The following is a 56,613-nucleotide window of genomic DNA, read 5'->3' as shown; positions in this document are numbered from 1 at the left end:
CGGAAAATCAATATGCTTATTTTTTATTTTGTTCAATATTTTAACAATTTTATTAAACAATAATTGTTTAACTATTAGTAAATTTACTTAAACAATTTAAAAAAACTTTGATTATGGAAAATTTTATTACTTCAATTTCATTGGCAACTAAAATGTTATCCAATGACTATGTTGGTTTTACGTTCTTTGTTGGATGCATGGCCATGATGGCAGCATCTGCCTTCTTTTTCTTTTCAATGAACGATTTTGACACTAAATGGAAAACCTCTATTCTGGTTTCCGGTCTTATTACATTTATTGCCGCGGTCCATTATTGGTATATGCGAGATTATTGGGCAACAGTAGGCGAATCTCCAACCTTCTTTAGATATGTAGACTGGGTACTTACAGTGCCGTTAATGTGTGTTGAATTTTACTTAATCCTAAAAGTTGCTGGCGCAAAAAAATCCCTCATGTGGAAACTTATTGCTGCATCTATTGTAATGCTTGTGACTGGATATTTTGGAGAAGCAGTATACAATACAGGTACTGGTCCAGCCGTTTGGGGTTTAATTTCAGGTCTTGCTTATTTCTATATTGTTTATGAAATATGGTTTGGAAGCGCCAAACAATTAGCGGAACAAGCAGGTGGCGCTGTTTTAACGGCACACAAAACTCTCTGTTGGTTTGTACTCGTTGGATGGGCAATTTATCCACTAGGATATATGGCAGGTACACCTGGTTGGTATGAAGGTCTTGGCAATCTAGGTCTTAATATGGATGTCATTTACAACATTGGAGACGCCATTAACAAAATCGGATTTGGACTTGTTGTATATGGTGCAGCTTTAGCAGCAAAGAAAACCGCATAACCTTTTACTAACCTAATTTAGGTAGTTATTAATTGCTATGAAAAAGATCGCTTCGGCGGTCTTTTTTTTATTACATACGCTCAGGTACTTCAATACCCAACAATTTAAATGCATCTTTTATAACCTCAGCAACTTTACTTGATAATTGCACACGGAGCACTCTCTTTTCTTCATTTGACTCCCCTAGTATAGAAACCTGTTGATAGAAAGAATTGAATTCTTTTACCAAATCATACGTGTAATTGGCAATCAATGCTGGGCTATAATTATCAGCAGCCAATTGAATGGTATCTGGGAATAATTGAAGTTGCTTTATCAATTCCTTTTCCTTTCCATGAAGTTCAGAAATCTTGGCATCGTTAGAAATATCAATGCCCATACTCTCCGCCTTTCTTAAGATAGATTGAATTCGAGCATACGTATATTGAATAAACGGACCTGTATTCCCTTGAAAATCTACCGATTCTTCCGGGTCGAATAAAATTCGCTTTTTAGGATCAACTTTTAAAATGTAGTATTTTAACGCACCTAAGCCAATCATTTTATAAAGTGACTGCTTTTCTTCCTCGTTATACTCTTCAAGCTTTCCTAACTCTTCAGAAATGGTTGCGGCAGTCTGGGTCATATCCGCCATTAAATCATCGGCATCAACTACAGTCCCTTCTCTACTCTTCATTTTTCCGCTAGGCAAATCGACCATACCATAACTTAGGTGGTGCAACTTATTTGACCATAAAAATCCTAATTTTTTAAGAATCAGGAATAGTACTTTAAAATGGTAATCTTGCTCATTACCCACAGTGTAGACCATACCATTAACATCTGGGTGATCCTTAACACGTTGTATAGCTGTACCTATATCTTGAGTCATATATACTGCAGTACCATCGGAACGAAGAACAATTTTTTCATCTAATCCGTCTTCGGTCAAATCTATCCAAACACTACCATCTTCCTTTTTAAAGAAAACACCTTTTTTAAGACCTTCCTCAACAACATCTTTTCCTAAAAGGTAGGTATCACTTTCATAATACATGGTGTCAAAATCGACCCCTAAATTCTTATATGTCACTTCAAAACCTTTGTACACCCAACCGTTCATAGTTTTCCAGAGGTCAACGGTTTCGGGCTCGCCAGCTTCCCATTTTAAAAGCATTTCTTGCGCTTCCTGTAAAATAGGTGCTTCTTTTTCAGCAACTTTCTGATCAGTACCTTCAGCTACTAAATGTGCAATTTGTTTTTTATAGGTTTTATCAAAAGCCACATAATAATTACCAACTAGCTTATCGCCTTTCAATCCGGTAGAGGCAGGTGTTTCTCCGTTTCCGAATTTTTGCCAAGCCACCATACTTTTACAAATATGGATACCACGATCATTGATAATTTGAGTTTTATATACTTTTTTACCTGAAGCCTTCAATATTTCCGCAACAGAATATCCTAAGAGGTTATTACGAATATGCCCTAAGTGAAGTGGTTTATTTGTGTTTGGTGAAGAGTACTCTACCATCACAGCTTCTTTTGATTCTTCAACAAAACCGAAATGAGGTGTTTCTTTAATAGTATTGAAAAAATTCAAATAGAATACATCATCAATGACGATATTTAAGAAGCCTTTAATAACATTATAGGCTAAAACTTCTTCTACATACTCTTGTAAATAAGCGCCTATCTGCTCACCTATTTGAACAGGATTCCCTTTTACAACACGCAACATTGGAAATACCACAATGGTAATATCTCCCTCAAAATCCTTTCGGGTGGGTTGAAATTCCACAGATGGTAATTCTTGACCAAAGATAGATTTTACCGCTTCTTTTACTTTATGTGATAGTACCTCTTGAATATTCATCAAAACGTTTAATTAAGCCTGCAAAACTAATCATTTTTTAGGCTTTTAAGGTAAACAGATTCGGCATTCATTCGTCATTTGGTTAACTTTATTAAAAACTACCCAATAAAGCGAACATGCTCGTAAACGTATCTTACAATAATAAAGTGACCACCCGAAAGGTAGATGAGCAGGTAGGTAAACCGTTTACGTTAAAAGAACGTTGGGCAATGGATGGTATTGGCTCCCCAAAACTAATCATCACCGAGACCAGTATTGAGATTAGAAATCTATTGATTCTAGATAACAATAGGAACACTTGCAACGTAGAATTAAGACCAAAAGGAATCATTGTTCGATTTCGCTCGCTCTTAGAAACATTTGCTTTGGTTATTCCGTATTATAAATTATCTCTCTATAAAGGAGAAGCTTCTGTATATTCCATTTATCGGGATCACCACTTTATAAAGGTAGAATCTGACACCAAAGCAGTACAGAAATTCTTTAAAAAAATAATTGCTTATAAAGCGGATAATGCCCCAACCTCTATAGAAGATTTATGAAAATATTACTCACAGGTGCTAATGGCTATATCGGCATGCGTCTATTACCCTTACTTTTAGAAATGGGCCATCATGTAATTTGTGCAGTTCGTGATGAAACTAGATTATCAGTAGACAAGGAGATAAGAGCACAAATTGAAGTGATTGAAATTGATTTTTTAAAAGAACCAATAGAGAATATTCTGCCGAAAGATATTGATGCCGCATATTTTTTAATACACTCCATGAGCACCTCCACTCAAGATTTTGATGAATTGGAGGCTACTACGGCACTTAATTTTAATAAAATTGTAGCCAACACCAATATTAAACAAGTTATTTATTTAAGTGGAATTGTTAATGATGAAGTTTTATCGAAACACCTAAGGTCCCGTAAAAATGTTGAGGATATACTCTATGAAGGTGATTTTAACTTAACAGTTTTAAGAGCTGGTATTATAGTTGGCTCTGGTAGCTCCTCATTTGAAATTATTCGTGATTTATGCGAGAAACTCCCGTTTATGATTACTCCTAAATGGGTATTGACCAAAACGCAACCAATTGCAATACGTGATGTTATTTCTTTTCTCACAGGAGTGCTTGGCAATGAGAAAACTTACAACGATTCTTTTGATATTGCAGGTCCAGATGTTTTCACCTACAAAGAAATGCTCCATATATATGCCGAAGCTCGAGGTTTCAAAAATTGGATTTTAACCGTACCGATCATGACCCCTAAGTTATCTTCGTATTGGCTATATTTTGTAACCTCAACCTCTTACAGGTTAGCTTTAAATTTAGTCGACAGCATGAAAATAGAGGTGATTGCTAAAGATAAAAGACTACAAGAAATTCTAAATATTAAACCGCACAGCTATATAGAGGCTATAGACATGGCCTTCAAAAAAATAGAACAAAACTTGGTAATCAGCAGTTGGAAAGATAGTATGGTAAGCGGCAGGTTTAATGAAAATATAGGAAAGCACATACAAGTACCTAAATTCGGCGTTCTAAAAGATGCTAAACAACTAAAAATCAATAACCCTGATGAAGTACTAGAACGTATTTGGAGCATTGGGGGTGAGACCGGATGGTATTATGGAAATTGGCTTTGGAAAATTCGAGGATTTATAGATAAGCTTTCTGGCGGTGTCGGTCTTCGTCGTGGCCGAACACATCCTAATCGCATCTATACCGGTGATTCCCTTGATTTTTGGAGAGTGCTTTTAGCTGATAAAAAAGCCAAAAGATTATTGTTATTTGCCGAAATGAAATTACCAGGCGAGGCATGGTTAGAATTTAGAATAGATGAAAACAATATACTCCATCAAACTGCTACATTCAGACCTCGTGGTTTAAAGGGTAGACTATATTGGTATAGCATTGTACCATTCCATTATTTTATTTTTGGTGGAATGATAAAGAATATTGCAAATCAAAAAGAAGTAGAATAAGAATATTCTACTTGGTTTTAGTAAGTTTTAAAGGAAACTCCGTTAGTCTTTCCCCTGTCAATCGCCTTACAGCATTTGCTATCGCTGCACCAATAGGTCCTAAAGGAGGCTCACCTACAGCCCCAGGCGTATCTTTGCCTTGAAGAAGAACTACATCTATTTCTTTTGGTGCATTCTTCATCAATGCCATTTTGTAAGGACCATAGATTGTAGGTTGCAATTCCCCGTTCTCCACATACATTTGTTCATAAAGCACAGCACTCATCCCCATAATAACACAACCTTCGCATTGTGCACGTATTTGATCAGGATTAACCGCCAAACCTGGATCTAAAGAAACGGTTACCTTATGAACAATAATTTCGTTATCAACAATTGAAACCTCTGCCACTTGTGCACACGGCGTATTGGCGTCAATGGAAGCAGCAAACCCCATGGCACGACCATCAATTATTTCTTCAGAATAACCTGATTTTTCTGCAGCAGCACTAATCACATTTTTTAAACGAACGCCAATAGCATCATCACCAATTTGGGCAAGTCTAAAGTCTACCGCATTCTTATTTGCCTTCAAAGCCATTTCATCCATAAAACTTTCCATGGCAAACGTATTCGCTAATAAACCAAGGCTACGCCACCAACTTGTTGCAAAAGGTAAATCTACATGCCAGTACACCGATCTAAAATTAGGAATACCCGTATATTGAATGAAACCACCACGAATAGCACCAATATCGGCACCTATGATAGGAGGTAGGAAATCTGGCATTAAAGCAGAATGGTTACCCACATCGCCACTAACAAATTGATGCTCAAGACCATCTAAATAACCTTCGCCATTCAATCTCCCCTTAATGATATGATGTGTAGGAGGTCGAAACATATCATGCTGAAACTCTTCCTTTCTACTAAAAAAATACTTGACCGGCTTACCAACTGCTTTTGACATTACAGCAGCCTGCACCGCATGTGGCGTATGTAATCTACGACCAAAACCACCACCTAAATAAGTAGGTATCACGTTTACGTTTTCAACATCCAAACCTAAACGGCTAGCAACTTCTTTTCTGGTTAACCCTATTACCTGAGTTGAAATTCTAATAATAGCACTATCACCTTCAACAGAAGCGACAACGCCATTTGGCTCAATTTGGGCATGTGCTCCAATAGGGGTTCTAAATTCTAATATTTCTACACCATCTTGCTCCTCTAAGGCATCACCATGCTTTTGAATAATAGTAGATTTACCATTACCAACCGTCATAATTTTAAGGATTGCTTCGGTATTTAAATTTTCATAACTCTCCCAGGTAACATTAATGGCGTCTTTTGCATTTTCCGCTTCAATCAAGGAATTTGCCACTACACCAACAAAATCTTCTTCAACAATAACTTTTACAACACCGATCATATTTTCAGCAGCACTAGTATCCGCACTAATGAATTTGGCTCCTATTTTAGTAGATCTTACCACCGCTCCGTATAGCATATCCGGCAATTGGGCATCCATTCCAAAAATTGGGTCTCCAAAAACTTTGGCATCCAAATCTACCCTAGCAATAGGTTTACCTATATATTTATACTCGTTTAAACTTTTTAGAACAGGAGTATCAGGCACTTTCCAATTCTCTACCCCTTCTGCTACTTGTGCATAAGTCATTGATTTTTCGTTACCGAATATAACTCCGTCTTCTATGGTTAGTTCCTCAATACCAATATTCATTTTACGGGCAGCTTCTTTAAGAAGCATTTCACGTAACAAGGCAGAAAGTTCTCTAAGGGGTTTCCATAAACCAGATATGGATGTACTACCACCAGTTGCAAAACTATCTATATTTCCAGTAGAGGAAGCTGCATGTACCACCTGAATCTGATTCATGGAAACCGAAAGTTCGTCAGCAGCCATTTGGGCTATACCGGTGAAGGTTCCCTGCCCCATTTCAACTTTTGGAGAATGTAATAGAATATTATTTTCCGTTGTTACCTCAAACCAAACCATGGGTTTATCGGTGTTATCGGTATACGGTAAATCTAGAGAATTTACGGTACCTAAAATCTCACGACGAATAGAATTCCGAAAAATATAGGTTCCGATGGCTACCACTCCTATGGTACCTAAACCACCCCTTACTAAAAACTTACGTCTAGAAACTTTTTTAGAATCACTTTTATTATCAGCCATCACTTACACCATATTAGATTCATTACTATCCTTTTCCGTTTGTATTTCGGCAGCTTTGTGAATTGCTTTTCTCATTCGGTAGTACGTACCACAACGGCATACGTTTATGATATTCTTGTCAATATCCTCATCGGTTGGTTTAGGCACTTTTTTTAACAGTGCGGCTGTCGCCATCATAAACCCTGGTTGACAATATCCACATTGAGGGACAATTTCCTCGACCCATGCCTGCTGTACAGGATGTGGATTTTCCCTATCTCCCAATCCTTCTATTGTAGTTATCCTTTTCCCATCAGCAAACTTGACAGGGTATGAACAAGATCTAACTGCCTCATCATCTACGTGTAAAGTACAAGCACCACAAGCCGATTTACCACAACCAAATTTTGTGCCTTTTAAATCAAGAATATCTCTTATGACCCAAAGAAGCGGTGTATTTTCATCTTCTATATGAACGGTTTTTAGAACACCATTTACTATTAAGGAAATTTCCATAAAATTTAATTATTTAGTGGGGATTACCGCTCCGTTAGCAAACCAAATTTCGACAGCTTTCTTAAAATCTTCTTTTGAAACCGGTGGTATGGTACGCTGTACTCCTTCTGCATCAACACCAGGTTGCCAAGCCCACAACACCAAATCATCTTCGGTCATATGCTTTATAAGTTCTACATGGCTTCTGTTACCATTGGTGCTTTTATCAAGTAAACGTTCTGCAATTTGAGCTCGAGAAAGTCCTTCCCAACCCATTGAAGCGGGTGCCAAAGACCAATGTGGAGCTCCCGGTACTCCTGAATATTTATTATTCTCCGAATTATGACAGGTATTACAATTTGTAGCCTGAAATCCCTTATTATCCTCACCTCTTGCCATTCCAAAATAATGAGGATGGCGGTCATTACCTTGTTTAGGAATATTATCGTTGGGATGGCAATTCATACAACGTTGATGGGTTAGCACATCCATCATCTTATTGTAAGCATCATCCGATTTGTATATTTCAGATTGCTGATTTTCCAGTAATCGATATTCAAAAATTTTAGGTGAATTTGCTAGAGCAAGCAACACACCTATACTACTAATTGCTAGAAAGATAAACCAAGTTTTGAGCTTCATTTTAGTTAATTAAAATATAGTTTCCAAAACCATATGCTTATGAAGATAAGGAAACCTTTACACATATTTTAATCCAATAAAATCATTTTCTTCTTTATAAAGTCTATAAAAATTTAACCTTTAGGAAGAAACACCTCAGCCATCATACATCTTGCACTACCACCACCACATGTTTCTATGGTCTCTAAAGAACTATGAAGAATAGGACAATGATGCTCTATTTGGGAAATTTGTATTGGAGTTAGACTGTTAAAAGCAGCTGTACTCATCACCATGTACTTTTGACCTTCACCACCTAAAACCTGCAACATATTACCAGCGAAATGATGCATTTGTTTTTCAGTAATCGTTATTATTTCCTTACCATCATTCTTAAGGTGGTCTAGAACATTCTTCCTTTCTTTCTTGTCATCAATAGAATCAGTGCAAATTATAGCAAAGTTCTCTGCCAACGCCATCATAACGTTGGTATGATAAATAGGCAACCTTTTACCATCTACAGATTGATTTGCCGTGAATATCACCGGAAAATAGTCAAAATCTTCACAAAATTCAATGAATAAATCTTCATCTGCACGTTGAGATAATGCACAATATGCTTTTTTATTCACCCTATCTATTAAAATACTCCCAGTGCCTTCAAGAAACAGCCCCTCATCTTCGGCTGAAGTGTAATCAATTACATCATTAATTTTAAAACCGCTCTTTTCTAAGATTACGAATATATCTTCTCTACGCTCATTTCTTCTATTTTCAGCAAACATAGGGTATACACCGACAACACCATTAGAGTGAAAGGATATCCAATTATTTGGGAAAATACTATCCGGTGTATCAGGTTCTTTCGTGTCATCAACAACAATAACATTGACCCCTTTGTTTTTTAATACGGATACAAAGTCATCAAACTCTTCTTGAGCTTTTTTATTAATATCTTGATTCTTCAAATCAATATCTTCCATAAAGTAGTTATTGACTGCGGTCTGTTCATTCATTCTGAAAGACACTGGACGAATCATTAGTATGGTATTAGTTATTTGCATATCTGGGTACTAATTAAATTTCTCTTTTATTTTTTATTATAATTTATGCTCTTATAAGGGGTAATGTACTGCAACGTAATAGCCCTTCTTGTTTAGAAATTTCTGCATATGGAATTTCTTCAACCGTAAAACCTTGCTCACGTAACCAATTATTTAAGCGCGTAAAATTACGCTCGGAAACAATGACATCAGGAGAAATTGAAAATACATTGCTAAACATATGATACATTTCCTGAGCATCAATTTCAAATATATTTTCTTTGCCAAAAAAATCTACTAACCATTGATATTCTTCCTCTACAAGAAATCCGTTCTTATGCAATATGGCTTTCCCTTTGCCTAATGGCTGAAAGCAACAGTCTAAGTGTAACGCATTATCTTGGGCAACCGTATTGGACTTTCTTAACTCAAAGGATTTAATGGTCTTGTGTGGAAACTGCTTCGTTAAATATTCTACGGCCGCTTTATTTGTTCGTGCTGTTATATATGATGAATAATCTGCTGCGGTATAAGTACCTACAAATATATATTCGTTCCATGGCATAACATCACCGCCTTCTACATGAACATTGGCAGGCGGTTGTAGAATATTTTTTTCGTCAATTTTATCAAGAACATGTAAAATTGCCTCTACTTCTTGTTCGCGATCAGGCAATATATTTGCTTTGATCAATTTATCTTCAATTACAAAAGCAATATCTCTTGTAAATATCTGATTGCAGTTCTCTAAAACTTCCGGTCGAAAAACTTTTACATTGTACTTCTCAAATACCTTTCTAAAGGCTTCCATTTCTTGAACCATATCTGATTCTTTAGGATATGTGCCTGCTTTAATATGCTCTAAGGATTTTGGATCATACGCTTCTTCAACTGTAGGAACAGGCCCTGAACTTTTAGCTATACCTAAAACAACAGCCTTTAATGGTGATATTTCGTCTTTAATATTTAATTGAAGCATGGGTATTCTATTTATATATGATTAAAAAATAGCACAAAAAAAAGCTCCTTTAAAAATTAAAAGAGCTTTTTGTTTTTTTATTAACGGTAGCAATCTACCTCTTGTCAAGTTCGACAAAAGGTCTTAATTTTTCTCCGATATATATTTGTCTCGGTCTTCCGATAGGCTCACCGTTCAATCTCATTTCTCTCCATTGAGAAATCCATCCTGGCAATCTTCCTAATGCAAACATTACAGTAAACATTTCGGTAGGAATACCTAAAGCTCTATAGATAATACCCGAATAAAAATCAACATTCGGATATAATTTACGGTCTACAAAATAGGGATCTTCCAATGCCTCTTTGGCCAAGCCTTTAGCAATTTCCAAAATTGGATCTTCAATCCCCAAATCTGCTAAAACTTCGTCGGCCGCCTGTTTGATAATTTTGGCCCTAGGGTCAAAATTCTTATATACTCTATGCCCAAAGCCCATTAATCTAAAAGGATCATTCTTATCCTTAGCTTTGGCCATATATTTTTTAGTATCACCACCATCCTTTTGAATCGCCTCCAACATTTCCAATACGGCTTGATTCGCTCCACCGTGCAATGGACCCCATAATGCTGAAATACCTGCCGAAAGTGATGCAAATAGTCCCGCATGGGAAGAACCTACAATACGTACGGTTGAGGTAGAGCAATTTTGCTCATGATCTGCGTGTAAAATCAATAACTTATCTAGAGCATCGATTACAATTTTATTCCTTTTGTATTCTTGCGTAGGCTTCTTGAACATCATTTTATGAATGTTCTCTACATATCCTAAGCTATCATCTCCATAATCTAAAGGCAAACCTTTCTTCTTACGAAGCGTCCAAGCTACTAAAACTGGGAATTTGGCGAGTATCCGTACAATAGCACCGTACATTTCATCCTTTGAGGTAACGTTTACCGAAATTGGGTTAAAGGCTATAAGTGCACTGGTCAAAGAAGATAACACTCCCATTGGATGTGCCGATTTTGGAAAAGCATCCAGAATCTTTTTCATTTCCTCGTCAACGTGAGATTCATTTTTTATATCTACATGAAAAGCCTCCAATTGTTCCTTATTTGGAAGTTCTCCAAAAATCAACAAATATGCTACTTCTAAAAAATCAGCTTTTTCAGCTAGTTCTTCAATAGAATACCCTCTATATCGTAAGATTCCTTTCTCACCATCTAAGAATGTAATGGCACTTTCACAAGAACCGGTATTCTTAAAACCCGGATCTATTGTAATAATCCCTTTGGTGTCTGAACGCAACGATTTAATATCAATTGCAAGTTCATCTTCGGTTCCCTTTATTACAGGAAACTCATATTTTTCACCATTATATTCTAAAATAGCTTTATCTGACATTTTTAATTTTTACGTTATAAATACTTCTCGTAAAGTTAGCAAAACACGTTCGTTTTAACAATTACAACATTCTGTTTGGGCTAAAATTAACAATTACTTCTATCAACTACATAACTTACAACAGATATAATGATTTATAGTATTCATCTAATGATTTATCCCAAGTAAAACGAGCCTTTTTAGCGTTTGCCTGAATCTTTTCCCAGGTGGGTCTATCCTTTTCCCAAATGGTCAAAGCTTCATCAAAACTCGATACCATATTTTTAATTTGTTCGTCGTAAGTTTCACCCGAAAATGCAAAACCAGTTTTCATATGCTCAACAGTATCTTTAAGCCCCCCGGTATGATGAACCAAACATGGATTACCATTTCTCATGGCCAACATTTGACTAATACCACATGGCTCAAATAAACTTGGCATAAAATATAAATCGGTCTCCAAATACATGGAATCTATCAAGTCTTCGGATTGCCCATTGGTGAACACAAAATTCTTATGCTTGTAACTCATTTCACGAAAAAATTCTTCGTAATCTGGATCACCTGTACCTAACAACATAAAAATGCCTTCAATTTCATTTAAACGAGCAAGCATTTTCTCAAAAGCTTCGGGTGAACGTTTTAAAAAATAGAATTTTTGTTCGGTTAAGCGCGCCACACTAGACACAATAAATTTTGGTCTATTACCCACATACTGCATAATTTTCTCACCGGTATGAGCTAGAAAATCAGCTTTATATTTTTTTGAAGTGTCTTGAAGCCATCTAAATAAAGCTTTTACGGTATTCCTATACAACAAGCCTGTTTCAGCTACTCGAATATTACCATAATTACTCGCATTTAGGATACCAAAAAGCCTACCTTCATTATCAGCCTTTTGCAAATCAACTTCTAAGCTTTCACCACCAATAAATTCAGGTCTTCTACTTGGCAATAGAACATCCTCCTTATAAGATGGAGAAACCGTATGAACAGCATCTGCCAATCGTATCCCTACCGCCATCAGATTGATACAATCTTGATAACGGGGATCCATAAGAGCTTTATGGTCTAACTCAACCTCGGGAAACCAATTATTAACAGAAGCATAATTATTATAAAAAGGCCTTATACCCTGAATTGCTAAATTATGAATACTATATACGTACCTCATTTTTTTCAAATCTTGGTACTCTGGATGGTACTTTTTTATGAACAACAAGGCGGCAGCATGCCAATCATGCATATGTACGATATCCAAATCTCCAAAAGCGCCAATTTTTATAGCCTCAGCAGTAGCTGCACAAAAAATTACAAATTTTATAAAATCATTATAAAAAGGCTCGGTTGGATCATCGTGATATATATGTGCTATTCCGCCTTCAAGAATTTCAGGATGATGAATTACATAATGAGTGATATTCGCATCGACCTTCTTAGGTACTACCTCATATAATTCGGCGGTGTATGGCATACCTCTAAGACTAAACTCTAGTTTCGTCTTAAAAATTCCATTTTTATGCAATCTTGAATAGGCAGGTACAACTACATGAGCTTTATCACCTCTTCTCGAAATCTCTCTCGGCACATCTCTAACTACATCACCCATTCCACCAGCCTTACAATCTGGAATGGCATCATTCTCAGCTGAAACAAAAAGAAAATTATTCATACGCTAACAAAGGGAGGTTATTATTGGATTATTCTCAAAAGGTAGTTAAAGTTTCGGAGTACGCCAAAAAAAAAAGCCTTTCCAAAAGGAAAGGCTTAAATCAATTAAATTTTTAGAAAACTACCCTATTTTAAATGCTTTTTCCTGAGGATAGTAAGCTGTACTACCTAGCTCTTCTTCAATTCGAAGTAGTTGGTTATATTTTGCCATACGATCTGATCTTGAGGCAGAACCGGTCTTGATCTGACCTGTATTTAAAGCTACTGCTAAATCTGCAATGGTATTATCTTCTGTTTCTCCTGAACGGTGAGACATAACACAGGTATAACCAGCATTTTTGGCCATATTCACTGCCGCAATAGTTTCAGTCAAGGTTCCAATTTGATTTACTTTTATCAAAATTGAATTAGCAATACCCTTTTCTATACCTGTAGCTAAACGCTCAACATTGGTAACAAACAAATCATCACCTACCAATTGAACTTTATCGCCAATTTTATCTGTTAATGATTTCCATCCATCCCAATCATTTTCGTCCATACCGTCCTCAATAGAGATGATAGGATATTTCGCGCTTAAATCTGCTAAATATTGAGCTTGCTCTTCAGATGTTCTAATTACACCTTTATCTCCTTCAAACTTGGTGTAGTCATATTTTCCATTTACATAGAACTCGGCCGCAGCACAGTCTAATGCGATCATTACATCATCACCCAAAGAATACCCAGCATTTTTCACAGCTTTAGCTATTGTCTCCAAAGCATCTTCGGTACCACCAGCTAAATTAGGTGCAAAACCACCCTCATCACCTACAGCCGTACTAAGACCGCGGTCATGTAATACCTTTTTCAAATGGTGAAAAATCTCAGTACCCATCTGCATTGCATGAGAAAAGCTCTTAGCTTTAACAGGCATTACCATAAACTCTTGAAAAGCAATAGGCGCGTCTGAGTGAGAACCACCATTAATTATGTTCATCATAGGTACTGGAAGTGTATTAGCACTAACACCACCAACATATCTAAAAAGAGAAAGTCCTAGTTCATTTGCAGCAGCCTTTGCAGCAGCTAAAGAAACCCCAAGAATTGCATTTGCACCTAATTTAGATTTATTCGGAGTTCCATCTAAATCAATCATAGTTTGATCCAAAAGATTTTGGTCAAACACATTCATTCCTAAAATCTCCTCTGCAATAATATTATTCACATTATCAACAGCTTTACTTACGCCTTTGCCCATGAAAGCCTTTCCTCCATCACGAAGTTCAACAGCTTCATGTTCACCGGTAGAAGCTCCAGAAGGAACCGCTGCTCTACCCATTATTCCATTTTCAGTAACTACATCTACTTCCACTGTTGGATTTCCCCTTGAATCTAGTATTTGCCTTGCGTGAACATTTAATATGATACTCATTTATATTGTTTTTATTGGTTGAAAAATTAAAAAGTAAAGATACAAAACCATGGTTTCTCCAAGTTTGTTTAATCCGTACATTTCCTAATTAAATACTATTTATTTAAACTATTTCGTTACGTCTAGCACTTTTCTTGATTAATTTGAAAAAATCATCAAAAAGATACTCTGCATCATGTGGACCTGGACTCGCTTCTGGATGATATTGAACAGAAAATACATCTTTATTCTTCATACGAATGCCTGCAACTGTTTTATCATTTAGATGCACATGTGTAATTTCTAAATTAGCATTAGCCTCAGTTTCTTCCCTATTAATAGCAAAACCGTGATTTTGAGACGTTATTTCTCCCTTACCAGTTAATAAATTTAATACAGGATGATTTATTCCTCTGTGCCCATTGTGCATTTTATAAGTTGACACACCATTCGCCAAAGCCAATACTTGATGACCTAAACAGATACCGAATAAAGGTTTGTCCGTTTGTATCATTTTCTTTGCAGCAGCAATTGCGTCGATCAAAGGTTCTGGATCGCCAGGGCCATTAGATATAAAGAACGCATCAGCATTCCACGAAGACATGTTTTCAAAACTAGAATTATATGGAAACACTTTTACGTAAGCATCTCTTTTTACTAGATTTCGTAATATATTCTTCTTGATTCCAATATCTAAAGCTGCAATTTTATAAGTAGCATTTTCGTCTCCAACAAAATACGCTTCTTTCGTTGAAACTTTAGAAGCCAACTCAAGACCTTCCATACTCGGCACCTCACTTAATTGTTTCTTTAAAGCGTCTATATTATCAACATCAGTAGAAATAACAGCATTCATAGCTCCGTTATCTCTTATGTAACCTACTAACGCCCTTGTATCAACATCAGAAATAGCAAAAAGATTATTCTCATTTAAGAAATTCTGTAAACTATCATCAGCTAACGGTCTAGAATATTCGTAACTAAAATTTCTACAAACTAAACCTGAAATTTTAATTGAATCAGACTCTACCTCTTCTTTATTTACCCCATAATTACCAATATGTGCATTGGTAGTCACCATAATTTGTCCAAAATAAGAAGGATCAGTGAATATTTCTTGATAACCTGTCATACCTGTATTAAAACAAACTTCACCAAAAGCAGTTCCTTCTTTGTCACCTACTGATTTACCATGAAAAATTGTACCATCAGCTAATAATATTAAAGCTTTTCTCTTTGCTTGATATTTCATTTTAGTCTAAAAATTTATTCGTTCACAAAAAAACAAAAAAAAAGGATAAGCTAGAAAGCTCATCCTTTTTCATTATAATTACTTATTGACAATTTATTCCTTAGAATCATCTGCCTTTACTTCATTATCAGTTTGAGCATCTGCTTCTGGATTTGATTCCTCAACAACTTTAGCTTCTTTAACCTCTTTCTCTGCAGAAATGGATTCAGCATCACTACCACCTGATCTTCTACTTCGTCTAGTTGATTTTTTCTTTGGCTTACCAGCATTATACAATTCGTTGAAATCAACCAACTCTATCATTGCCATATCAGCGTTATCACCTAAACGATTACCTAATTTGATAATTCTAGTATAACCACCTGGTCTATCAGCAACTTTTTCAGATACTACACTGAATAATTCAGTTACTGCATATTTATCACGTAGATTTTTAAAAACTATACGTCTATTGTGCGTTCCTTTTTCAGCACTAACATTATTTTCAGCTTTTGATTTAGTAATCAATGGCTCAATAAATTGTTTTAAAGCTTTTGCTTTAGCAACTGTAGTGTTGATTCTTTTGTGCTCAATTAAAGAACAAGCCATGTTAGCTAACATTGCTTTTCTATGCGCCGTCTTCCTACCTAAATGGTTAATTTTTTTACCGTGTCTCATTTTACAATTTTATCATCTTGCTACCAAACTCGTTCGAACGAGGAGCAAAATATGATTATTTAATCTTTATCTAATTTATATTTTGACAAATCCATTCCGAAACTTAATCCCTTGTTGATTACAAGCTCTTCTAGTTCAGTTAAAGATTTTTTACCGAAATTTCTAAACTTCATTAAATCGTTCTTATTAAAAGAAACTAAATCACCTAAGGTATCAACTTCAGCTGCTTTTAAACAATTTAGAGCACGAACCGAAAGATCCATATCTACTAATTTAGTTTTCAACAATTGCCTCATGTGTAAAGACTCCTCATCGTAAGTCTCTGTTTGAGCTATTTCATCTGCTTCTAACGTAATACGCTCATCAGAGAAAAGCATAAAATGATGAATTAATACTTTAGCTGCTTCAGTTAAAGCATCTTTAGGATGAATTGATCCATCAGAAGAAATTTCAAAAACCAATTTTTCATAATCAGTTTTTTGTTCAACACGAAAGTTTTCAATACTATATTTTACATTCTTGATAGGTGTAAAAATAGAATCAATTGCTATAGTACCTAACGGAGTACCTGATTTCTTATTTTCTTCTGCAGGTACGTAACCTCTTCCTTTTTCAATAGTAATTTCCATATTGATGCTAACTTTAGCATCCATATTACATATTACTAAATCAGGATTCAATACTTGGTAACCAGAAATGAATTTCTGAAAATCGCCAGCAGTCAATTGATTTTTACCACTTACAGATATAGATACAACTTCTGCTTCAGAGTCTTCAATTTGTTTCTTGAAACGAACTTGTTTCAAGTTCAAAATAATCTCTGTTACATCTTCTACAACGCCAGAAATCACCGAGAATTCATGCTCTACCTTATCTATCCTAACGGACGTAATAGCATGTCCTTCTAATGAAGAAAGCAATACACGTCTTAATGCATTCCCAACAGTCAATCCATAACCAGGTTCCAAAGGGCGAAATTCGAACTTCCCTTCGAAATCAGAGGAATCGATCATTATTACTTTATCGGGTTTCTGAAAATTAAATAATGCCATAATTGGATCAGTGTTGTTTATTTAGAGTATAACTCCACGATTAGTTGTTCTTTGATATTTTCTGGAATCTGTAATCTTTCAGGAATAGAAACATACGTTCCTTCCTTCTTTTCGCTATTCCAAGAAATCCATTCATAAACAGCACTACTTGCAGTTAATGAATCTTGTATGCTTTGAAGTGATTTTGATTTTTCTCTAACACCAACAACATCACCCGCTTTTAATGAATAAGAAGGTATGTTTACCAACTCGCCATTAACAGTGATATGTCTATGCGAAACTAATTGTCTAGCTCCACTTCTTGTAGGAGAAATACCCATTCTGAAAACAACGTTGTCTAAACGTGATTCACAAAGTTGAAGTAAAATTTCACCAGCAACACCTTCTTTTCTTTTTGCAGTTTGGAATAAGTTTCTGAATTGCTTTTCTAAAATACCATACGTATATTTAGCTTTTTGCTTCTCCATCAATTGAACAGAATATTCAGATTTTTTTCCTCTTCTTCTGTTATTTCCATGTTGCCCTGGAGGGTAATTTTTCTTTTCGAATGACTTATCGTCTCCGAATATTGCTTCGCCAAATTTACGAGCAATTTTAGATTTTGGTCCTGTATATCTTGCCATTTTCTTTAAATTTGAAAGTGAGATTATGAATTAAGGCTTATCCTTCGATAATCGTAACTACACTTTCGATGAAATATTAGTAATTAATTAAACTCTTCTTCTCTTAGGAGGTCTACAACCGTTGTGAGGCATAGGAGTAACATCAATAATTTCTGTTACTTCAATACCTGCATTGTGTAAAGATCTTATTGCAGATTCTCTACCATTTCCAGGTCCTTTTACATATACCTTAACTTTTCTTAAACCTGCTTCATGCGCAACTTTAGAACAGTCTTCTGCAGCTACTTGAGCAGCATAAGGTGTATTTTTCTTAGATCCTCTAAAACCTAATTTACCAGCAGATGACCAAGAAATCACATCTCCTTTTTTATTTGTCAAAGATATAATGATATTGTTGAAAGAAGCACTAATGTGAGCTTCACCAACTGAGTCAACTATAACTTTACGTTTCTTGGTAACTTTAGTATTTGCCTTTGCCATACCTAATTATTATTTAGTCGCTTTCTTCTTGTTAGCAACTGTTTTACGCTTTCCTTTTCTAGTTCTAGAGTTATTCTTGGTACGTTGACCTCTTAAAGGTAAACCTGACCTATGACGAATACCTCTATAACAGCCAATATCCATTAAACGTTTAATGTTCAACTGAGTTTCAGAACGTAATTCACCTTCAATTACAAATGCTGAAACAGCCTCTCTGATACGACCTATTTCATCATCATTCCAATCAGAAACCTTAGTATCTTCACTAACTTGGGCCTTACTCAAAATTTCTTGTGACCTACTTCTGCCAATTCCAAAAATGTAGGTTAAGGCGATCACGCCTCTCTTTTGTTTTGGTATATCAATACCTGCGATTCTTGCCATAATTACCCTTGTCTTTGTTTAAATCTAGGATTCTTTTTGTTGATTACGTACAACCTGCCTTTTCTGCGAACAATCTTGCAGTCGGCGCTTCTCTTCTTAACTGATGCTCTTACTTTCATCTTGTATCTTAGTATCTATATGTAATTCTTGCTTTCGTAAGGTCATACGGACTCATCTCCAATTTAACCTTATCACCAGGTAATAACTTGATATAGTGCATACGCATCTTACCTGAAATATGCGCTGTTACTACATGCCCATTCTCCAATTCTACCCGAAACATTGCATTTGACAATGCTTCTATGATAGACCCATCTTGTTCTATTGCTGCCTGCTTAGCCATAAATTATGCTACTTTTCTATTTTTGCCGGTTTTCATCAAACCATCATAATGTCTATTTAACAAATATGAATTTACTTGTTGTACCGTATCAATGGCTACACCTACCATAATTAATAGTGATGTTCCACCATAAAATAATGCCCAACCCGCCTGAACATCCATTAACTTCACTACTATCGCCGGTAAAATAGCCAGCAAAGCTAAGAAAATAGATCCAGGTAATGTTATTAATGACATAATCTTATCTAAATAATCTCCCGTTTCCTTTCCAGGACGTATTCCAGGTATAAAACCACCACTTCTTTTTAAATCATCTGCCATTTTATTGGTAGGAACCGTAATTGCAGTATAGAAGTACGTAAAAATTATAATTAGTATAGCAAATAATAAATTATATGCCCAACCGAATATATCACTAAACTGAACTTGCATCCACTGTCCAAAAGAAGTATCATCAAACGCACTACCTATCATACCAGGAACAAACATAATAGCTTGCGCAAATATAATTGGCATAACTCCAGAAGCATTTAACTTTAAAGGTATATACTGTCTAGAACCCATTATGTTCTTTTCATATCCACCAGACGCTGTACGTCGAGCGTACTGTACAGGAATTTGCCTTGTAGCCATTACTAAAAGAATACACGCTAATATTACCAAGAACCAAACAATGACCTCAATTAATATAAACATTAGTCCTCCGTTATTATCAGTTGTTCTTGAAATAAATTCTTGAACAAAAGATTGTGGCATCGTAGCAATAATACCTATCATAATTAATAAAGAAATACCGTTACCAATACCTTTATCAGTTATTTTTTCGCCAAGCCACATTGCAAATACAGTACCTGTTACCAATATAATAACAGCAGGAACCATAAAGTCCAATCCTTTGCCTAGTAAAAATGCAGTATCTCTAACACCAAATGCTTCTAAACCATACAGATAAGCAGGAGCTTGAACAATACAAATACCAATGGTTAACCATCTTGTAATTTGATTTATCGTCTTACGACCACTTTCCCCCTCTTTTTGCAGTTTTTGAAGATATGGTATTGCAATACCCATTAACTGCACAACAATAGATGCAGATATATATGGCATAATACCCAAAGCAAAAACAGAAGCATTAGCAAAAGCTCCTCCTGTAAATGCATTTAAAAGACCAAAAATACCCTGGTCAGTACTATCTGTCAATCCACCTAATTGAGTCGAATCTATACCTGGAAGTACAATTTGACAACCAAAACGATAAACCAACAAAAGACCCAATGTAATAAGAATTCTATTTCTTAGTTCTTCTATCTTCCAAATATTGGATATTGTATCAATAAAATTCTTCATGCTCTCGTTTATGCTTACAAACTTATTGCCTCTCCACCTGCTGCCTCAATAGCTGCTTTGGCAGAAACAGTAAATTTATGTACTGAAATTTTTAGTGGAGATTTTAATTCACCGTTACCTAAAATTTTCACTAAATCATTTTTACCAACTAAACCGTTTTCAATTAAGATATCTAAAGACACTTCATTAGTGATAATTTTACTATCAACAAGTTCTTGTAATTTTTCTAAATTGATACCTTGATAATCTTTACGATTAATATTTGTAAAACCAAACTTAGGTACACGACGTTGCAAAGGCATTTGACCACCTTCAAAACCAATTTTCTTAGAATAACCAGATCTTGACTTAGCTCCTTTATGACCTCTTGCAGCTGTTCCACCTTTTCCAGAACCTTGACCTCTTCCAAGACGTTTTCCGTCTCTATTCACTGAACCTTCTGCAGGCTGTAGATTATGTAAACCCATTCTATTCTATCTTTAAGCTTCCTCTGTGGAAACTAAATGTTTAACTTTATTTATCATTCCAAGAATGCTAGGTGTATCATCATGTTCAACAACCTGTCCAATTCTTTTTAAACCAAGTGCCTCTAAAGTCCTTTTCTGGTTTTGAGGTTTCTTAATTCCACTTTTTAATTGTGTAACTTTAATCTTTGCCATAATTCTACGCTTAGCCTTTAAATACTTTTTCTAAAGAAACACCTCTTTGTGCTGCAATTGTCTTCGCATCTCTAAGTTGTAATAAAGCATCAAAAGTAGCTTTTACAACATTATGTGGATTTGATGAACCTTGAGATTTAGAAAGTACATCATGTACCCCAACAGATTCTAATACTGACCTAACAGCACCACCAGCAATAACACCGGTACCATGAGATGCAGGTTGAATATAAACCCTAGCACCACCAAATTTACCTTTTTGCTCATGTGGTAAAGTACCTTTGTTTAAAGGAATACGAACTAAATTCTTTTTACCATCTTCAATAGCCTTAGCAATTGCTGTAGCAACTTCTTTAGATTTACCTAAACCATGACCTACAACGCCGTTTTCATCACCTACAACAACAATAGCAGAAAAACCAAATGCTCTACCACCTTTTGTTACTTTAGTTACACGTTGAATGCCAACTAATTTATCTTTTAAATCTAAACCGCCAGGCTTAACAGTTTCTACGTTTTTATATTTTTGGAACATACTAGTATATTAGAATTTTAATCCTGCTTCTCTTGCACCATCAGCTAAAGATTTTACTCTTCCATGATACAAATTACCTCCTCTATCGAAAGCTACCTTATCAAGGCCTGCTTTTACAGATTTCTCAGCAATTGTTTTTCCAACTAAAGCAGCAATCTCTGTTTTATTTCCCTTTGTTTTAGCAATATCCTTATCTCTAGAAGAAGCAGATGCTATTGTGATTCCTTTAACGTCATCTATAATTTGAGCGTAAATCTCACTATTACTTCTGAACACAGATAACCTTGGTCTTGCTGCAGTTCCAGAAGAAACCTTACGAATTCTACGTCGGATTCTTAATTTTCTTTGTGTCTTTGATAATCCCATAATACCCTTATATTAAGCTGACTTACCAGCTTTTCTTCTTAATATTTCACCTACAAACTTAATTCCTTTCCCTTTGTACGGTTCAGGTCTACGGAAAGATCTAATTTTTGCAGCAATATGACCAACTAATTGTTTGTCATAGGACGTTAGTTTTACAATTGGGTTCTTACCTTTTTCAGAAATAGTTTCAACCTTAACTTCTGGAGCCAGATCAAAAACTATATTATGAGAAAAACCTAAAGCTAAATCTAGTTTTTGACCTTGATTACTTGCTCTATACCCAACACCTACCAATTCTAATTCTTTGGTCCATCCTTTAGAAACACCTTCAACCATATTAGTTATCAGTGATCTATATAAACCGTGCTTTGCTTTATGATCCTTAGAATCTGACGGTCTTGTCACCCAAGCCTGTCCATCTTCTACTTTAACCGCAACATCAGAAAACTCTTGAGTCAATTCACCTAACTTTCCTTTTACAGAAATGATATTGTCATTGATTTCAATTGTAACTCCTTCAGGAATCGCGATTGGATTATTACCTATTCTAGACATCTTCTAAATCTTTAATCAATTAATAAACGTAGCACAAAACTTCACCACCCACTTTTTCTGCCTTTGCTTGTTTGCTTGTCATTACACCGTGAGATGTAGAAACAATAGCAATACCTAAACCATTCAATACACGTGGTAAATCTTCGTTACCAGCATACTTTCTAAGACCCGGTTTACTGATACGTTGAATTTTCTTAATGACAGGTTCTTTAGTAAGTTTGTCATATTTTAAAGCTATTTTAATAGCTCCTTGAACCTTATTGTCCTCAAACTTATAACTTAAAATATATCCTTGATCGAATAATATTTTAGTTATCTCTTTTTTTAGATTCGACGCAGGAATTTCAACAACCCTGTGACCCGCTCTACTAGCGTTTCTAACTCTCGTTAGGTAATCTGCAATAGTATCTGTTACCATTTATATATAATTCGGAGACGGTTTTCAGCAACTAAGCTAAACCTGAAACCATTAATAATTCTTTTTTACCAGCTTGCTTTTTTAACACCAGGTATTAAACCAGCGTTAGCCATTTCTCTAAACATTACCCTAGAAATACCAAAAGTTCTCATGTAACCCTTAGGTCTACCAGTTAACTTACATCTATTGTGTAATCTTACCGGAGATGCATTCTTAGGTAATCTCTGTAAAGCTTCATAGTCTCCAGCTTCTTTCAAAGCTTTTCTCCTTTCAGCATAAATTGCTACAGTTCTTTCCCTTTTTCTCTCACGGGCCTTCATTGATTCCTTAGCCATACTAATTCTTTTTAAAAGGTAATCCTAATTCAGTTAATAAAGATTTTGCTTCCTTGTCAGTTTCTGCCGAGGTTACAAAAGTAATATCCATTCCGTTAATTCTATTGATTTTATCAATATTAACTTCTGGAAAAATAATCTGTTCGGTAATACCTAAGTTATAATTTCCACGACCATCAAAGCCAGTAGCTTTAATACCTTGAAAATCCCTTACTCGTGGTAAAGCAGAAGTTACTAAACGATCTAAGAATTCGTACATGCGCTCACCTCTTAGAGTAACCTTTGCACCAATTGGCATACCTTTTCTTAATTTAAAGGCAGCAACATCTTTTTTAGATAATGTAGCAACTGCTTTTTGACCCGTAATCATTGTCATTTCATCAAGTGCGTGGTCAATAAGCTTTTTATCAGCAACAGCAGCACCTACTCCTCTACTCATTACTATTTTCTCTAATTTAGGAACCTGCATTACATTACTGTAACCAAATTCTTCGGTAAGGGCAGCAATAATTCGCTCCTTATACTCTTTCTTTAATCTTGTAACGTATGCCATAACTAAATTACTTCTTTGGATTTTTTGGAAACCCTAACTTTTTTACCATCCTTCATCTCATAACCAACTCTTGTAGTATCTCCGGATTTACCATCGATTAAAGAAAGGTTTGAAATATGGATTAAAGCTTCTTTTTTTACAATACCACCTTGAGGATTCTTAGCACTAGGCTTCTCATGTTTAGATACCATATTAGCACCTTCAACAATGGCTTTATTTTTCTCAAGATCTACACGCATTACCTTACCTTCGGTTCCCTTGTGGTCACCAGCAGTAATTCTTACTGTATCTCCTGTTTTAATTTTTAACTTTTTCATCTTGTCAGTTATATTATAATACCTCTGGGGCCAATGATACAATCTTCATGAATTGCTTATCTCTAAGCTCTCTTGCAACAGGTCCAAAAACACGAGTACCTCTCATTTCTCCTGCAGGGTTCAACAATACACAAGCGTTATCATCAAATCTGATATAAGACCCATCAGGTCTTCTTACCTCTTTTTTAGTGCGAACTACAACCGCAGTTGATACCGCTCCTTTTTTGATACCTCCGTTAGGAGTTGCCTCTTTTACAGTAACAACAATTTTGTCACCAATTGACGCATATCTTCTTTTAGTACCACCAAGAACACGGATAGTTAAAACTTCCTTTGCTCCTGTGTTATCCGCAACCTTTAATCTAGATTCTTGCTGTAACATAACTTATTTAGCTCTTTCTAAGATTTCTACTAATCTCCAACATTTGGTTTTACTCATAGGACGAGTCTCCATGATTTTTACCGTATCACCAATATTGCAGTCATTTTTTTCGTCATGCGCGACATATTTCTTAGTCTTCAAAACGAATTTACCGTACATAGGATGCTTTACTCTTTTCACTTCAGCAACAACAATGGATTTCTCCATTTTATCACTAGTGACTACTCCTACTCTCTCTTTTCTTAAGTTTCTTTTTTCCATAAAGCACAACCAATTATTGGTTTTCCCTATTAGTTAATTCAGTAGCCAATCTTGCCACCGTTCTCCTTACTTTTCTTATCTGAAGCGGATTTTCTAACGGAGTTACAAAATGTGCCATTTTCAAATCTCCATGTTGCTTCTTATACTCGGCCAATTTCTCCGTAAGTCCTTCTACAGACATTTCTTTAATCTCTTGTTTTTTCATCGTTACTTACGTTTAATTTGCTACCTCGTAATCTCGAGCCACAATAAATTTTGTTTTAACAGGAAGTTTTTGTGCCGCTAATCTTAAAGCTTCTTTTGCTACTTCCATTGGAACTCCAGCCACTTCGAACATTATTCTACCTGGCTTAACCACAGCAACAAAATATTCAGGTGCACCCTTACCTTTACCCATACGTACCTCTAGAGGCTTTTTGGTTATCGGCTTATCCGGAAATATTTTGATCCACAATTGACCTTCTCTCTTCATAAATCTTGTAGCAGCAATACGAGCAGCTTCAATTTGGCGTGAAGTCAAAAATGTAGCACCATCAACATTCTTTATACCGAACATACCATTTGAAAGTTGGTGTCCTCTTCCAGCTAGACCTTTCATACGGCCCTTCTGCATCTTACGGAACTTCGTTCTTTTCGGTTGTAACATTACTTTAGTTCTTTAAAAAATTACTTTCTACGACGTTGTTTTCTTCCACCTTCTTGCTTACCACCTTTAGAGGAATCACTTTTTTGCATTCCTACCAATGGAGATAAATCTCTTTTACCGTAAACCTCACCTTTCATAATCCAAACTTTAATACCAAGTTTACCATATGTAGTTTGAGCTTCTTGTAAGGCATAATCAATATCAGCCCTAAAGGTCGATAATGGAATTCTACCATCTTTATAAGATTCTGAACGAGCCATTTCAGCACCATTCAATCTTCCAGAAATTTGAATTTTAATACCTTCAGCATTCATACGCATTGCTGCAGCGATTGCCATTTTAATTGCTCTTCTAAAAGAAATTCTACTCTCTATTTGACGAGCAACACTTGCCGCTACTAGATTCGCATCTAATTCTGGCCTTTTTATTTCGAAAATATTGATTTGAACCTCCTTATTGGTGATTTTCTTCAACTCCTCTTTTAACTTATCAACTTCTTGACCACCTTTACCGATAATAATACCAGGTCTAGCTGTGGTTACAGTAACAGTTATTAATTTAAGGGTACGTTCTATTATAACTCTAGAAACACTAGCTTTAGAAAGTCTGGCATGAATATACTTACGTATTTTATCATCCTCAGCCAATTTATCACCATAATCATTTCCACCATACCAGTTAGACTCCCAACCTCTAATGATTCCTAGACGATTTCCTATTGGATTTGTTTTCTGTCCCATTCTAGTTTTCTGTTATATTTTTAGACCCTAAAACCAATGTTACATGGTTTGAACGTTTTCTAATTCTATGCGCTCTACCTTGTGGAGCAGGACGCAATCTTTTCAACATTGCACCACCATCAACTCTAATTTCAGCAACAACTAAATCTGCATCTTCTAAATTTGCATCTTCATTCTTGGCTTGCCAGTTTGCTAAAGCAGACAATAATAACTTTTCCAATTTTCTTGAAGCCTCCTTAGGATTGAACCTCAATATTGCCAAAGCATTTTCTACCTTTACACCTCTAATCAAGTCAGCTACAAGACGCATTTTTCTTGGTGAAGTAGGGCAGTTATTCAACTTAGCGAAAGCTACCATCTTCTTTTCAGCCTTTATTCTTTCGGCCATCTGTTTTTTACGAACTCCCATAGCTTACTTTTTTCCTTTGTTTTTCGCACCTACGTGACCTCTAAAAGATCTGGTTGGTGAAAATTCCCCAAGTTTATGTCCTACCATGTTTTCTGTTACAAAAACAGGTACAAATTGTTTTCCGTTATGAACTGCTATAGTCATCCCAACAAAATCAGGAGTTATCATAGAAGCTCTTGACCAAGTTTTAATTACCGACTTCTTACCGGATGAAACACTTTGTTGGATTTTTTTCTCCAAGCTATAGTGAACGTATGGTCCTTTTTTTAGTGAACGTGCCATTTCTTTCTACTTTTTTATTTCTTTCTACGTTCTATTATATACTTATTGGTGCTCTTGGTTTTAGAACGAGTTCTGAATCCTTTAGCAGGTATTCCGTTTCTCGATCTTGGATGTCCTCCAGAAGCTCTACCTTCACCACCACCCATTGGGTGATCGACAGGGTTCATTGCAACTGGTCTAGTTCTTGGTCTTCTACCCAACCATCTACTTCTACCAGCTTTACCAGAAACCAATAATTGATGATCCGAGTTAGATACAGCACCTATAGTAGCCATACAACCAGAAAGAATTAATCTTGTTTCTCCAGATGGCATTTTAACAGTAACAAACTTACCGTCCTTAGCCATAAGTTGAGCAAATGTACCTGCACTTCTTGCCATTACGGCACCTTGACCAGGTCTTAACTCAATACATGATATTATTGTACCTAAAGGTATTTCTCTTAATGGTAATGCGTTTCCAATTTCTGGAGCCACCGAATCACCAGAGGAAATCTGCTGATCAACTTGCAATCCATTTTGAGCAATAACATATCGCTTTTCACCATCAGCATACTCTAAAAGAGCAATAAATGCTGTTCTATTTGGATCATATTCAATAGACTTTACAGAAGCTAGCACATCTTGCTTATCCCTTTTAAAGTCTATCACACGATACCTTCTCTTATGACCTCCACCTTTTTGGCGAATTGTCATTTTTCCTTGACTGTTTCTACCTCCGGACTTTTTTAACGGAGCAAGCAAGCTCTTCTCCGGCTTATCAGCAGTAATGGCGTCAAATCCATTTACTACTCTAAAACGCTGTCCTGGAGTGATTGGTTTTAATTTTCTAACTGACATTTCTTGTCTTTATAGATTACTGTAAAAATCGATAATATCACCCTCTACAACATCAACAATTGCTTTTTTAATTGCATTTGTTTTACCATGCTGAACTCCAGTTTTTGTATATCTGGATTTTCTGGTGGGTCCGTAATTCATAGTACGAACCTTCTTTACTGAAACACCATAAGTAGCTTCAATTGCATCCTTAATTTGCAATTTATTTGCCTTAGGGTTAACTACGAAACCATAACGATTATTCAACTCGCTATCAGCAGTCATCTTCTCCGTTATAATTGGCTTTATCAACACACTCATGCTATTATTGTTTATTTAAATTCGATTCGATTCCTTCTAAAGAGCTTTCCAACAACACTACACTGTTAGCATTAAGAATTTTATAAGTACTTAATTCTGAGTTAGTTATAACTTCAGAGCCTTTAAAATTACGCGAAGACAAATATACACCTTTATTTGAATCACCCAACACTATTAAAGATTTTTTGTTCTCAAGACCTAAAGTCCTTAAAACCTGTATAAAATCTTTTGTTTTCGGAGTGTCGAAATCAAAGTCTTCAACTACTAAAATTGCATTTTCTTTAGATTTTAAAGACAAGGCTGATTTTCTTGCCAAACGCTTTAAATTCTTGTTCAATTTTTGAGTATAATCCTTAGGTCTTGGTCCAAAAATTCTACCCCCACCTCTAAAGATTGGTGATTTAATACTACCAGCTCTTGCTGTACCTGTACCTTTTTGTTTTTTAATCTTCCGAGTACTTCCAGCAATTTCGGCTCTTTCCTTTGCCTTATGCGTTCCTTGTCTTTGGTGTGCCAAATATTGCTTAACATCCAAATAAACTGCGTGATCATTAGGCTCTATAGCGAAAACATCATCAGAAAGGTTTGCCTTTCTACCTGTGTCTTTTCCTTTAATATCTAAAACTGCTATTTTCATTACATCCACCTTTGTATAGTTACATAAGCATTCTTATGGCCCGGAACACAACCTTTTACAACTAAAAGATTCTTTTCTGGAACTACTTTTAAAACTTTCAGGTTTTGAACCGTAACACGATCCGTACCCATTCTACCGGCCATTTTCATACCTTTGAAAACTCTTGCAGGATATGACGCAGCACCAATAGAACCTGGGGCCCTAAGTCTGTTATGCTGACCATGCGTCGCTTGACCCACACCAGCAAAACCGTGACGCTTTACCACACCTTGAAAACCTTTACCCTTAGATGTACCAATAACATCTACGAATTCGCCTTCAACAAAAACGTCAACACCTACAGTGTCACCTAATTTAAAATCACCTTCAAAATCTTGGAACTCAACGACTTTTTTCTTAGGAGAAGCACCTGCTTTTTTAAAATGGCCTAACTCAGCCTTATTAGCACGACTTTCTGCCTTGTCATCGAAACCAAGCTGAAGAGCACTATACCCGTCAACCTCTTCGGTTCTGACTTGGGTAACTACACATGGCCCAGCTTCTATTACGGTACATGGAATATTCTTTCCATTCTCGTCAAAAATACTAGTCATGCCTATTTTCTTTCCTATTAACCCAGACATACTTATTTATATTAATTATTACTTATTAAATTCTTTACAAAAAAATAGGGTCAAAATAATTTAACCCTAAATTATTTTTTCCATTTTTCCTTCGCACGCAGCTTAGGACATGTAGCCTAACCCATAATCGGGATAGACAGCAAATTTACACCTTAATCTCTACTTCTACACCACTTGGAAGCTCTAACTTCATAAGTGCATCAATAGTTTTTGATGAAGAACTATAAATATCCAATAATCTCTTATAAGAACTTAATTGGAACTGTTCTCTAGACTTCTTGTTCACGTGTGGTGAACGCAAAACGGTGAATATTTTTTTATGCGTTGGTAATGGAATTGGTCCTGTTACTACAGCACCGGTAGTCTTTACCGTTTTTACAATCTTCTCGGCAGACTTATCTACCAAATTGTGATCGTAAGATTTTAGTTTTATTCTAATTTTCTGACTCATGTCCTAAATTTATGCTGTTATTCCTTTTGCTGCTTTGATTACTTCTTCTGATATGTTAGAAGGAGTTTCTGCATAATGTGAAAATTCCATTGTTGACGTTGCACGACCCGAAGATAAAGTTCTAAGTGAAGTAACATATCCGAACATTTCAGATAATGGAACAGTCCCTTTTACAACTTTAGCACCAGCTCTATCACTCATATCGCCGATAGCACCTCTACGTCTGTTTAAATCTCCAACGATATCACCCATATTTTCCTCAGGGGTAATAACCTCTAACTTCATTATTGGCTCCATTATTACAGCACCTGCAGCTTTACCCGCAGCCTTGTAACCCATTTTTGCAGCCAATTCGAAAGAAAGCGCATCAGAATCCACAGCGTGGAAAGATCCATCCTTAAGAACAACTTTCATCGTATCCATTTCATAACCGGCCAAAGGTCCATTCTGCATTGCAGCTTGAAATCCTTTTTCCACAGATGGTATAAATTCTTTTGGAATACGACCACCTTTTATCTGATCTACGAATTGAAGTCCTTCTCCTTCGAAATCCTCATCCGCAGGACCCATTTCAAATACAATATCACCAAATTTACCACGTCCACCAGATTGCTTCTTATAAGTTTCTCTATGTGAAGCTGTTTTAGTCAATGCTTCTTTATATTCTACTTGAGGCTCACCTTGATTAACCTCTACCTTAAATTCTCTTCTTAAACGATCTACAATAATATCTAAGTGCAACTCGCCCATTCCAGAAATAATAGTCTGACCTGAAGCTTCATCGGTTTTCACTTGAAAAGTTGGATCTTCTTCTGCCAATTTAGACAACGCCATTCCTAACTTATCTACATCAGCCTTAGTTTTAGGTTCAACAGCAATACCAATAACCGGTTCTGGGAAATTCATACTTTCCAAAACAATTGGGTGCTTTTCATCAGACATGGTATCACCAGTCTTTATATCCTTGAAACCTACTGCCGCTCCAATATCACCTGCTTCGATATAATCGATAGCATTTTGCTTATTAGAGTGCATTTGATATATACGAGAAATACGCTCTTTTTTTCCAGAACGGTTATTCAATATATATGAACCCGCATCTAAACGACCAGAATATGTTCTAAAAAAAGCTAACCTTCCAACAAATGGATCAGTAGCAATTTTAAAAGCTAATGCCGAAAAAGGCTCCTTTACACTAGGTTTACGTCTTTCAATCGCACCTGTATCAGGGTTTGTACCTTCAATAGCTTCCTTATCCATAGGAGATGGAAGATATCTACAAACAGCATCCAATAAAAACTGAACACCTTTATTTTTAAATGAAGAACCACAAATCATTGGAATGATTGCGCGATCCATTACAGCAGCTCTTAAAGCAGCATGAACTTCATCTTCAGAAATAGAATCTTCATCTTCGAAGAATTTTTCCATCAATTGTTCATCATACTCAGCTACAGCTTCAATCAAGGCAGCTCTATACTCCTTAACCTCTGCCTTCATATCCTCAGGAATATCGATAACATCAAAAGTAGCACCGAAGCCCTCTTCATGCCATACGATAGCTCTGTTTTTTGCTAAATCCACTATACCTCTAAAATCGGATTCATCACCGATTGGAAGTACAATTGGAACTGCATTTGAACCTAACATTTCCTTTACTTGCTTACAAACCATAAGGAAATTAGAACCTTGACGATCCATTTTGTTCACAAATCCAATTCTTGGAACCTTATAGTTATCCGCCAATCTCCAGTTAGTTTCCGATTGTGGCTCAACACCATCAACAGCACTAAACAAAAAGACTAAACCATCTAAAACACGTAAAGAACGATTTACCTCAACGGTAAAATCAACGTGTCCCGGGGTATCGATAATGTTAAAATGATAATCCATTGCCTCAGCAGTTGGTTCACCATTCTCTTTAGGAAATTTCCACTCACAAGTAGTGGCAGCCGAAGTAATTGTAATACCTCTTTCCTGCTCTTGCTCCATCCAGTCCATAGTGGCTGCACCATCATGAACTTCACCTATTTTATGACTAACTCCCGTATAAAAAAGAATACGTTCAGTAGTGGTGGTTTTACCAGCATCAATGTGCGCAGCAATACCTATGTTTCTTGTATATCTTAAATCTCTTGCCATTTCCGATTAAAATCTAAAGTGAGAGAATGCTTTGTTTGCTTCAGCCATTTTGTGTGTATCGGTTCTTTTCTTAACCGCTGCACCTTCTTCTTTAGCTGCCGCTAAAATCTCCCCTGCTAATTTTTGAGACATCCCTTTTTCATTACGCTTTCTAGCATAACTAATCAACCATTTCATTGCAGTAGAAATCTTTCTGTCTGGCCTAATTTGCATAGGAATCTGGAACGTAGCTCCACCAACCCTTCTACTTCTTACTTCAACATGAGGCATTACATTACTTAATGCATCTTTCCACAACTCTAAAGCCGTTTTCTCATCATCGGTCTTTTTAGCATCTACGATGTCTATTGCATCATAAAAAACGCTAAACGCAACTGATTTTTTACCATCCCACATCATCATGTTGACGAAACGTGTCACCAATTGATCATGAAATCTTGGATCTGGTAAAAGTGGTCTTTTCTTTGCCTGTCTTTTTCTCATTACTTCCTTTTAAACAAGTTTAATTAATTCTTAGGGCGTTTTGCACCATATTTAGATCTACGTTGTGTTCTACCGGCCACACCTGCTGTGTCCAATGCACCACGTACAATATGATACCTAACTCCTGGTAAATCTTTAACTCTTCCGCCTCTTACTAATACTATCGAGTGCTCTTGTAGATTGTGACCCTCTCCTGGAATGTAAGCGTTAACTTCCTTACCATTTGTCAACCTAACCCTTGCTACTTTTCTCATAGCTGAATTTGGTTTCTTTGGCGTTGTAGTATAAACACGTGTACAAACACCCCTTCTTTGAGGACACGAATCCAAAGCAGCCGATTTACTCTTCTTAGTAATCGTCTCTCTTCCTATTCGTACTAATTGTGATATTGTTGGCATACTATAATAATATATAAAAATTACCCCTACTTTAAGGGTCGGCAAATGTAGTGATATTTTGCAATAATTCAAACCCCGATCAATTTATTTTCATTTTTTTTAATTACACCACAAATTATTCATTCACAAAACAGCTAACCCATATAATAGGTAGTACCTCTTCTTTACCAAAAATTATGATTTTTTAAGTTTTACTAAATTTAATTAATTTACTCTTTTGGTGATTAATTATGAATTTCACAAAAAATCATATGTTATATTATTCACCTTTAAATACACATGGTGTTTAATCTGTAACTTCCAATTTTATAACCTGCTCTTAAAGTTTTATTAAAATTAACTTGCATTATTAACAGTTTATTATGAAGTTTGTAGCTAGCTAATTCAAATAATTTAAAAATGAGAACAAAACTAAATGGATTGTTAACGCTACTATTGGCGTTAGTTGTGCATATTTCTTTTGCACAACAAAAAACAGTATCCGGTACGGTTACTGATCAAGGAGGGCTTCCTTTGCCCGGGGTTAACATCGTAGTTGAAGGTACCACTACAGGTACTCAAACCGATTTCGATGGAAATTATTCAATTATGGCCTCTCAAGGGCAAACATTACTCATTACCTATATTGGTCAGAAAGCAGTTCGCCAAACAGTAGGCGCTGGAAGTACGATTAATGTACAGATGGAGGAAGATGCTCAAGCTTTGGAAGAAGTAGTTGTTACTGCCCAGGGTATTAAAAGAGAGAAAAAATCTCTTGGTTACGCAGTTTCTTCCGTTGGTGAAGAAGATTTAGAGCAAAGAGCTGAAGGTGACGTTGGTAGAGTACTAAACGGTAAAGCTTCTGGTGTATTAATTAATGCTGCCAGTGGTGTTTCAGGTTCTGCTACGAACATTATTATTCGTGGTTTTACTTCTATCTCAGGTTCTAACCAACCTTTATTCATTGTAGATGGTGTTCCTTTTAGTTCTGACACGAACAACCAGGGTGATGCTATCGATGGTAACGTTGGTTCGAGTAGATTTTTGGATCTAGATCCAAACAACATTGCCAATGTGAATGTACTTAAAGGTTTGGCTGCGGCTAACTTATACGGTACTGCAGGTAGAAACGGTGTAATATTAATTACTACAAAAGCTGGCTCAACTGGTACAGGTAAGAAAAAATCTGAAATCACAGTTAGTTCATCTCTTTTCTACAACGAAATTTCTACATTACCTGATTACCAAGACCGATATGGTAATGGTTTTGATCAGGCTTATGGTGAATTTTTCAGTAACTGGGGTCCTGATTTCAATATTGCCAATCCAAATAGTTTTGGTGATAAATGGAGAGGTACTACCTCTGACGGAACCATTTTAATTAAGCATCCTTACTCGAACAATGCTGCTGTAAGTGCTGCTTTCCCAGAATATCAAGGACAAACTTACGAGTATAAGCCTTATGATGGTGTTAAGAATTTCTTTCGTACTGGTACGGTAACGAACAACTCAGTAAGTGCTTCAGGCTCTTCTGATGATGGGAAAATATCATATAACGCTAGTGTTGGTAATTTAAGAGACGAAGGGTTTACACCAGGAAACAAATTACAAAGAACAACATTTAGTATTGGTGGTAAAGCTGAATTAAGCAATAGATTTACTGTTAATGGTACAATGAACTTTACCAAGAGTGATGTGAAATCACCACCTATTGCCGCTAGTTTAGGTAATGGTGCTACAGGTGACGGTGCTTCGGTTTTTGGTCATTTATTCTTTACTCCTAGAAGTGTTGACTTAATGGGTCTTCCTTTTCAGAGCCCTATCGATGGTAGAAGTATTTACTATAGAGGCGGTAACGATATTCAAAACCCAAGATGGACAGCTGAAAATGCTTTTGCAAATCAGTTGACTAATAGAGTTTTTGGTAGCACACAATTTACCTATAAAATTAATGACAATATCAATGCATTCTTTAGAACTGGTTTAGATTTCTATTCAGAACGTAACGAAATTGGTCAAAATAAAGGTGGTGCTGAAGGGTATATACAAGGTAGATACCAAACGTATGATAACAAAAACACTATTTGGGATCATACCGCACAGATTAACGGTATGTGGCAATTAACCGAGAAATTAGATATGAACGTGAACTTAGGAGCTACCTCTAGAAGAACAGAATTTTCTAGACAAGGGGTTACTAGTGATCAACAATCTATTTTTGGAGTATTCAGACACTACAACTTTGCTACACAAGCACCTGTTCAGCGTGATGAAACTCAAAACATTATGGGTGTATATGCACAAACAGAATTTGGATATGACAATTTCGCCTACTTAACATTAGCGGCTAGAAATGATTGGGTTTCTAACTTTATTGAAAATTCAATATTTTACCCATCTGCGAGTTTATCAATTTTACCTACAGCCCTTATTGACGGTTTGCAATCTCAAAACGGACTTAACTTCTTGAAGTTAAGAGCTGGTTACGGTACTTCTGCCGGTTTCTTCGGTGGATATCCAGTAGCAAATACTGCAACTTTAGATACAAGAGAATTCTTAAAAGACGGTACATTGGTATCTTCAATTACTGTTGATGATGAATTAGCTAATCCAGGTCTAAGCCCAGAGTTATTAAAAGAACTTGAATTTGGTTTGGAAACTCGTTTTATCAATAACAGAGTATCGTTAGATGTATCTGTTTATAAAAAGAATACAACTGATTTAATTTCTGAACAACCTTTAGATCCTTCAACTGGATATACTTCTACGGTTACCAATATTGGTGAAGTTCAAGTTAAAGGTATTGAGGCTGATCTAGGTCTTACTTTGTTCCGTAATGATAATCCAGGAGGTTTTAATTGGAATATCAACGCTAACTTTACAGCTGATGAATCTACGGTTATTGATTTAGGTCAAGACACGGACAACATTAACATAGGTGGTATATTCTCTGACCTTTCTAACTTTGCTGTAACAAATAGACCTTTTGGTATTATAATGGGTAGTAGAGTATTGAGAGATGAAAATGACAACAAAGTTGTTTCTAGTAACGGATTCTTCGTTGAAGAAAATGGTTTGTTTGAAATCGGTGATCCAAATGCGGATTGGAGACTTAACGTAAGTAATGGTTTCAATTTCAAAAACTTCTCTTTCAACTTTGACATTTCTTACAGACATGGTGGTGATGTGTATTCTAACACAATATCTGCTTTGGTAGGTAGAGGTTTAACTACAGATACTGAAGATCGTGTATCTACTTTTGTTTTGCCAGCCGTTAAAGCTGATGGTTCTGTAAATGACATTCAAATCAACAACTCTGATTATTATTTCAGTAACGTTGCATTTGGCCCTAGTGAGTTACAAGTTTATGATGGTAGTACACTTCGTTTAAGAGAACTTAGATTAGGGTACTCAGTACCTAGCAAAGCATTAGAACAAACTCCTTTTGGATCATTAAGTTTTACCGTAAGTGGTCAAAACATATGGTTTAAAGGTCTTAATGTTCCTGATGGAACTAATTTTGACCCGGAAAATCTTGGGGTTGGTGTAGGTAATGCATTAGGATTTGACTTTATCAATAGTCCAGGTTCTAGGAGATATGGTATGTCTATTAAAGCAACATTTTAAAAAAATAGAAAAATGAAAATATTTATTAAAAACGTAGTTCTAACTTTATTCTCCGCAGGGCTTATCCTTTCGTGTGAGACTACTGAACTAAATTTGATTACTGACCCAAATGCGGTTAGTCCAGATCAAGCAACGCCAGATTTTTATCTGAATCGCGTACAAGAAGAGTTCGCTCGATTTAATGATGCCTTTGGCACCAATGGATCTGAAGTTACTCGTATTGAACAAATGGGAACTCGACTTTATCAACAAGCATATTCACCTGCTTCACAAGATGCAGAATGGAGATTTGCTTATTCTTCCATGATCACCGATATTAATGCGATGAATGTTTTAGCAACAGACGCTAACTTCAAACGTCATATTGGTATGGGGCAAGTAATGAAAGCATTCACTTTGGTTACTTTGGTAGATTTCTATGGTGATGTACCATATAGCGAGGCCAATACAGGTATTGATAACTTGAACCCTTCTGCTGACAGCGGTGCTTCAATTTATGCAGCTGCTTTAGATTTATTGACTGCTGCAAATGCGAACTTTAATACTACTGACAATGCAGCGGATCCTGAAAATGATTACTTCTACGGTGGTGATTGGGAGAATTGGGTAAAATTATCTAACTCATTGAAATTAAAGATCTATGCTCAATCTAGATTAGTAGATGCAGGAGCTGTAAGTGCTTTTAATGCAATTATCACTGGCGGTAACTACATAAAAACTGTAGATGAGGATTTTCAATTTACATGGGGAACAAATGTTGTTAATCCTGATTCTAGACATCCAAACTATATAGACAATTATACACCACAAGGTTCTAATGATTACATGAGCAACTGGTTGATGAACTACATGGATAATTCTAAAGTTGGTAATGGTGTTGGAAACTATGAAGGTAGTGATCCAAGAATTAGATATTACTACTATAGACAAGCTGAAACTACACCAGGCGCATCTGACTCAGATGGTCCTAATCAACAAGATCTTTCTTGTAGTGTAGAACCTGCACCTGCACATTACGCTGGCTTTACATTCTGTTATTTACCTAATGGATACTGGGGTAGAGATCATGGTGATGATGATGGTACACCTCCAGATGGTCAATTAAAAACAACCTATGGTGTTTATCCTGCAGGTGGTGAATTCGATGACAGTGCCTTCACTCCAGTTGATTTAGGATCTGGAGCTGGTGGAGCTGGTATCATGCCAATATTCTTGGCACAAACTGTCGACTTCTTAAGAGCAGAAGTGGCTTATGCTAGTGGCAACGCAGCTGGTGCTAAAACATTCCTACTTAACGGTATTCAAAAATCAATGGATAAAACATTGGCTTTTGGCGAATTAGATGGCGGTGCAGATTTATCACTTGCTCCATCTGATGATGATGTTGCTGACTATATTGCCGAAGTTGATGCTCTTTATGAAGCAGCTGTTGGTGATGAAAAGCTTAACTTAATCGCAAAGGAATTCTTTGTTTCGTTATTTGGAAATGGAATCGATGCTTATAACTTCTATAGAAGAACAGGATACCCTAACGATTTACAGCCAAATCTTGAGTTTAATCCAGGAGCTTACATAAGATCATTCTTATATCCAGCAGTTTATGCGAATAACAACAATAAGGTTACACAAAAGACTTCTGTGACCGAAAAAGTTTTCTGGGACAACAATCCTGATGCTGGTTTTCCATTATCAAACTAAAAAAAGAAAAGATGAAAAGATATATTAAGAACATAATGATACTTTCGCTAGTTACCACAGGCTTCTTAGCCTGTGAGTCTAGCAACAAGACAATTGATGATGTCTTCGCAGAAATAACTCGTGGGGCTGTTTTCAGATCTACTACACCTGGTTCGGTTATAGCCGCACAAGAATTCAGTTTTTCTGATCCTTCAGCGAGTATTTCAACAACATTTGAAGTTGAAGACAATGCACAAGGAGGACTTTTACAAGACGTTCAAGTGTATAGCTCTTTTAATAGCGCTGCTGACCCTGCAACATCTGTAGCAGAAGTTTTGGTTAGAACAATAGCTGCATCAGAATTTACTACTAATTCAGATGGCTTACCAAGCATTGATGTTACATTTACCTTAGGTGAATTAGCTGGTGCTTCTGGTTTAAATGCAAGTGATTATACTGGTGGAGATTCTTTCACAATAAGATATGCTTTAAATCTTACTGATGGTAGAACTTTTACTAGTACTAATTTGAACAGTACGGTTGCCGGTGGGGCTTTCTTTAGATCACCTTTCACCTATACTATCCCTTTAGTTTGCCCACCTGTTCCTCCAACTGCGGGAACTTGGGTTGTAAACATGGAGGATACTTACGGCGATGGATGGCAAACATCTGACACCACTGCTGGAGATGGCATCACTATTACTTTAGATGATGGCACTGTTTTCGAGGTTGGCCTTTGTTCTCCTTATGGACCATCTGCCTATGACTGTACTCCCGGTAACGTTGGATCTGCAACTGTAGAAATTCCAGCTGGAACGACAACTGCTGATTGGTACTTCCCTGGTGATGCATATGGTGAAATAGTATTTGAAATCGTAACGCCAAATGGTAATGTTGCCGCTAGTGGTTCTCCTGGAACTGCTGCTGGACCAATTGCTATTGATTTCTGTGTTGATTAAGCTATAAATCTATAAATACCAAAAAGGGTGTAAACTATGTTTACACCCTTTTTTCATTTTGGGTATAAACAATTCAAAACCTTTTATTATATTGGAAGACACTGAACATTGAGTTTTTTTGACCCTTTAAGATAAAAAAATCAATTATAAATCTGCATATGCATTTTCAATACATAATTCAAAAAAGACTACTCAAGCACTATATAATTTCTATTATCGTTGTTCTCATTTTCTCTTGCAAGGACCGTTCAGAAAATAAAGACAACACTACCGTTATCACCAATACCTCAACGACAAAGATTACACCCCAAAAAAAAGAAATAAATGGTGGCCTGTATTTCCCAGAAGGTTTTACCGCTACCGTAGTTGTTGATAGCATTGGACCATCAAGGCATATAGCCGTAAATACAAATGGTGATATCTATGCAAAATTAAGAGAACCAAACGGTACCAAAGGAAATATGGCCTTACGTGATACAACTGGTAACGGAGTTGCCAATATCATTCAACGATTTGGAGATTATCCCAATGATGGAACTTTTGCGACTGAAATGCGCATACATAATGGGTATCTATATTTTAGTTCAGAACAGGTCATTTATAGACAAAAACTATCTCCAAACCAATTAATACCAGAAGGCAAGCCTGAAGTAATTTTAACCGATTATTTTCCAAAAAGATGGCACAATGCTAAATCTTTGGCCTTTGATAAAAAAGGTAACATGTATGTAACGTTTAGCGCGCCAACCAACGCTTGTGAAGACCCAAATTCGGTAGGTCAAATAAAAGGAATGAAACCTTGTCCTGGACTTGAAGTATTGGGTAGTATTTGGAGATTTGATGAGAATAAACTAAATCAATCACAACAAGATGGTGAACTTTACGCCACTGGTGTACGAAGCATGGTTGCCATTTCTTGGAATGATATGGACAACAGCCTATATGGACTTCAACACGGTCGCGATTATCTACACAACCATGCCCCACAATATTATAGTAAATGGGATCAAGCCGTATTACCTGCAGAAGAATTTATGAAAATTGAAAAAGGTGATGATTTCGGCTGGCCCTACAGTTATTACGATCACTTTAAAAACAAAAAACTAATAGCGCCTGAGTATGGGGGTGACGGTAAAAAGGAAGCTAAAGATTATAAGAACCCTATTATGGGTCTTCCTGCACATTTTGCACCTAATGATTTATTATTCTATAAAGGCGATGAATTTCCAGAAAGATATAAAAGTGGAGCATTTGTTGCATTTCATGGTTCTATGAATAGAACACCTTACCCACAGGCAGGATATATTGTAGCCTTTATTCCATTTAACAATGGTAAACCAACAGGTACGTGGGAAGTTTTTGCTGATGGTTTTGCAGGGGTGGATACCATCGTTTCAATGCCTGATGCAAAATATAGACCAATGGGCTTGGCAGAAGGTGCAGATGGTTCACTTTATATTTCAGAATCGAAACAAGGTAAAATTTGGCGTGTACAATTTAATGGGGATAAAAAAGCTTTCGGAACCGAACAACTCTCAGAAATGGAGAGCAGGAAATCAAAGTCATATCTTAAGACACCTGAAAATTTAGATAGAGAATGAAGCAATACATTATATTTAATAAAATCACATATTACCTAGGGACTTTAAATTGAAAATTATTTAAAATTCGATTTTTTTAATTAAACATATAAGCAGCAATAATGCAACTAAAATACCTAAATATTAAAATCAGCCTCTATTGTATATTAATTTTTGTTTTATCGTCTTGTTCTACAGACAATACAAAAATCAACGTAATACCAGAGGAAGAAATAGAGACTGAAGTACCCTCTAGCGTAGAGGGAAATGAAGAAACTCCGACAGAATCTTCAACCACAACTATTGGCGAATTGGGTACCGTTACCTTTTACAATGAAGAACTATCAGAAGATGAATACATTCTCGTAAATGATGCCGCTGCAAACAGTGTATATCTAATGGATAAAAATGCGGACTTAGTCTATGAATGGCCATTAGGTGATCGTATAATCGGTAATGATGTTATTTTACTAAATGACGGCACATTGTTAGCTTCACTTGAATCAGACAATCCAGATTTTCAATTTGGAGGACAAGGGGGCATAATTCAAATCATAGATAAAAATGGGCAAACTTTATGGAATTTCGAATATTCTACTACTGAACATAGATCTCATCATGACGTAGAACTTTTACCAAATGGCAACGTATTAGCAATTGCATGGGAGAAAATGGTTAAAGAAGAAGCAATTGCAAATGGCTCAATGCTAGGTACAGATATTTTTCCAGAATCTATTATAGAGATTGATCCTATAACAAACACTATTGTTTGGGAATGGCATGCTAAGCATCATCTAATTCAGGATTTTGATAACTCAAAATTAAATTTTGGAAGCATCGAAGAGAATCCTCAGCTGATAAATTTAAACTATGTTGATGCAGATGGAGGAAATATTATGCACGCAAATGGAATTGGCTACGACGAAATAAATGATTTAATTTATTTAAGTGTAAATTATTATAGTGAAGTTTGGGTCATAGATCATTCTACAAATACTGATGATGCTGCATTACATTCGGGTGGAAAATTTGGAAAAGGTGGTGATTTATTATACCGATTTGGAAACCCTTCAACTCAAAATGATGAAACTACAGAACGTTTATTCATCAATAATCATTACCCCAACCTATTTGAACCTGGTAAAATATTAATCTACACCAATGGTGGAGATCTAGAGCAATCTACCGTTTATGAACTTAAACTACCTACTGAACTTACTCAAAAGACAATACCAAAACCTACACAACCAGAAATTCTGTGGAGTTTTACTGATACAGAATTGTATGCGCCTAAAGTTTCAGGGGCAGTTCGCTTGCCTAATGGCAATACATTAATTACCGAAGGTGATTTTGGATTATGGGAAGTAACCCAACAAGGTGAAGTCGTTTGGAAATTTTCTGCGCCAGGATTCTTTTGGAGAGCATACCATTATGCTAAAGATGATCCTGCAATCTTGGCTCTCGGTCTTTAACTAGCATATAAATAAATTGAAAAAATTATACATTATAAATTAGTTTTTAATACACAAGATTTGCAACAGCTCAACAATAGTTGAGCTGTTTTTATTTACCTTTGCCCCATGGAAAAAACCACTCAGATTTATGGCCTTAGAGCCATTATAGAAGCCGTTAACTCAAATGAGGAAATAGACAAGGTATTTCTTCAAAAAGGTCTTAAGGGTGATCTTATGAAAGAATTGGAGGGTTTATTGCGTAGAAATGAAATCAACATGGTATATGTACCTGTTGAAAAACTAAACCGCTTAACAAAAAGCAACCACCAAGGAGCAGTTGCCAACATCTCTCCTATTTCATTTCATACGATAGAAGAACTTGTTGAAAAGGCTAGTGAAAAGGAGGGTCCTGCCCTATTCTTACTTTTAGACCAACTATCTGATGTTCGTAATTTCGGTGCTATTATCAGAACAGCGGAATGCACTGGTGTTGATGGCATTATTGTTCAAAAGAAAGGCGCCGCCCCTGTAACGGCTGACACGATAAAAACATCTGCCGGCGCAGCGTATAGAGTACCTATTGCAAAAGTAGACCATTTAAAAGATGCCGTTTTTTACTTACAGGCCTCAGGTATTAAAATAGTTTCTGCGACAGAAAAAACAGAGGATTCTGTTTATGATGTTCCTTTTACCGATTCTATTGCAATTGTCATGGGAGCTGAAGACCGAGGCATTACACCTTCTATTTTGAAAGCTTCCGATTATCGCGCAAAGGTACCTTTATTAGGTGAAATCGAGTCATTGAATGTATCTGTGGCTTGTGCCGTATTTTTATACGAAGCTGTACGTCAACGTATGTAAAACATTATTCTTTCTCATTATTTTGATCAGTAGATCTGTAGATATAATTTACCTTAAAATTATCATCTTCAGACATTTCTTCTATCGTGGGTAGTTCTCTAAAATTTCCTTCTTCATCAAAATGTTTTAAGAACAAATCATCCTCTTCTTTAAAATCTTCTTTCTCCCATTCATATTTTTTAGGTTTTGGAATGGTCGCCTTTATTACCCTTGCCAAAAATAATCCGGTAAGAAAACCGGCAAGGTGTCCCTCCCATGAAATTCCTTCCTCAACAGGAAATATATACCATAGCAAACTACCATAAATAAAAACCACAATTAAAGAAAGTGCAATAAGCCTATAGTAAGAACTAAAAATACCCTTGAAAAATATAAAACTTGCAAGCACATAAATAAGTCCGCTTGCACCGATATGATATGAAGTACGGCCAATTAACCATGTTAGAAGACCTGATATTATAATTCCATAAATCACTATTTTCCAAGCCACATCCTTATAAAAATACCATAATGCAGTAAGTAGAATCCCTAACGGAATCGTATTGTTATATAAATGCTCTAGTGACCCATGTATGAATGGACTTAAAATCACCCCTTTAAGACCAGATAGCGTTCTTGGCATCACACCCATTTCATTGAAGTTTACTCCCAGAGCCAATTCTACCCAATACACCGCCCAAATAATAATCATGGCCAAAAGTGGAATCACCAATACTCTATTTGAAAATTTAAAATGTCCCATTTCTGACATCAGCTTTCTTTTGAATTGATTTTACAATTATGTGGCCAAATTATTGAAATTGGTCAAATTGTCACACGATGATTTGTAAAGTTATCAATTGACTAACTAAGAATTATCTTCTCTTTTAAGATTATCATACTTTTGTAGTATGAATGAACCTTTAGCCGAACGTGTACGCCCTAAAACCCTAGACGAATATATTAGTCAACATCATTTAGTTGGTGAAAAAGGCTCGTTAACACATCAAATTAAAAAAGGAATAATTCCTTCACTCATACTTTGGGGCCCTCCTGGAACTGGTAAAACTACGTTGGCCAATATTATCGCAGAAGAAAGCAAACGCCCATTTTACGTACTCAGTGCTATTAATAGTGGTGTTAAAGATATTCGTGAAGTTATTGATAAAGCGAAGCAGGCGGGTGGCCTATTTACTTCTAAAAATCCTATTTTATTTATTGATGAGATACACCGTTTCAGTAAATCTCAACAAGATTCATTATTAGCGGCTGTAGAAAAAGGTTGGGTAACTTTAATTGGCGCAACTACCGAAAATCCAAGTTTTGAAGTTATACCTGCACTATTATCTCGATGCCAGGTTTATGTATTAAATGCTTTTGGAAAAGAAGATTTAGAAAATCTAATTACTAGAGCGATGGACAAGGACCAATTTCTGAAAAATAAAAATATTGAACTTAAAGAAACCGAAGCCTTGCTTCGTTTATCTGGAGGTGATGGTAGAAAATTGCTAAATATTTTTGAACTGGTCGTTAATTCTGAAGAAGGTAATAATGTTATTATAACCAATGATCTGGTACTCTCAAAAGTTCAAAAAAACACCGTTCTGTATGACAAAACAGGTGAGCAGCATTACGATATTATATCAGCTTTTATTAAATCTATACGTGGCAGTGACCCCAATGGTGCCGTTTATTGGTTAGCAAGAATGATAGAAGGTGGCGAAGATGTGAAATTTATTGCGCGTAGAATGCTTATATCTGCCTCTGAAGATATCGGTTTAGCAAACCCTACGGCTTTAGTGATGGCAAATACCACTTTTCAAGCAGTTACAACTATCGGTTACCCTGAAGCACGTATCGTTCTTAGCCAGTGTGCTATTTATTTGGCAACTTCTGCTAAAAGCAATGCAAGTTATATAGCAATAGGAAAGGCACAGCAAGCAGTAAAACAGACTGGAAATTTACCCGTACCCTTACCCTTACGAAATGCACCAACTAAATTAATGAAAGATTTAGGATATGGACAAGAATATAAATACGCACACGATTTCCAAAACAACTTTGTAGATGCAGAATTTTTACCTGAGGAACTTTCTGGTACTACTTTTTATAAACCCGGAAGTAATGCACGAGAAAAAGCACTAAGTGATTTCTTAAAAAATAGATGGAAAGAGAAGTATGATTTTTAGAATTTTATGTTCAGTTCTTCTTGAACCAATTTGTCATTCTCATAGTACTCAAAAATCCAGCTACCCTCTTTCTGAAATACTATTCCGTTTTTTGTATCGGTTTTGCCCATAAATATATTATCGACTGAGCTCTTTAGTAAATTCATTCTTACTTTAGGCGTACTATCAACCAATTGAAAGCCAACATTGGTTGCTTGGGCGTACCAAATATCGTCAACGTTCGGTTTTTTTAATTCTACTTTCTTAAAAGTTGTTATCTCCTTTTCCGCTTTTTTAATGTTCGAATCCACTGGTGTATTATCTTTGTAGTATTGTGTTGTCTCTGTAGCTTCTTCAGCAACAATTTTTGAATCACCACCTTTTTCTTCCATTTTTGCCGACTCTATATTACTCATTTCATCAACTTTATCTTCATCAAGTTTTTTAACATCATTTCTAAAACTAACCGTAACAGCTTCGTTCTTCTCACTCTTTCCAGTATACGCATATTCAACCCCATTAAAAGAACGCATTGCCTCTCTTATTGACTCAGTATAGGCCTGCTTATATTCCTTTTCTTTACTTGTCCCTTGCATTGAAGTAAAAACGGTATTATCATTACAATCTTTTAATACTATGATTGTCTTTGTAGTAAACAAACTACTATCATCTTGTAACTCAACCAATAGCCCTAAACATCTATTTGTATTCAAATCGCTAGGCAAAGCATCATCATAAACGACATTGAACCCTTTTCCATTAAAAAGATATTTTATTAACGTACTCGTTTGAAACTCGTTGGTTTCTTTAAATGAATCGAACTTTTTAGGAACGATAATGTATTTATAATCATTTAAATTCGTTTGAGCATAGGCGGAATAACCTATACAAACAAATAGTAATGCGATAAAAGTTTTCAAAATTCTATAATTTTAAATTCGAGGTAATATATGAAAAAAGCATGCCAAAAATATAAAATAGTGCGAAGAAGGCAGACTACTTATTACGTCCCCAAGATATAATATTCATTCCTAGCTGAAATGAAGCGTAGTTCGCTGCAGCTATATTCTTATATGAAAGCAAATTATCTGCCATTACGTAAAAGTTTATTGGTCCTGCTTGTAAGTTCATTCCTAAACCCACATTCGTGTAACTAAATTTATCTACCGTATACGTTCCTTTTAGTGCTAGAAAATTACCCAACCTACGAGTATAAAAACCGGTAAGAGCAATTTGCGGACCTCTAGGCCTATTAATCATATATAATTGACCACCGATTGAATTTCTATACTTTGTGCGAAGTTCAGCACCACCGGAAGACCCTGCGGTGCAATCACAATCTAATTGCCCACTTCCATTATTTACAGGCTCTCCAAAATCATTTCGAATAGATGCATATAGTTTTGTAGGCCTAAATGTGACATAACTATTCGTGTCAGTTTCAAAGGGAACTAAAGCTTCAACCTCATCTACTAAATCTTGCCAAAAATCTCTATTCAAATTTGCGAAATTTTCTAAAATATCAATCTCTATACCTTCAACAGTTGCTTTTCCGTTTAGACTATAACTTTTAGCATCGTTACCGTGATATATAAAACCTAAATCTAGAACACTACCCGTTATAGTAGTTCTTTCGTTTAAATGAAATGTAAAACCAACATCAATTCCCAAACCTAAATCACCTCCGAAAAAAGCTCTTTTCACAAATTGACCTGCAGCCGTATCTGAATCACTTGCTTCATCTAAAGCTTGAAATCCAGAAGTATGCAACATTAAATCTGCATCTAATGTCGTTGCTATTCTATTATTTTGACCTTCCGTATTTACCAAATAACCTTTATTTGACGTAGAGCTATAATCTACAATTCCAGAATAAAGTTTACCTCTTGCACCTACCGTTAAATTTCTGTCTACCTTTTTATTTATTCCAAAATGAATTACATTAATCATCGAACCTCTTGACTTCAAGTCACCTAAGTCAAATTCTCTATTCAACTGGTCTGCATTACCATCAAAGATTAAATAGGCATAATCTTGTGGCCAAAAAGTGATATTATCTATTTCCAAATAACCTCCGAAGGAATAAAAAATACTAGGGTCATTACTTCTAAATCCTCCATTAAAATATTCTAATTGCACGGTAGTACTAAATTCATCACGTGGCTTTAATACATCTAATGCTCTTTCTCGCACTTTTATATTAATGTCAACACCATCATTAGCGAAAATATCATTTACAGATATTCCATTTGCACCGACATAGCCTGAAACTCCAGATAATAGTGGCAGACCAGCATACCATTTAAAATCTATTTCCGTACCAGGGTTTAATGATAACGATTGAGGAATCTCATTAAAATCATAGAGTATTTCCTTATTCTGGGCAAAAACACTCATGGTAAGCATTACACTACCAAGTAGTAAATAATGGGTTAACCTCATTTTAATTCTAATGTGAATTTAGCGCTAGAACGAAGCACGATGGAGGGATTCGTAAGATTTGAAGTACTACTGCCATCTCCTAAATTAGTGGCAACCAATCTTATTTTTGAAGTATTTTTAATGATATCAAGACTTTTACCGGTAGGGCCATAAGCAACATTTCTTATTAGAGTAGAAGTAGGCGCTGCGTCCATTCTGAATTCTTCAGTATCTAAAATATTTTCATTTTCATCAAGAAATTCAAGACTTATTTCTATTGGCTTGCTTGTCGTATTTTCAAGCTCATAACTTAGCACACCTGAAAGTACTCTTTCTGCAAAAAAAGGCTCTTCAAAAGCATCGAAATTAAAATCTTGAGTAAAAAAACTGAGTCCCGAAACCCTATTTATAAGGCTTTCTTGAGCCTTAACATAGAAAACACTTGTCTCATAAGTAGGTGTAATTTCTAAATTATCTAGCTGGTCGAAATCTTGTGGTTCAGAACAAGCTATAACCAACAGAAAGCCAAAAATTACAGTTACTAAAATTCGAAAGCCTTTCATTTCTATTTATAGATTATACATTACAGGGGGTAACCCTGTAGTAGTATTAACTCTATAAAAACGATTTTATTTCTTGTAAATCGTAAATAATGGGCGCTTCATTATGACTTTCTTCTCTATGGGCGTTAAAATGAATTGTATGAAAACCAACAGCTTTTGCACCAAGAATATCGGCTTCTAAACTATCGCCGATCATTAAAGAAGTCTGAGGATTGGCATTAGCCCTGTTTAAGGCAAGATTAAATATGATAGGATTGGGTTTTTTTACCCCTGCCATTTCAGAATCAATAATGTGATTGAAATAACTATGAATACCTGAATTCCTTAATTTTTTATCTTGTATTTCTTGAAACCCATTGGTAATTATATGCAGTTTATAATTTGGTTGCAAATAGTCTAGCACCTCAATAGTATTGGGAAAAAGATTATTAAATGTAGAAAGATTGTTGATATATTCATCGGATAAAATATCGATAAGCTGATCTGAAACAGGATAGCCTATCGTATCAAAAACCGACTTCAACCTTTGATATCGCAATTCTGATTTCGTAATTTTTTCCTCACGATACATTTTCCAAAACCTGAGATTTGCAGGCACATAAACTTCTAAGAAATCTCCAATCTCTAAATTTATTTGTTGTTCAACAAAAATTTTCTGAAAAGTAAATGCTGAATTTTTATCGAAATCCCAAAGTGTATGATCTAAATCGAAAAAAACATCGGTAACCTTATTTTTAAACATGTTGTTCTTTTAATATTTCAGCGTACAATGACATCCAATCTCTATCATCCTTATTCCCTAGAAGTTCATTAGAAAACATTACGATCATAGTACCATTGACTTTATTTACCTCATCTTTTATTTTTCTTACGTGTTGCAGTAGTACCTCATCTTTCTTAATTTTTGCCAAGGCGTAATCATGAATAGCAAAAGGGTGTACTTTAATGGGTTGCTTTACTTCTAAGGGAATATCATAGAACTGAAATGCGGTACACGTACCTGCCCTAAATCCTAATTCATAGGTATACCCCATGGTATAGTCATCAGTAAATTCTGCGGTAATTAAATTTCGGTAAGTTTCGGGTACATCTACTCTATTATAGCGCATTTTAGAACTGTTGACAGGTCTATTGATTACCTCCTCTAAATTAGCCTTTTCCTTTTTCAATAATTCTAGATCTGTAAAAGAACTATACGAGGCCGCCAAAGATACTGGTGCATAATCGGCAACATATTTTATTAACGACTTAAACTTGATGCTATTAGTAGAAACATTCTTATCGTATTTCGAATAATCAGCAAACTGAAAAAAGAAATTACTCTTCACGTTGTACTTTTTATGTAAAGCTATTAACTCTTCATAATTGTCAAAAGGATCCTTCATTTTATTTAGACCAACCGATATTCGGTCAGCAACCCGTCTCAACTTAAGAGTACCGAGATCCATTAACAACCCTGCTAAGCCACGCACTATGCCTCTATTGGCATAACAATGTGAGGTAGCTACATCTAAGACTGAAACAAACTCATAGCCTTTAATTTTATATTCAAAATCATCGAAACGTTCTTTTAAGGCATCTAATAATTTATAGGCCCATATATCTACAACTGGTTTTTGAAGAAAGCCATTTTGATATGCAATACTATCTTTTGGTGAAAATCTACTATGTATATCTTTTACATGTGGTAAATATTCCTCGTACCTAGAAATTAGAAAAAAACTAGCGGCAAAAACGTCATAGGGAAGATTACTACGCTCACCAGTTGGAAAAAAGCAAGGTGTACCCTCCCAATCTGCACTAGTTAATTGAATATCATTAATTCCCTGTTCGAACAACAATTCATTACTACGTATAAAAAACTCGTTCTGTAAAGGCTGTTTAGTATAGGTTATTTTTGGCCCAGTATGTTTTATAAATTCTTCAACCTTAGTTGTAAAATCTAATTCAACACCCAATATATTAACGAAAATATGCCTCATGATATAGGTAAGGCGAGGTGTTATTTTATGAGTGTAAATCAGTAACATTTATAGAATTTTTTCATCGGCAAAGCTATAATAACTTTTCTGAGTAATAATCAAATGATCCAATACCTTAACATCTAAAGTTTCGCTAGCGGTCTTTATTTTTTGGGTAATCTGTTTATCTGCAGCACTTGGGCTTAGGGTACCCGAAGGATGGTTATGTGCTAAAATAATGGCTACTGCCCCAATCTCTAACGTTTGTTTCATTACCAAACGAACATCGACCAAGGTGCCGGTAATACCCCCCTTACTTAACTGAGCCTTATGTAATACTTTATTGGAATTATTTAAAAAAAGAATCCAAAATTCTTCATGTTCCAAATCGCCAAGTAAAGGCTGTAAAAGGTGATAAACATCTTGACTGCTTCCTATCTTATCAATTTTAGCAGCGTCTTCTTCCCTTCTCCTTCTTCCAATTTCTAAGGCTGCCGTAATACTTACCGCTTTCGCTTCACCAATTCCTTTAAAGGTCATTAGCTGTTTAATTGAAAGTCTACCTAGCTCATTCAGATTATTATCTACAGTTGCTAAAATACGTTTAGAGAGCTCAACAGCACTTTCGGCCCTACTACCTGAGCCTATTAAAATAGCAATCAATTCTGCATCAGATAATACCGAACGACCTTTCTGCACCAATTTTTCTCTTGGCTTATCATCATCTGACCAATTTTTTATAGAGAACGATTTTGATTTATCCTGCATAGGCTAAAGATACAGAACAAATTATTTTATGGTAAATTTAAACATCAATTAAAAGGCACCTATGAAATCATTACTTACCGAAGATGGATATCAAGAAATAAAAGGAAGAATTGAACAACTTACTGAAAATTCAGAAAAAGGTTGGGGTAAAATGTCTGTTGGTCAAATGTGTTGGCATTGTCAATATCCGTTGAAATTAGCCATAACCAATAAACCAAATACCTCTAAAGGAAATTGGTTCATTAAAACCTTTTTTAAGAAATCATTATATAATGATAAGCCTTGGCGTAAGAACTTGCCAACAGCACCTCAACTAAAAACGAAGGAAAATAAGGATTTCTCTTCTGAACATGAGACCTTAAAATCTTTAGTAAATGAATTATATGCTGTGCGTGACCGGGATGAATGGTACCCACACCCTGCTTTTGGCACATTTACTAAAGAACAATGGGGCCAAATGCAGTATAAACATTTAGACCACCATTTAACGCAATTTGGGGTTTAAGTATTGGTTGTTGGAAAAAAACTAAAAGTTTTAAAAAAAGAATACCTCTGATTCTTAACACCTAAAAAACTAGATCTTTATTTTGTACCAGCCATTAAACCCTGCAGTTTATTCAAATCGAATCCGCCGTAATTACCGGAACTCATTAACAATAATGTGGCGTTTTTGTACTGTTGATTTTCTAAAAGTTCATGAAACGATTTTGCATCGGTAAAAATCTTCAGATCGTCTCTTTCAAAAGCTTCGGAAATTTGTTCTGGTGTAACTGCATCTAATTTTTTAATCGCTACCGATTCTGGTAGAAAGAAAATCACAGCTTCATCGGCAGCATTTAAAGCACCTTTATATTCCTTTAAAAATTCTGGGTTAAAACTACTGTAGGTATGCAGCTCTAAACAAGCTATTAATTTTCTATCAGGATACTGTTCTTTTACCGCCTTTGTCGTTGCTGCTACCTTACTTGGTGAATGTGCAAAATCTTTATATGCAATACTCGAAGCACCTTCAGCAATCTTTTCTAGTCGTTTCGATGCTCCTTTAAAAGTGGCTATCGCCTCGTAAAAATCATCTTCATCAACACCCATATTTTGACAGATCCATTTTGCGCCGGCCAAATTACTTAAATTATGTTTTCCGAACACCTCAATAGGCATAGGGCCTTCAGAAGTTTCTAAAAGAGTTTCTCCATCTTCAACACTATATTCTGGAGTTGTATATGGTAATTTACGAATGGCATTTTCAGATGCTTCAACTACTTGCTTTACTATATCGTCTTCCTCATTATAGGTTATTGAACCTCCTTTCACAATACTGTCCACGAAAATTTTGAATTGCTCAACATAATTCTCAAAAGTTGGAAATACGTTGATATGATCCCAAGCAATACCACTCAATAAGGCAATATTGGGCTTATATAAATGAAACTTAGGTCGCCTGTCTATGGGTGAGGACAAATACTCATCTCCTTCCAAAACGATAAAGTCATTATCCTCGGTCAAATGAACCATTCTCTCAAATCCTTCTAATTGTGCCCCTACCATGTAATCAACCTCAATATCATGAAAGTTTAGTACATGTAAAATCATAGACGTAATAGTCGTTTTACCATGACTACCACCAATAACTACTCTCGTCTTATTCTTAGATTGCTCGTAAAGAAATTCTGGGTACGAATAAATGGTCAACCCTAATTCTTGTGCTTTTAGTAATTCAGGATTATCTGCCTTTGCATGCATGCCTAATACAATGGCATCTAAATCAGAATTTATCTTTTCAGGAAACCAACCGAATTCATTTGGCAATAATCCCTTTGCTTGCAACCTCGATTTAGAAGGCTCAAATATAACATCATCACTACCTGTAATCTTGTATCCTTTGTGTTCTAAAGCAAGTGCTAAATTGTGCATGGCACTTCCTCCTATAGCAATAAAATGTATTTGCATTCCTAAATTTTAGTCTCCAAAGATAAGTATTGTCCTTTTATAATAACGGAATTCTAGCCTTTCGAAGCGATTCCTTAACTATTTAATACGCATTGTTTTATCGATGAAATACAGATTTTATTAACACTATTCAACACTATTAGTAGTATTCACCCTACAATTTTATTGCCTGACAATATATTTTTCCTTACCCTACTATTCCGAAATACTTTTAAAATCGAATAATTGCATTTATCAACCAACTACGTTCAGGTTACCCTGGGGAAGAAGCTTGTTCAGAAGAAGACCATGAATGGAACCGTCGCTGCGAATTCGTAGTAGTAGGTTGGGATTATGATAGTAAGAAACCTTTATAACATACTAAAATTTAAAAAATCAAAAGCCTCATAGGATTAATCTTCTGAGGCTTTCTTTTTGCAACCATTTCAATTATCTTGGTGTTCATAAATAAAAGCTATGACACTGAACCTTTCCAACATTCCATCAAAAGAAATCATGCCTGGCTATTTTGGCAAACTAGTACACTCAGAAAACATGAGTATTGCCATCTGGGAGGTGAAAAAAGACGCCAAAGTGCCCGAACATGCACATATGAATGAGCAGATTATGCATGTTATGGAAGGCGATTTTGAATTTACCTTAGACGGTGAAACAAAAGTCTATCACTCGGGTGATATTGTTATCATTGCACCTCACTTAAAACATAGTGGTAAGGCATTGACCGATTGCAAATTGTTAGATGTTTTTAGTCCGACGCGAGAAGAGTATCGATAATTGGTTGTTGGTTGTTGGTTGATGATTGAATGACTTCGACTACGCTCAGTAACCTAATATAAATAAGTTTATGAAATGAACATATCTCTAAAAAATAAAAAAGCATTGGTTGGTGGCAGTAGTGATGGTATCGGCAAGGCAATTGCACAACAGTTGGCAGCAAGTGGAGCAAGTGTAACCCTTATGTCTCATAGTGCCGAAAAACTACAACACATTGTAGCCAAGCTACCGAAAGACGAAGGTCAACGGCATCAATATTTAGTAGTAGATTTCAATGATTTTCACGGATATCGCAACATTATAACCGATTATTTCGAACATAATTCCGTTGATATTTTGGTAAACAACACTCAAGGTCCGGCAGCAGGCAATGCACTCGAAAAAAAAGTTAGCGATTATCAAGAAGCGTTCGACTTACTCTTTAAAACAGTTGTTTTCACTACAGAATTGGCCTTAAAACATATGATTGAAAACAATTGGGGGCGCATTATCAATGTGGCATCTGTTTCGGTAAAAGAGCCGCTTTCGTATTTAGCATTATCAAACTCCATACGAGCTGCAGTAGTTACTTGGGCAAAATCATTGGCAACCGATGTTGGTAAATATAATATTACCGTTAATAATGTTCTTACCGGTTATTTCGACACCGACCGTATTGCACAACTAAATGCTAAAAAAGCCGAGCAGTTAGGTATTGCCCAAAGTGAAGTTAGAAAAGAAATGGAATCGAGGGTGGCGGCACAGCGTATAGGCGACCCAAAAGAATATGGCTACTTAGCAGCATTTTTAGCCTCTGATAATGCGGCCTATATTACAGGTATAAACCTGCCTATTGATGGTGGATTATTAAAATCGCTGTAAGTTTATTTATTCCTTATAAATAGTATGATTTAAGCGATTACAAACGACAATAAACGCTTACAAACGTTTAACACCCAGCTATAAGTTGAGAATTTCATTAGACTTGTCATATGCATTCTCTAAAGTCCATAACCCTGTATCATTTGATGATCAAAGACGTAAAGATGATCGGTATCAAATTCACGCCAGATAAGTTGATACAGAACTTAATTAAAGGACTCCCCGACCCTAAATGGAGTCAACAATATAATATGGCTTATATACCCAATACCAAAGCGAACTTGGGTATAGTGTTTAATACGTTCAAAGGAGCGGTATGGATAAACTACCATAAATTTTTTACTAATAGACCAATTAATACCCATAACAAAACATTAGATGTGCAATGGTTTAGAAGTAGAGTTACTACGCCAGGTTATAGACTTTGCCCAGAAGAATATTTATTAAAACTAGAACTTAAAAGGTATGCCAACAGTACCGTTAAAACTTATGTAACTTTTTTTGAGCTATTCATAAATCACCATTACAATAAAAAACTAAAAGAACTTAATGAAAATGATATTAGAAGTTTCCTTCAAAATCTTATTCAAAAGGAATATTCAAATTCTTATATAAATCAAGCAATTAATGCTATAAAATTCTATTATGAAATTGTTTTGGACATGCCAAACCGTTTTTATGAAATAGAACGACCTAGAAAAGAATCAAAACTACCCACAGTAATCTCAAAAGAAGAAATACTTTCAATCATTGAAAGCACCAACAATATTAAACATAGATGTATAGTTCAGCTACTTTACGGTTCAGGTTTACGACGCGGTGAACTTCTAAATCTTAAATTGAGTGATATTGATAGTAAACGGATGCTAATTCGAGTTGAAAATTCGAAAGGGAATAAAGACAGAGTAACTTTATTATCAAAAACAGCGCTCCATGATCTTCGACGCTACTATACTAAATATGAACCAAAAGTGTATCTTTTTGAGGGAAATAATGGAAATAAATATAGCGGAGTTAGCGTGTTGAAAGTTGTAAAAACTGCAGCAGAAAAAGCTAAAATTAGGATAGTAGTAACACCTCATGTATTACGACATAGTTTTGCCACTCACCTATTAGAATCAGGTACAGACATTCGACAAATACAAGTACTATTAGGACATGGTTCAACAAAAACAACAGAAATTTACACTCATGTTGCCACGAACACTTTCGAAAGTATAAAAAATCCATTAGATTAGGTGTTCACAAAAAAGATATAAGAGTACCCAGGTACTCTTAGCCAATTGTTAGCATACATTATGAAAAAAATTCCGTTCATATTATTTTTTCTCTGTGCCTTTGCAAAAGGACAGAACATAAAGGAACTCTACGCTGAACGATTTGAAGACGATTGGAAAGTTTACAAAGATGAAAATTATGTAAAAAAATATATTGACACAACAATTGTGTACAAACTTGAAAGTGGAAGAAGTCCTGAAGAAGAATTACTTTTTCAAGCAAAGGAAAACCACAACAAAAGAGCTGAAAGACTTTCTCAAATATTTTCGAGTTTAAAAATAAACCTTAAGGAATTAGACTCTCTTGTTTTTATAGAACAACGCTCAACTAATTCGAATTTTGAAAATGATTTTGTAAAAAAGGGGGCTATAATTACCAATGATAGCATTTACGGATTTTCATATGACCTTGATGACGAAAATCAGGGAATTAAGAGAAGTAATTACTTTCAAAATTCCAAAAACGAAACTCTGAATCAAGCTAAAGTAATAATTGGAAATTTGGTTTTATCTTCAAAAACGAACTATTTGGATTCCCTAGCGAAAGTCGAATCAGAAATGTTAGCTGGACCATTAAAGGACTTAATACCAGAAACCGAATTTGAAATATTGATTTTTAATAAAAAGAAAGGAAACGAATTAAGGCGTATCTATTTACACGAAACATTTGTCCGAATAATAAACCAAAAATAACGTATGCTAACAAAACCTATAGCAAATAGGGCGGTAAGTTCTGAATCTAAACGCTTGGGCGTGTCTGTGAAGTCCGCCAAATCTTTTAATTTGGCTTTTAGATTAAATAAAAACTAAATACAAAAACTTTGGCTATGGGCTTGGCGGAAAGATAAGTGCTTATCACCCGCCCTACTTGCCATAGCTGGGACGTT

Annotated in this window: 66 protein-coding genes (1 of these 66 only partly in view); 15 read left to right on the top strand and 51 right to left on the bottom strand. The window is 35.7% G+C overall.

What is annotated here, in order from left to right; genetic code table 11:
• Nucleotides 1–36, bottom strand: the 5' end (the start) of a protein-coding gene (locus BMY56_RS07290; protein WP_143057788.1) for a Brp/Blh family beta-carotene 15,15'-dioxygenase. Its footprint begins 882 nt before the window's first position; only the first 36 of its 918 coding nucleotides appear in the window; the start codon lies at nt 34–36; its stop codon lies beyond the left edge, outside the window.
• A gap of 77 nt (nt 37–113) precedes the next feature.
• Between BMY56_RS07290 and BMY56_RS07285 the strand changes: the two genes are divergently transcribed.
• Entirely contained in the window at nt 114–851 is a 738-nt protein-coding gene (locus BMY56_RS07285; RefSeq protein ID WP_091622047.1) for a bacteriorhodopsin-like, read from the top strand.
• 70 nt (nt 852–921) lie between these two features.
• Here BMY56_RS07285 and argS read toward each other — a convergent pair whose 3' ends face one another.
• Nucleotides 922–2,703 (bottom strand): arginine--tRNA ligase, encoded by a 1,782-nt coding sequence (gene argS / locus BMY56_RS07280; RefSeq protein ID WP_091622045.1) that lies wholly within the window; start codon nt 2,701–2,703, stop codon nt 922–924.
• Nucleotides 2,704–2,819: 116 nt separating this feature from the next.
• Here argS and BMY56_RS07275 point away from each other — a divergent pair, with 116 nt between their 5' ends.
• Both BMY56_RS07275 and BMY56_RS07270 read left to right on the top strand, forming a co-directional pair.
• Nucleotides 2,820–3,245, top strand: coding sequence for a hypothetical protein (locus BMY56_RS07275; protein WP_091622042.1), 426 nt, complete (start codon nt 2,820–2,822; stop codon nt 3,243–3,245).
• Nucleotides 3,242–4,678 (top strand): SDR family oxidoreductase, encoded by a 1,437-nt coding sequence (locus tag BMY56_RS07270; protein WP_091622040.1) that lies wholly within the window; start codon nt 3,242–3,244, stop codon nt 4,676–4,678. Before BMY56_RS07275 ends, BMY56_RS07270 begins: the two co-directional genes overlap by 4 nt.
• A gap of 7 nt (nt 4,679–4,685) precedes the next feature.
• On the opposite strand, the gene BMY56_RS07265 is transcribed toward BMY56_RS07270, so the two are convergent.
• The 41 genes from BMY56_RS07265 to rpsL form a co-directional block, all read right to left on the bottom strand.
• Nucleotides 4,686–6,860: a xanthine dehydrogenase family protein molybdopterin-binding subunit gene (locus BMY56_RS07265; RefSeq protein WP_091622037.1), complete on the bottom strand. Its 2,175-nt coding sequence runs from the start codon at nt 6,858–6,860 to the stop codon at nt 4,686–4,688.
• Nucleotides 6,861–6,863: 3 nt separating this feature from the next.
• Complete coding sequence (locus BMY56_RS07260) at nt 6,864–7,355, bottom strand: (2Fe-2S)-binding protein (RefSeq protein WP_091622034.1); 492 nt, start codon at nt 7,353–7,355, stop codon at nt 6,864–6,866.
• A 9-nt stretch (nt 7,356–7,364) separates the two neighbouring features.
• Entirely contained in the window at nt 7,365–7,976 is a 612-nt protein-coding gene (locus BMY56_RS07255; RefSeq protein WP_091622032.1) for a hypothetical protein, read from the bottom strand.
• A gap of 113 nt (nt 7,977–8,089) precedes the next feature.
• Nucleotides 8,090–9,019 (bottom strand): citrulline utilization hydrolase CtlX, encoded by a 930-nt coding sequence (ctlX, locus tag BMY56_RS07250; protein ID WP_091622029.1) that lies wholly within the window; start codon nt 9,017–9,019, stop codon nt 8,090–8,092.
• Between the two features lie 43 nt (nt 9,020–9,062).
• Nucleotides 9,063–9,977 (bottom strand): dimethylarginine dimethylaminohydrolase family protein, encoded by a 915-nt coding sequence (locus BMY56_RS07245; RefSeq protein WP_091622026.1) that lies wholly within the window; start codon nt 9,975–9,977, stop codon nt 9,063–9,065.
• 94 nt (nt 9,978–10,071) lie between these two features.
• The gene (locus tag BMY56_RS07240) at nt 10,072–11,358 is read right to left on the bottom strand and encodes a citrate synthase (RefSeq protein ID WP_091622022.1); all 1,287 of its coding nucleotides are present in this window, start codon (nt 11,356–11,358) and stop codon (nt 10,072–10,074) included.
• 115 nt (nt 11,359–11,473) lie between these two features.
• The gene (locus tag BMY56_RS07235; RefSeq protein ID WP_091622020.1) at nt 11,474–13,009 is read right to left on the bottom strand and encodes a glycogen synthase; all 1,536 of its coding nucleotides are present in this window, start codon (nt 13,007–13,009) and stop codon (nt 11,474–11,476) included.
• Nucleotides 13,010–13,129: 120 nt separating this feature from the next.
• Entirely contained in the window at nt 13,130–14,422 is a 1,293-nt protein-coding gene (gene eno, locus BMY56_RS07230; protein ID WP_091622017.1) for a phosphopyruvate hydratase, read from the bottom strand.
• Nucleotides 14,423–14,525: 103 nt separating this feature from the next.
• On the bottom strand, nt 14,526–15,653 hold the full coding sequence (gene carA, locus BMY56_RS07225) for a glutamine-hydrolyzing carbamoyl-phosphate synthase small subunit (protein WP_091622014.1): 1,128 nt from the start codon (nt 15,651–15,653) through the stop codon (nt 14,526–14,528).
• 93 nt (nt 15,654–15,746) lie between these two features.
• Nucleotides 15,747–16,310 carry a 50S ribosomal protein L17 gene (gene rplQ / locus BMY56_RS07220; protein ID WP_091622012.1) on the bottom strand — a complete coding sequence of 188 codons (564 nt, stop codon included), beginning with the start codon at nt 16,308–16,310 and terminating at the stop codon, nt 15,747–15,749.
• 59 nt (nt 16,311–16,369) lie between these two features.
• Nucleotides 16,370–17,362, bottom strand: coding sequence for a DNA-directed RNA polymerase subunit alpha (locus tag BMY56_RS07215; RefSeq protein WP_091622009.1), 993 nt, complete (start codon nt 17,360–17,362; stop codon nt 16,370–16,372).
• A 17-nt stretch (nt 17,363–17,379) separates the two neighbouring features.
• Nucleotides 17,380–17,985: a 30S ribosomal protein S4 gene (gene rpsD, locus BMY56_RS07210; protein WP_091622006.1), complete on the bottom strand. Its 606-nt coding sequence runs from the start codon at nt 17,983–17,985 to the stop codon at nt 17,380–17,382.
• An 87-nt stretch (nt 17,986–18,072) separates the two neighbouring features.
• Nucleotides 18,073–18,465 (bottom strand): 30S ribosomal protein S11, encoded by a 393-nt coding sequence (rpsK, locus tag BMY56_RS07205; protein ID WP_036152169.1) that lies wholly within the window; start codon nt 18,463–18,465, stop codon nt 18,073–18,075.
• A gap of 9 nt (nt 18,466–18,474) precedes the next feature.
• Complete coding sequence (rpsM, locus tag BMY56_RS07200; protein ID WP_091622003.1) at nt 18,475–18,849, bottom strand: 30S ribosomal protein S13; 375 nt, start codon at nt 18,847–18,849, stop codon at nt 18,475–18,477.
• 2 nt (nt 18,850–18,851) lie between these two features.
• A complete protein-coding gene (ykgO, locus tag BMY56_RS07195; protein ID WP_013305171.1) occupies nt 18,852–18,968 on the bottom strand; it encodes a type B 50S ribosomal protein L36 in 117 nt (38 codons plus the stop codon).
• Nucleotides 18,969–18,976: 8 nt separating this feature from the next.
• Nucleotides 18,977–19,192 carry a translation initiation factor IF-1 gene (gene infA / locus BMY56_RS07190; RefSeq protein WP_013305172.1) on the bottom strand — a complete coding sequence of 72 codons (216 nt, stop codon included), beginning with the start codon at nt 19,190–19,192 and terminating at the stop codon, nt 18,977–18,979.
• Nucleotides 19,193–19,195: 3 nt separating this feature from the next.
• Nucleotides 19,196–20,539, bottom strand: coding sequence for a preprotein translocase subunit SecY (secY, locus tag BMY56_RS07185; RefSeq protein WP_091621999.1), 1,344 nt, complete (start codon nt 20,537–20,539; stop codon nt 19,196–19,198).
• 14 nt (nt 20,540–20,553) lie between these two features.
• Entirely contained in the window at nt 20,554–21,006 is a 453-nt protein-coding gene (gene rplO / locus BMY56_RS07180) for a 50S ribosomal protein L15 (protein WP_091621996.1), read from the bottom strand.
• A gap of 12 nt (nt 21,007–21,018) precedes the next feature.
• Nucleotides 21,019–21,198 carry a 50S ribosomal protein L30 gene (gene rpmD / locus BMY56_RS07175; RefSeq protein WP_091621993.1) on the bottom strand — a complete coding sequence of 60 codons (180 nt, stop codon included), beginning with the start codon at nt 21,196–21,198 and terminating at the stop codon, nt 21,019–21,021.
• 10 nt (nt 21,199–21,208) lie between these two features.
• A complete protein-coding gene (gene rpsE / locus BMY56_RS07170) occupies nt 21,209–21,733 on the bottom strand; it encodes a 30S ribosomal protein S5 (protein ID WP_091621991.1) in 525 nt (174 codons plus the stop codon).
• A gap of 9 nt (nt 21,734–21,742) precedes the next feature.
• Nucleotides 21,743–22,099: a 50S ribosomal protein L18 gene (gene rplR / locus BMY56_RS07165; RefSeq protein WP_091621988.1), complete on the bottom strand. Its 357-nt coding sequence runs from the start codon at nt 22,097–22,099 to the stop codon at nt 21,743–21,745.
• Between the two features lie 12 nt (nt 22,100–22,111).
• A complete protein-coding gene (gene rplF, locus BMY56_RS07160) occupies nt 22,112–22,654 on the bottom strand; it encodes a 50S ribosomal protein L6 (protein ID WP_091621985.1) in 543 nt (180 codons plus the stop codon).
• Nucleotides 22,655–22,673: 19 nt separating this feature from the next.
• Nucleotides 22,674–23,072: a 30S ribosomal protein S8 gene (gene rpsH / locus BMY56_RS07155; RefSeq protein WP_091621983.1), complete on the bottom strand. Its 399-nt coding sequence runs from the start codon at nt 23,070–23,072 to the stop codon at nt 22,674–22,676.
• 65 nt (nt 23,073–23,137) lie between these two features.
• Nucleotides 23,138–23,407, bottom strand: coding sequence for a 30S ribosomal protein S14 (gene rpsN, locus BMY56_RS07150; protein WP_091621980.1), 270 nt, complete (start codon nt 23,405–23,407; stop codon nt 23,138–23,140).
• 1 nt (nt 23,408) lies between these two features.
• Nucleotides 23,409–23,960 carry a 50S ribosomal protein L5 gene (rplE, locus tag BMY56_RS07145; RefSeq protein ID WP_091621977.1) on the bottom strand — a complete coding sequence of 184 codons (552 nt, stop codon included), beginning with the start codon at nt 23,958–23,960 and terminating at the stop codon, nt 23,409–23,411.
• Nucleotides 23,961–23,962: 2 nt separating this feature from the next.
• A complete protein-coding gene (rplX, locus tag BMY56_RS07140; RefSeq protein ID WP_091621976.1) occupies nt 23,963–24,277 on the bottom strand; it encodes a 50S ribosomal protein L24 in 315 nt (104 codons plus the stop codon).
• 13 nt (nt 24,278–24,290) lie between these two features.
• A complete protein-coding gene (rplN, locus tag BMY56_RS07135; RefSeq protein WP_027064819.1) occupies nt 24,291–24,659 on the bottom strand; it encodes a 50S ribosomal protein L14 in 369 nt (122 codons plus the stop codon).
• Between the two features lie 3 nt (nt 24,660–24,662).
• Nucleotides 24,663–24,920 carry a 30S ribosomal protein S17 gene (rpsQ, locus tag BMY56_RS07130; protein ID WP_079510393.1) on the bottom strand — a complete coding sequence of 86 codons (258 nt, stop codon included), beginning with the start codon at nt 24,918–24,920 and terminating at the stop codon, nt 24,663–24,665.
• A gap of 13 nt (nt 24,921–24,933) precedes the next feature.
• Nucleotides 24,934–25,125 (bottom strand): 50S ribosomal protein L29, encoded by a 192-nt coding sequence (gene rpmC, locus BMY56_RS07125; protein ID WP_079510392.1) that lies wholly within the window; start codon nt 25,123–25,125, stop codon nt 24,934–24,936.
• Nucleotides 25,126–25,137: 12 nt separating this feature from the next.
• Nucleotides 25,138–25,566, bottom strand: a complete 429-nt coding sequence (rplP, locus tag BMY56_RS07120) for a 50S ribosomal protein L16 (RefSeq protein WP_079510391.1) — start codon at nt 25,564–25,566, stop codon at nt 25,138–25,140.
• Nucleotides 25,567–25,586: 20 nt separating this feature from the next.
• Nucleotides 25,587–26,306, bottom strand: a complete 720-nt coding sequence (gene rpsC / locus BMY56_RS07115) for a 30S ribosomal protein S3 (RefSeq protein WP_091621974.1) — start codon at nt 26,304–26,306, stop codon at nt 25,587–25,589.
• Between the two features lies 1 nt (nt 26,307).
• Entirely contained in the window at nt 26,308–26,715 is a 408-nt protein-coding gene (rplV, locus tag BMY56_RS07110) for a 50S ribosomal protein L22 (protein WP_079510389.1), read from the bottom strand.
• A gap of 3 nt (nt 26,716–26,718) precedes the next feature.
• Nucleotides 26,719–26,997 (bottom strand): 30S ribosomal protein S19, encoded by a 279-nt coding sequence (rpsS, locus tag BMY56_RS07105; protein WP_068483643.1) that lies wholly within the window; start codon nt 26,995–26,997, stop codon nt 26,719–26,721.
• Between the two features lie 14 nt (nt 26,998–27,011).
• Nucleotides 27,012–27,836 (bottom strand): 50S ribosomal protein L2, encoded by an 825-nt coding sequence (gene rplB, locus BMY56_RS07100; protein WP_091621971.1) that lies wholly within the window; start codon nt 27,834–27,836, stop codon nt 27,012–27,014.
• 9 nt (nt 27,837–27,845) lie between these two features.
• Nucleotides 27,846–28,136, bottom strand: a complete 291-nt coding sequence (rplW, locus tag BMY56_RS07095) for a 50S ribosomal protein L23 (protein WP_091621968.1) — start codon at nt 28,134–28,136, stop codon at nt 27,846–27,848.
• Nucleotides 28,137–28,140: 4 nt separating this feature from the next.
• The gene (gene rplD, locus BMY56_RS07090; RefSeq protein WP_091621966.1) at nt 28,141–28,773 is read right to left on the bottom strand and encodes a 50S ribosomal protein L4; all 633 of its coding nucleotides are present in this window, start codon (nt 28,771–28,773) and stop codon (nt 28,141–28,143) included.
• The gene (rplC, locus tag BMY56_RS07085) at nt 28,773–29,396 is read right to left on the bottom strand and encodes a 50S ribosomal protein L3 (RefSeq protein WP_079510385.1); all 624 of its coding nucleotides are present in this window, start codon (nt 29,394–29,396) and stop codon (nt 28,773–28,775) included. Before rplC ends, rplD begins: the two co-directional genes overlap by 1 nt.
• A gap of 145 nt (nt 29,397–29,541) precedes the next feature.
• A complete protein-coding gene (gene rpsJ, locus BMY56_RS07080; RefSeq protein ID WP_007094989.1) occupies nt 29,542–29,847 on the bottom strand; it encodes a 30S ribosomal protein S10 in 306 nt (101 codons plus the stop codon).
• A 9-nt stretch (nt 29,848–29,856) separates the two neighbouring features.
• Nucleotides 29,857–31,989 carry an elongation factor G gene (gene fusA, locus BMY56_RS07075; RefSeq protein WP_091621963.1) on the bottom strand — a complete coding sequence of 711 codons (2,133 nt, stop codon included), beginning with the start codon at nt 31,987–31,989 and terminating at the stop codon, nt 29,857–29,859.
• A gap of 6 nt (nt 31,990–31,995) precedes the next feature.
• Nucleotides 31,996–32,472 carry a 30S ribosomal protein S7 gene (gene rpsG / locus BMY56_RS07070; RefSeq protein WP_079510383.1) on the bottom strand — a complete coding sequence of 159 codons (477 nt, stop codon included), beginning with the start codon at nt 32,470–32,472 and terminating at the stop codon, nt 31,996–31,998.
• Nucleotides 32,473–32,495: 23 nt separating this feature from the next.
• Nucleotides 32,496–32,870 (bottom strand): 30S ribosomal protein S12, encoded by a 375-nt coding sequence (gene rpsL / locus BMY56_RS07065; protein ID WP_027064832.1) that lies wholly within the window; start codon nt 32,868–32,870, stop codon nt 32,496–32,498.
• Nucleotides 32,871–33,269: 399 nt separating this feature from the next.
• Between rpsL and BMY56_RS07060 the strand changes: the two genes are divergently transcribed.
• From BMY56_RS07060 to rlmB, 6 genes are all read left to right on the top strand, one after another.
• A complete protein-coding gene (locus BMY56_RS07060; protein WP_091621960.1) occupies nt 33,270–36,476 on the top strand; it encodes a SusC/RagA family TonB-linked outer membrane protein in 3,207 nt (1,068 codons plus the stop codon).
• Between the two features lie 12 nt (nt 36,477–36,488).
• The gene (locus BMY56_RS07055; protein WP_091621958.1) at nt 36,489–38,174 is read left to right on the top strand and encodes a SusD/RagB family nutrient-binding outer membrane lipoprotein; all 1,686 of its coding nucleotides are present in this window, start codon (nt 36,489–36,491) and stop codon (nt 38,172–38,174) included.
• 11 nt (nt 38,175–38,185) lie between these two features.
• Nucleotides 38,186–39,112, top strand: coding sequence for a hypothetical protein (locus BMY56_RS07050; RefSeq protein WP_091621955.1), 927 nt, complete (start codon nt 38,186–38,188; stop codon nt 39,110–39,112).
• Between the two features lie 158 nt (nt 39,113–39,270).
• Nucleotides 39,271–40,713, top strand: a complete 1,443-nt coding sequence (locus tag BMY56_RS07045) for a PQQ-dependent sugar dehydrogenase (RefSeq protein WP_091621952.1) — start codon at nt 39,271–39,273, stop codon at nt 40,711–40,713.
• A gap of 101 nt (nt 40,714–40,814) precedes the next feature.
• Entirely contained in the window at nt 40,815–42,164 is a 1,350-nt protein-coding gene (locus BMY56_RS07040) for an aryl-sulfate sulfotransferase (protein WP_091621950.1), read from the top strand.
• Between the two features lie 108 nt (nt 42,165–42,272).
• The gene (gene rlmB / locus BMY56_RS07035) at nt 42,273–43,007 is read left to right on the top strand and encodes a 23S rRNA (guanosine(2251)-2'-O)-methyltransferase RlmB (protein WP_091621946.1); all 735 of its coding nucleotides are present in this window, start codon (nt 42,273–42,275) and stop codon (nt 43,005–43,007) included.
• Nucleotides 43,008–43,011: 4 nt separating this feature from the next.
• Here the strand turns inward: rlmB and BMY56_RS07030 are convergent, their stop codons facing one another.
• Nucleotides 43,012–43,758 carry a rhomboid family intramembrane serine protease gene (locus BMY56_RS07030; protein ID WP_091621943.1) on the bottom strand — a complete coding sequence of 249 codons (747 nt, stop codon included), beginning with the start codon at nt 43,756–43,758 and terminating at the stop codon, nt 43,012–43,014.
• A gap of 139 nt (nt 43,759–43,897) precedes the next feature.
• Between BMY56_RS07030 and BMY56_RS07025 the strand changes: the two genes are divergently transcribed.
• Entirely contained in the window at nt 43,898–45,175 is a 1,278-nt protein-coding gene (locus tag BMY56_RS07025) for a replication-associated recombination protein A (protein WP_091621940.1), read from the top strand.
• Here the strand turns inward: BMY56_RS07025 and BMY56_RS07020 are convergent.
• The 6 genes from BMY56_RS07020 to radC all read right to left on the bottom strand — a co-directional run bounded on the left by BMY56_RS07020 (nt 45,172) and on the right by radC (nt 50,867).
• Complete coding sequence (locus tag BMY56_RS07020) at nt 45,172–46,074, bottom strand: hypothetical protein (RefSeq protein WP_091621937.1); 903 nt, start codon at nt 46,072–46,074, stop codon at nt 45,172–45,174. The genes BMY56_RS07025 and BMY56_RS07020 overlap by 4 nt on opposite strands.
• A 76-nt stretch (nt 46,075–46,150) precedes the next feature.
• A complete protein-coding gene (locus tag BMY56_RS07015) occupies nt 46,151–47,596 on the bottom strand; it encodes a DUF5723 family protein (RefSeq protein WP_091621935.1) in 1,446 nt (481 codons plus the stop codon).
• Nucleotides 47,593–48,138 carry a hypothetical protein gene (locus BMY56_RS07010; protein WP_091621932.1) on the bottom strand — a complete coding sequence of 182 codons (546 nt, stop codon included), beginning with the start codon at nt 48,136–48,138 and terminating at the stop codon, nt 47,593–47,595. Before BMY56_RS07010 ends, BMY56_RS07015 begins: the two co-directional genes overlap by 4 nt.
• A 52-nt stretch (nt 48,139–48,190) precedes the next feature.
• Nucleotides 48,191–48,880: a YjjG family noncanonical pyrimidine nucleotidase gene (locus BMY56_RS07005; protein WP_091621929.1), complete on the bottom strand. Its 690-nt coding sequence runs from the start codon at nt 48,878–48,880 to the stop codon at nt 48,191–48,193.
• Nucleotides 48,873–50,120: a polysaccharide deacetylase family protein gene (locus BMY56_RS07000; RefSeq protein ID WP_245737166.1), complete on the bottom strand. Its 1,248-nt coding sequence runs from the start codon at nt 50,118–50,120 to the stop codon at nt 48,873–48,875. Before BMY56_RS07000 ends, BMY56_RS07005 begins: the two co-directional genes overlap by 8 nt.
• A gap of 48 nt (nt 50,121–50,168) precedes the next feature.
• The gene (gene radC, locus BMY56_RS06995; protein ID WP_091621924.1) at nt 50,169–50,867 is read right to left on the bottom strand and encodes a RadC family protein; all 699 of its coding nucleotides are present in this window, start codon (nt 50,865–50,867) and stop codon (nt 50,169–50,171) included.
• 61 nt (nt 50,868–50,928) lie between these two features.
• Between radC and BMY56_RS06990 the strand changes: the two genes are divergently transcribed.
• Nucleotides 50,929–51,372: a DUF1569 domain-containing protein gene (locus BMY56_RS06990; protein WP_091621921.1), complete on the top strand. Its 444-nt coding sequence runs from the start codon at nt 50,929–50,931 to the stop codon at nt 51,370–51,372.
• A 77-nt stretch (nt 51,373–51,449) separates the two neighbouring features.
• Here BMY56_RS06990 and BMY56_RS06985 read toward each other — a convergent pair whose 3' ends face one another.
• The gene (locus BMY56_RS06985; RefSeq protein WP_091621919.1) at nt 51,450–52,814 is read right to left on the bottom strand and encodes a UDP-N-acetylmuramate--L-alanine ligase; all 1,365 of its coding nucleotides are present in this window, start codon (nt 52,812–52,814) and stop codon (nt 51,450–51,452) included.
• 456 nt (nt 52,815–53,270) lie between these two features.
• Between BMY56_RS06985 and BMY56_RS06980 the strand changes: the two genes are divergently transcribed.
• From BMY56_RS06980 to BMY56_RS06965, 4 genes are all read left to right on the top strand, one after another.
• Nucleotides 53,271–53,588: a cupin domain-containing protein gene (locus BMY56_RS06980; RefSeq protein WP_091621916.1), complete on the top strand. Its 318-nt coding sequence runs from the start codon at nt 53,271–53,273 to the stop codon at nt 53,586–53,588.
• A 75-nt stretch (nt 53,589–53,663) separates the two neighbouring features.
• Nucleotides 53,664–54,449 carry an SDR family oxidoreductase gene (locus tag BMY56_RS06975; RefSeq protein ID WP_091621913.1) on the top strand — a complete coding sequence of 262 codons (786 nt, stop codon included), beginning with the start codon at nt 53,664–53,666 and terminating at the stop codon, nt 54,447–54,449.
• A gap of 146 nt (nt 54,450–54,595) precedes the next feature.
• Nucleotides 54,596–55,687: a site-specific tyrosine recombinase/integron integrase gene (xerA, locus tag BMY56_RS06970; RefSeq protein ID WP_177170948.1), complete on the top strand. Its 1,092-nt coding sequence runs from the start codon at nt 54,596–54,598 to the stop codon at nt 55,685–55,687.
• A gap of 60 nt (nt 55,688–55,747) precedes the next feature.
• Nucleotides 55,748–56,419 carry a hypothetical protein gene (locus BMY56_RS06965; RefSeq protein WP_091621908.1) on the top strand — a complete coding sequence of 224 codons (672 nt, stop codon included), beginning with the start codon at nt 55,748–55,750 and terminating at the stop codon, nt 56,417–56,419.
• Nucleotides 56,420–56,613 lie beyond the last annotated feature (194 nt).

The organism is Maribacter orientalis (genome assembly GCF_900109345.1).
In the GTDB taxonomy this organism is placed as follows: Bacteria; Bacteroidota; Bacteroidia; order Flavobacteriales; family Flavobacteriaceae; genus Maribacter; species Maribacter orientalis.
Note: the sequence above shows the minus strand (reverse complement) of the source record. Positions and strands in the feature narration are given on the sequence as shown.

What these genes read in the sequence shown, in the direction of transcription:
- BMY56_RS07285 (WP_091622047.1), top strand. Translation starts at nt 114, where the DNA reads ATGGAAAATTTTATTACTTCAATTTCATTGGCAACTAAAATGTTATCC.
- argS (WP_091622045.1), bottom strand. Translation starts at nt 2,703, where the DNA reads ATGAATATTCAAGAGGTACTATCACATAAAGTAAAAGAAGCGGTAAAA.
- BMY56_RS07275 (WP_091622042.1), top strand. Translation starts at nt 2,820, where the DNA reads ATGCTCGTAAACGTATCTTACAATAATAAAGTGACCACCCGAAAGGTA.
- BMY56_RS07270 (WP_091622040.1), top strand. Translation starts at nt 3,242, where the DNA reads ATGAAAATATTACTCACAGGTGCTAATGGCTATATCGGCATGCGTCTA.
- BMY56_RS07265 (WP_091622037.1), bottom strand. Translation starts at nt 6,860, where the DNA reads ATGGCTGATAATAAAAGTGATTCTAAAAAAGTTTCTAGACGTAAGTTT.
- BMY56_RS07260 (WP_091622034.1), bottom strand. Translation starts at nt 7,355, where the DNA reads ATGGAAATTTCCTTAATAGTAAATGGTGTTCTAAAAACCGTTCATATA.
- BMY56_RS07255 (WP_091622032.1), bottom strand. Translation starts at nt 7,976, where the DNA reads ATGAAGCTCAAAACTTGGTTTATCTTTCTAGCAATTAGTAGTATAGGT.
- ctlX (WP_091622029.1), bottom strand. Translation starts at nt 9,019, where the DNA reads ATGCAAATAACTAATACCATACTAATGATTCGTCCAGTGTCTTTCAGA.
- BMY56_RS07245 (WP_091622026.1), bottom strand. Translation starts at nt 9,977, where the DNA reads ATGCTTCAATTAAATATTAAAGACGAAATATCACCATTAAAGGCTGTT.
- BMY56_RS07240 (WP_091622022.1), bottom strand. Translation starts at nt 11,358, where the DNA reads ATGTCAGATAAAGCTATTTTAGAATATAATGGTGAAAAATATGAGTTT.
- BMY56_RS07235 (WP_091622020.1), bottom strand. Translation starts at nt 13,009, where the DNA reads ATGAATAATTTTCTTTTTGTTTCAGCTGAGAATGATGCCATTCCAGAT.
- eno (WP_091622017.1), bottom strand. Translation starts at nt 14,422, where the DNA reads ATGAGTATCATATTAAATGTTCACGCAAGGCAAATACTAGATTCAAGG.
- carA (WP_091622014.1), bottom strand. Translation starts at nt 15,653, where the DNA reads ATGAAATATCAAGCAAAGAGAAAAGCTTTAATATTATTAGCTGATGGT.
- rplQ (WP_091622012.1), bottom strand. Translation starts at nt 16,310, where the DNA reads ATGAGACACGGTAAAAAAATTAACCATTTAGGTAGGAAGACGGCGCAT.
- BMY56_RS07215 (WP_091622009.1), bottom strand. Translation starts at nt 17,362, where the DNA reads ATGGCATTATTTAATTTTCAGAAACCCGATAAAGTAATAATGATCGAT.
- rpsD (WP_091622006.1), bottom strand. Translation starts at nt 17,985, where the DNA reads ATGGCAAGATATACAGGACCAAAATCTAAAATTGCTCGTAAATTTGGC.
- rpsK (WP_036152169.1), bottom strand. Translation starts at nt 18,465, where the DNA reads ATGGCAAAGGCAAATACTAAAGTTACCAAGAAACGTAAAGTTATAGTT.
- rpsM (WP_091622003.1), bottom strand. Translation starts at nt 18,849, where the DNA reads ATGGCAAGAATCGCAGGTATTGATATACCAAAACAAAAGAGAGGCGTG.
- ykgO (WP_013305171.1), bottom strand. Translation starts at nt 18,968, where the DNA reads ATGAAAGTAAGAGCATCAGTTAAGAAGAGAAGCGCCGACTGCAAGATT.
- infA (WP_013305172.1), bottom strand. Translation starts at nt 19,192, where the DNA reads ATGGCTAAGCAGGCAGCAATAGAACAAGATGGGTCTATCATAGAAGCA.
- secY (WP_091621999.1), bottom strand. Translation starts at nt 20,539, where the DNA reads ATGAAGAATTTTATTGATACAATATCCAATATTTGGAAGATAGAAGAA.
- rplO (WP_091621996.1), bottom strand. Translation starts at nt 21,006, where the DNA reads ATGGGTTTACATAATCTACAGCCTGCAGAAGGTTCAGTGAATAGAGAC.
- rpmD (WP_091621993.1), bottom strand. Translation starts at nt 21,198, where the DNA reads ATGGCAAAGATTAAAGTTACACAATTAAAAAGTGGAATTAAGAAACCT.
- rpsE (WP_091621991.1), bottom strand. Translation starts at nt 21,733, where the DNA reads ATGTTCCAAAAATATAAAAACGTAGAAACTGTTAAGCCTGGCGGTTTA.
- rplR (WP_091621988.1), bottom strand. Translation starts at nt 22,099, where the DNA reads ATGGGATTATCAAAGACACAAAGAAAATTAAGAATCCGACGTAGAATT.
- rplF (WP_091621985.1), bottom strand. Translation starts at nt 22,654, where the DNA reads ATGTCTAGAATAGGTAATAATCCAATCGCGATTCCTGAAGGAGTTACA.
- rpsH (WP_091621983.1), bottom strand. Translation starts at nt 23,072, where the DNA reads ATGGTAACAGATACTATTGCAGATTACCTAACGAGAGTTAGAAACGCT.
- rpsN (WP_091621980.1), bottom strand. Translation starts at nt 23,407, where the DNA reads ATGGCTAAGGAATCAATGAAGGCCCGTGAGAGAAAAAGGGAAAGAACT.
- rplE (WP_091621977.1), bottom strand. Translation starts at nt 23,960, where the DNA reads ATGGCATACGTTACAAGATTAAAGAAAGAGTATAAGGAGCGAATTATT.
- rplX (WP_091621976.1), bottom strand. Translation starts at nt 24,277, where the DNA reads ATGAAAAAGTTAAAAATTAAAACAGGAGATACAGTAAGAATTACTGCT.
- rplN (WP_027064819.1), bottom strand. Translation starts at nt 24,659, where the DNA reads ATGTTACAGCAAGAATCTAGATTAAAGGTTGCGGATAACACAGGAGCA.
- rpsQ (WP_079510393.1), bottom strand. Translation starts at nt 24,920, where the DNA reads ATGGAAAAAAGAAACTTAAGAAAAGAGAGAGTAGGAGTAGTCACTAGT.
- rpmC (WP_079510392.1), bottom strand. Translation starts at nt 25,125, where the DNA reads ATGAAAAAACAAGAGATTAAAGAAATGTCTGTAGAAGGACTTACGGAG.
- rplP (WP_079510391.1), bottom strand. Translation starts at nt 25,566, where the DNA reads ATGTTACAACCGAAAAGAACGAAGTTCCGTAAGATGCAGAAGGGCCGT.
- rpsC (WP_091621974.1), bottom strand. Translation starts at nt 26,306, where the DNA reads ATGGGACAGAAAACAAATCCAATAGGAAATCGTCTAGGAATCATTAGA.
- rplV (WP_079510389.1), bottom strand. Translation starts at nt 26,715, where the DNA reads ATGGGAGTTCGTAAAAAACAGATGGCCGAAAGAATAAAGGCTGAAAAG.
- rpsS (WP_068483643.1), bottom strand. Translation starts at nt 26,997, where the DNA reads ATGGCACGTTCACTAAAAAAAGGACCATACGTTCACTATAGCTTGGAG.
- rplB (WP_091621971.1), bottom strand. Translation starts at nt 27,836, where the DNA reads ATGTCAGTTAGAAAATTAAAACCAATCACTCCAGGACAGCGTTTTAGA.
- rplW (WP_091621968.1), bottom strand. Translation starts at nt 28,136, where the DNA reads ATGAGTGTGTTGATAAAGCCAATTATAACGGAGAAGATGACTGCTGAT.
- rplD (WP_091621966.1), bottom strand. Translation starts at nt 28,773, where the DNA reads ATGAAAATAGCAGTTTTAGATATTAAAGGAAAAGACACAGGTAGAAAG.
- rplC (WP_079510385.1), bottom strand. Translation starts at nt 29,396, where the DNA reads ATGTCTGGGTTAATAGGAAAGAAAATAGGCATGACTAGTATTTTTGAC.
- rpsJ (WP_007094989.1), bottom strand. Translation starts at nt 29,847, where the DNA reads ATGAGTCAGAAAATTAGAATAAAACTAAAATCTTACGATCACAATTTG.
- fusA (WP_091621963.1), bottom strand. Translation starts at nt 31,989, where the DNA reads ATGGCAAGAGATTTAAGATATACAAGAAACATAGGTATTGCTGCGCAC.
- rpsG (WP_079510383.1), bottom strand. Translation starts at nt 32,472, where the DNA reads ATGAGAAAAAGACAGGCAAAGAAAAGACCACTTTTACCAGATCCAAGA.
- rpsL (WP_027064832.1), bottom strand. Translation starts at nt 32,870, where the DNA reads ATGCCAACAATATCACAATTAGTACGAATAGGAAGAGAGACGATTACT.
- BMY56_RS07060 (WP_091621960.1), top strand. Translation starts at nt 33,270, where the DNA reads ATGAGAACAAAACTAAATGGATTGTTAACGCTACTATTGGCGTTAGTT.
- BMY56_RS07055 (WP_091621958.1), top strand. Translation starts at nt 36,489, where the DNA reads ATGAAAATATTTATTAAAAACGTAGTTCTAACTTTATTCTCCGCAGGG.
- BMY56_RS07050 (WP_091621955.1), top strand. Translation starts at nt 38,186, where the DNA reads ATGAAAAGATATATTAAGAACATAATGATACTTTCGCTAGTTACCACA.
- BMY56_RS07045 (WP_091621952.1), top strand. Translation starts at nt 39,271, where the DNA reads ATGCATTTTCAATACATAATTCAAAAAAGACTACTCAAGCACTATATA.
- BMY56_RS07040 (WP_091621950.1), top strand. Translation starts at nt 40,815, where the DNA reads ATGCAACTAAAATACCTAAATATTAAAATCAGCCTCTATTGTATATTA.
- rlmB (WP_091621946.1), top strand. Translation starts at nt 42,273, where the DNA reads ATGGAAAAAACCACTCAGATTTATGGCCTTAGAGCCATTATAGAAGCC.
- BMY56_RS07030 (WP_091621943.1), bottom strand. Translation starts at nt 43,758, where the DNA reads ATGTCAGAAATGGGACATTTTAAATTTTCAAATAGAGTATTGGTGATT.
- BMY56_RS07025 (WP_091621940.1), top strand. Translation starts at nt 43,898, where the DNA reads ATGAATGAACCTTTAGCCGAACGTGTACGCCCTAAAACCCTAGACGAA.
- BMY56_RS07015 (WP_091621935.1), bottom strand. Translation starts at nt 47,596, where the DNA reads ATGAGGTTAACCCATTATTTACTACTTGGTAGTGTAATGCTTACCATG.
- BMY56_RS07010 (WP_091621932.1), bottom strand. Translation starts at nt 48,138, where the DNA reads ATGAAAGGCTTTCGAATTTTAGTAACTGTAATTTTTGGCTTTCTGTTG.
- BMY56_RS07005 (WP_091621929.1), bottom strand. Translation starts at nt 48,880, where the DNA reads ATGTTTAAAAATAAGGTTACCGATGTTTTTTTCGATTTAGATCATACA.
- BMY56_RS07000 (WP_245737166.1), bottom strand. Translation starts at nt 50,120, where the DNA reads ATGAGGCATATTTTCGTTAATATATTGGGTGTTGAATTAGATTTTACA.
- radC (WP_091621924.1), bottom strand. Translation starts at nt 50,867, where the DNA reads ATGCAGGATAAATCAAAATCGTTCTCTATAAAAAATTGGTCAGATGAT.
- BMY56_RS06990 (WP_091621921.1), top strand. Translation starts at nt 50,929, where the DNA reads ATGAAATCATTACTTACCGAAGATGGATATCAAGAAATAAAAGGAAGA.
- BMY56_RS06985 (WP_091621919.1), bottom strand. Translation starts at nt 52,814, where the DNA reads ATGCAAATACATTTTATTGCTATAGGAGGAAGTGCCATGCACAATTTA.
- BMY56_RS06980 (WP_091621916.1), top strand. Translation starts at nt 53,271, where the DNA reads ATGACACTGAACCTTTCCAACATTCCATCAAAAGAAATCATGCCTGGC.
- BMY56_RS06975 (WP_091621913.1), top strand. Translation starts at nt 53,664, where the DNA reads ATGAACATATCTCTAAAAAATAAAAAAGCATTGGTTGGTGGCAGTAGT.
- xerA (WP_177170948.1), top strand. Translation starts at nt 54,596, where the DNA reads ATGATCAAAGACGTAAAGATGATCGGTATCAAATTCACGCCAGATAAG.
- BMY56_RS06965 (WP_091621908.1), top strand. Translation starts at nt 55,748, where the DNA reads ATGAAAAAAATTCCGTTCATATTATTTTTTCTCTGTGCCTTTGCAAAA.